The organism is Sphaerospermopsis aphanizomenoides BCCUSP55 (assembly GCF_001586785.1).
Lineage (GTDB): Bacteria > Cyanobacteriota > Cyanobacteriia > Cyanobacteriales > Nostocaceae > Sphaerospermopsis_A > Sphaerospermopsis_A aphanizomenoides_A.
In genome coordinates this window covers 1-57,671 of record NZ_LUFH02000002.1, presented here as the reverse complement: position 1 = coordinate 57,671, position 57,671 = coordinate 1, and the positions used below count along the sequence as shown (strand labels likewise).

Here is a 57,671-nt window from a genome sequence, read left to right as displayed (position 1 = left end):
TGGGGTCAATTATGTTCATCTTTATGTTGAAGATGTAGAAGGAGATTGGTTAGAAACCTGGGGAAATGATGAAATATTAGGTGATTCTCTATTAGATACTATTAAAGAATTTTTGGTGAGTAATGATGATGTTGCTGTCAAGATTAGACAGAATATCAGAGACCAGCCACTATTTGATTTAGCAATCAGTTTGGAAGAATGTTTGAGGATTTCTAGAGAAGGTGAAAAAACATTTGCTGTGAGAGATATTTTAGCTCGTTATCTTCATGTTGGTGAAATAGATTTATTTGATTTAGCCAGTAGTTTGCGAGACAAGTTGTTGTAATATAACCGCAGCATTTAGAAGTCAGAGGTAACATGATCCCCCCTGAAAAAGGGAAAAACAACTGCATTTTTAGCCACCCTTTTCCAGAGGGTTTGGGGGGATTGCCTACGGCACGCTACGCGAACAAAACCGTAACCGAAATGTATTGCTGTGCTGCTAATATTTCTAGGGCTAACAATTAACGCACCCTACAAATATCAAAAGTCTCTAAGGAACAAGTACACCTCTTAGTTCTTGCACGTGAGATTTATAAACATACCAGGTTTGATTATTATCAATGGTATCTTCACAGGGAAGTGGTTTTTCAAATGTCACTTCCCAATAATCACTCAACTTTTCAGTATTACCTTTAGGACGTGCAGGTGCATTTTGAATTACTCTCCTAATAGAAGAAACAAAAAATTTCTCACCTGATTTAGCTGGACATTTTTCATCACTAGCGATATCTTTTGATTGCTTGTACCAGCTTTCTCGTGACTTAAAAGTAGTTCCAGAAGTAGCTTTAACCCTTAAAATGCGAAATGTAGGAGTTGTTTGAGAAAACACAGTATCGGCATTCAGCACACCAATTCCACACACCACAGCTAGAGACAATAGTAATTTCTGACTACCTAATCTAATCTTACCCATTCTCATTTTCATGTTGTTTAGCGACTATATCATGTCCGTCTAAATATTTATCATATCTGTTTGGGCAGAGAAAGGGGAATAGTAACAAGTTTATTACCAGTAATCAGTAGGTTGGGTTGAGGAACGAAACCCAACATTTACAAGAGTTTGTTGGGTTTCACTTTGTTCAACCCAACCTACAAAAATCCTTAACCGAACAGTATTGGAATAGTAACAAGTTTATTACCAGTAATCAGCCGAGGTCGATATTCTCACAAATAGAGACGCTGCCAACAACGTCTCTAACAACTGTAGGATACTCCCTATATTTAATTGTTTTTTTCTACTTACTCGCTTGTTCTGTCAGCTTGGTTAGCACCTCATTAGAACGTTCCACAAAAGATTTCATTCCTTCAGCATCAAAGCCTTTTTGCGACATCAGTGCTAAATCATAAACGTGCTGACAAATCATTTTTGTTAACTGCGCGGTGGGTGATTCTCCATCACCTTGAATAATACTACCTTGATTGATAGTTAAAAGGTTTTGAATCAAAGGATGGGCAGTATTGACTAACAAAATATGTTCTTCAGGAAAATCAGCATTTTGCTGTTGCATCATGGCGTTCATTTCCCGCAGACGACGGAGAATTTCTGGTAACAATACCATTGCTGGTGGTGTTCCTTGGGGATCGTCTGATTTTAAGGCTTCGGTGCGAATATTAACTTTGGGTTTGTTGAGTGATTGTTCAAATAATTCTTTGATAATTTCACTCTTGGTTTTATTAGTGGTGGGGTCAACAATTTCCCCTGATTTATCATCTAACAATGTGTTATCAAGGTCAGAGTCTACCCGTGTAAATTTGACATCCTGATATTCTCTTTCCAGGAAGTTAATAAAGTGGGTATCAATGAAAGAGTCCATAAATAGGACTTCTAAACCTTGACTTTGGTGCAGTGCAATATATGTGGCTTGAGTCGCTTCGTCTGTGCTGTAAAATACTTTATTTTCGTGGCGTTCTTTGTTGCGTTCTAGATATTCTTTGATGGTGGTATAAGGTAAACTGCTGCTGTTTGCTGAAGTCACATCTTGCCAAACATCACCTTCTGAAGATTGGACTTCAACTGCGGGTGTTTCTGCGGGTTTTTCGTTTAATTTAGCGGTAGTACGGAAGATGAGGATATCTTCGACTTGTTTTTTAAATTTATCGTCGTTGAGAACACCAAATTTAACGAAAGTGCCTAAATCTTTCCAAGCACTAATGTATTGTTCGCGGTCATCGCGGTATAATTCTTTAAGTCTATCGCCGACTTTTTTGGCGATGTAATCTCCTATTTTTTTAACGGTGCGATCGCCTTGTAAAGCACTGCGGGAAACGTTCAAAGGAATATCTGTACTGTCAATTACACCCCGCATCGGCGTTAAAAATTGAGGGATAATTTCATCACAGTTATCACTCACAAACACCTGATTGCAGAATAACTTAATTTGTCCTTTAGTTACATCTACATCAGGACGCATTTTCGGGAAATACAAAATCCCATTAATAATAAAGGGATAATCTGTATTGAGATGCACCCATAACAAAGGTTCTTCTTGGAAAGGATAGAGATAGCGGTAAAATTCTAAATAATCTTCTTTAGTTAAATTGTGAGAAGATTCTCTCCAAGCAGCTTTTTGTTGATTCAATACTTCCCCATCTAATTTGATGGGAACTGGCATAAAATCACAGTAGGTTTTAACTAAATTCTTAATTCTCGCAGCTTCTAAATATTCTTCCTCATCGGGCATTAAAGTGAGGATAATAGTAGTACCGCGAGTAGTGCGGGAAGATTCATCTAAGGTAAACTCTGGTGAACCATCACAACTCCAGTGAACCGCTTGAGAACCTTCTTTGTAGGAAAGGGTATCAATTTCTACTTTTTTCGCCACCATGAAGGAGGAGTAGAAACCTAAACCAAAATGGCCAATAATTGGTTGGTCTGCTTTTCCTTCATATTTGTGAATAAATTCTTCCGCACTAGAGAAAGCGACTTGGTTAATGTATTTCTTGACTTCCTCTGCGGTCATACCGATACCATTATCGGAGATGGAGAGAGTTTTGTTATCTTTATCAATGGCAATTGTAATTTCGGGTTCCCCTATGTCTCCATTATACTCACCAGCACGAGAGACCATTTTCAGCTTTTGGATCGCGTCCACAGCATTGGATACCAGTTCCCGCAAGAAAATTTGATGATCTGAATAAAGAGATTTCTTGATAATTGGGAAAATATTCTCAGTATGTATACTGATAGTGCCTTGTTCTAGCATAGTTATCTGTCTGTTTTACTGGCAGAGATCATTCTGAGGATCAATTTTCGGCTATGTATGTCTTTTTTGAGGTAAGGAATACCTCTAAATTATGATTCGGATTACACTACCATGTTAGGGGTAAGGGGACTGGGTAGAAAAATTAAGTAAATTGTGGTGCCGGCATCTTGCCCGCTAGAATTATACCAACCAAATACACAACAGCTTAGTTGATGATTTCCAGGAATGATGACGATAATGGGTATATTCAACTATCTTGAGGAATAGTTCAATGGAACCCATAACTTTAGCTACTGCTATTGCTACCATATTTCTCACTGGAATGTTACAAAAACAGGGTGAAAATTTTAGTGATGTTTTAATGCAAAAGGTTGGAAACGCAATTGCTGTAATTCGCAAACATTCCCCAGACACAGCAGCAGCTTTAGCAGCAGGTAATCCAGAAGTATTATCTCTCAAGCCAGAAGTTTTACAACAAATTCCTGATGATCCGATTTTTGCAGAATTGGTTGCTACTGCTGATGTAGAAAAAAATGCCACATTTAAGGAAAAGTATCAAGCAGTCAAAGCTGGTGGCACAATTAACATTATCGGTAAACAGCTTAACCTTTCCCAAGCTGGTTCAGGCAATACTCAAACTAACAACATCACAATGTAAGGAACAGTAGGGGTTTAGCAATGCTAAATCCTCATTCTCACACTAATTGTTTTTAATTTTATAATCAAATTGAGCAATTCAGTTCAGGAGGTTTGAGTTATGGAAGAATTACTAGAACTTCAACAATTACTAATAAATGGCAATATTCCTGGTGCATTGCTGCTAGTTGAAGAAATGACGGAAATGAGTAAAGATGATAAGCTGAATAAAATTTTTAGTTTTGGTAAAATTATTCTTCTGCATCTAATTAAACAAGCAGCGGAAAAACGTACCACTAGATCATGGAATTTGTCTATTGCTAATGCAGTCAAAGAAATTCAACGCACAAACAAGCGTCGTAAATCAGGAGGAATGTACTTTACTAGTGAAGAATTGCGAGAAACTTTAGAAGATGCTTATGAATTGTCATTGAATGGTGCAGCAAAAGAAGCATTTGAAGGTAAATATGAAACTGAAGAATTAGCAGTAATGGTAGATAAGGAAATGATATTAAAACAAGCTATTGATTTAATTTTAGAAAATGCCAATTAAATAAAATAGCAAGTAAGGGTTTAGCATTGCTAAACTCTTTTATTTATCAAGTATGTGAATACTTTTTAAGTGTAATTATCCTATGAACTTTAACAACATTGATAAACAAATAAATATCACACAAGACGGAAAAGATAATCAGATAAATATTACCATTCCTTCCCAACCACAACAACTAGAAACAAACCCATTCACACCACCCCAACCCCGTGAAGGTAGACTGTTTGGACGGAAAGAGGAATTAAAAGAACTCCATCAATTATTGCAAAGTGGTAAAAACGTTTGCATTGTTTCCGGTATGGGTGGAGTTGGCAAAACTAGATTAGTGCAAGAATATGCAAATCTCACCGAATGCACATCATTTTTTACTGGTGGAGTCTATTATATTGATGCTAGAGATAGGCAAAATATAGCTGCGGAAATAGTCGCATTGACAGAGTGGAGATTTAAAAGCGAATTACCAAAAAATTTAACACCTCAACAAATGGTAACGGCTTGTTGGCAAGCATGGAAATATCAAACAGAAAAGGTATTATTGATTCTTGATGATGTTTCTAATTTAGCGGAGAACATCAAACCCTATTTACCACCAAAAGATTTAGTTTCCATGCGGTTGTTGATGACTTCGCGGGAAACACCGGATAAACGCATTGCGGAAAAATTAGAATTACAAGTATTATCAGAAGATGCAGCAGTAGATTTATTAGCATCAATTATTGGACAAGAACGAATAGATGCAGAACTAGAACAAGCTAAACTACTTTGTTATGAGTTAGGATATTTGCCTTTAGCTTTAGAATTGGTGGCATATTATTTAGATGATGAAGACTATCAAGAACTAACGCTAGAAAAAATGCGTGGTAAGTTGCAAGAAAAAATCAAACATCCTTCATTGTCACCAGAAGAAGTACCGGGAGGAATGCAAGCACAAAGAGGACTGCAAGCTGCATTTGATTTAAGTTGGGATGAATTAAAACCAGAAGCTAAACATCTTGCTTGTGTATTAGCAGCATTCGCACCTTCTCCTATTTATTGGCGTTTTGTTACAGAAATTTATCAACGTCTGCAAGGTGAGTCATTTAGTGAGGATAATTTAAAAGACCGTTGGTTAAAATCTCTCCGCAAGCTGCATCTAGTGATAACTGTTGAAGAAAATATTTATAACTTACATTTACTTATTCACGATTATTTTAATGAACATCTTAAACAGCATTTTGACTATAGCCAAATTAAACAAGCATTTTGTGAGGTTTTGACTAATGTTGCTAGTAATATTGATCAATCAACCAATCTGGAAACATTCAATTTAATTGAACCACATCTCAAAAAGATGATTACTTTGTGTGCAAGTAATGAAGATACTAAATTTGCTCGCAGTTTAAATGGTTTAGCATTACTTTACTATTCACAAGGACGATATAATGATGCTGAACCTCTTTTTTTACAATCTTTAAATATCAAAAAATACCAATTAGGTAATTATCATCCTAATGTTGCTGCTAGTTTAAATAATTTGGCAGTATTATATAGAAATCAAGGACGATTCAATGATGCTGAACCTCTTTTTTTACAATCTTTAGATATCTACAAATCTCAATTAGGTAATGATCATCCTGATCTTGCTACTAGTCTTAATAATTTGGCATTATTGTATAGAAATCAAGGAAGATTCAATGATGCTGAACCTCTTTTTTTACAATCTTTAGATATCTATAAATCTCGATTAGGTAATGATCATCTTGATGTTGCTACCAGTTTTACTAAATTAGAATTGTTGTATCAATTGCAAGGAAAATATAATAATGCTAAATCTCTTTTTTTACAATCTTTAGATATTAGAAAACGCCAATTAGGTAATGATCATCCTGATGTTGCACAAAGTCTCAATAATTTAGCAGGATTGTATCAATTGCAAGGAAAGTACAATGATGCTGAACTTCTTTTTTTGCAATCTTTAGATATCATCAAAAACCAATTGGGTAATGATCATCCTAAAGTTGCTACTAGTCTAAATAATTTGGCATTATTGTATAGAAATCAAGGAAGATATAATGATGCTGAACTTCTTTTTTTACAATCTTTAGATATCAGAAAAAGCCAATTAGGTAATGATAATACTGATGTTGCTGCTAGTTTAAATAATTTGGCATTATTTTATATATCACAAGGTAAATATTTGAAAGCTGAAGATTTAGCCAACCAAGCTTTAGTAATATATCAAAACAGATTAGGTAATGAATATCCTCATACGCAAAATGCAGCAGCTACAGTAAAGTTACTATATATAATGCAACTTCTGCATTGTAATCAAGAAAAATTATTTACCATTCTTAAAGCACTTGCACGACAAGCAAACCTTCCTGAACTTAATACACAAGCAATATTAACCTTACTAGAAATGATAGAAAGCAATCCTGAGTTATTGTCATCTATTCGAGAGTCTTTGCAACAGCAAACAGCAGCATCAGATGATGATACGTAATAATAAAATTGTCTGAATCAGGATGTCCAGGATGATAGGATTTACAGGATTATAATTGTCAAAATACTTGATAAATTACTCAAATCCTGAATAATTCATGTTTGAGTCAAATAAATATAGTGCGATTTTGTGATAAATTCTCACAAAACCAATTGTCTGAATCAGGATGTTCAGGATTTAAGGATTTACAGGATTATAAGTGTCAAAATACTTGATAAATTACTCAAGTCCTGAATAATATCATGTTTGAGTAAAATCAATATATTGCGATTTTGTGGGAAGTTCTCACTAAACTAAGTATGTATAATTTCCGGAAAATTCATAATTAACTTACCAAAAACCATTAAGAACAACTACTCAAACTATAAATATAAACCTGCTTAGATAGAAAATGACACAGTGATTCAAGTGAAATCCATAAATCATCCACAATAATCACTCTTGTATCTATCATCCTGTAAATCCTATAATCCTGGATATCCTGATATGGCTTGCGCCACGCTACGCTATCAGACAATTATTCTTGAAGCATCCGACAACAATACATAAAAATACTTCCATCATCCATTCATAACGCATCGCCCAAAAAAACAAATAAACCTCAAAAACCTAACCCCCCTAACCCCCTTCCCTACAAGGGAATGGGGAGTCAAAGCCTCTTTCCTTGTAGGAGAGAGGTTTGGAGAGAGGTTTTTTAGTAAACTTTTTTACTTTACAAACATCCTATGAATTCTTCTTTGCGCCTTTGCGCCTCTGCGTGAGACAAAAACCTACACTTCAGAAGAAGCTTCCAACAACTTCACAGTATTAGCAGTTGCTAAAGTTTTCACAGGTGCTTTCTTACTGAAAGTTAAACCATTTTCACCTTTATCTATAAAAATCGTATCCCCAGAAATAAAGGTATTTTCTAATAACTTAGTCGCAAGGGGGTTTTCAATTTCCCGTTGAATTGACCTTTTTAGCGGACGTGCGCCATAAACTGGGTCATATCCAGCTTCTACCAGGTGGTCACAGGCTGCTTGGGATATCTCAAAGGAGATTTTTTGTTCTTTCAGGAGATTTTCCACCCGTTTTAGTTGAATACGGATAATATGCCGCATTTCTGAACGACTGAGGGTGTGGAAAAGTATTAGGTCATCAACGCGGTTGAGGAATTCGGGGCGGAAGTGCGATCGCAAACCTTCCATAACTCGATTTCGCATCATATCATACTTACTATCATCACCGGATACATCGAGAATATGCTCACTGCCGATGTTGCTAGTCATGACTATGACTGTATTTCGGAAATCTACCACTCTTCCTTGGGAGTCAGTAATTCTGCCATCATCTAATACTTGCAGTAAAATATTAAACACATCTGGATGGGCTTTTTCTACTTCATCCAGCAATACCACAGAGTAGGGATGACGGCGAATAGCTTCGGAAAGTTGACCGCCTTCTTCATAACCGATGTATCCAGGAGGCGCACCTACTAACCGAGAAACAGAGTGTTTCTCCATGTATTCGGACATATCCAAACGCACCAAAGCGTCATCAGAATCAAAGAGAAATTGAGCTAAGGCGCGAGCGAGTTCGGTTTTACCTACGCCTGTCGGTCCCATGAATAAAAATGAACCAATAGGGCGAGATGGGTCTTTCATTCCCGCACGGGCGCGTCGAATAGCGGCTGCAACCGCAGAAACAGCTTCTTCTTGGCCAATTACTCTCTCGTGTAAATGGCTTTCTAATTTCAGTAATTTCTGACGTTCTGATTCCAAAAGTCGGTTAACTGGGATACCAGTCCACTTGGCAACTATTTCCGCAATATCAGCTTCCGTGACTTGTTCCCGTAGCAGGGTAGAACCTTGACTTTGAATTTCTAGGAGTTTGGCTTCTTTAACTTCCCGTTCTCTCTGCACTCCTTCTAATTTGCCATACTTCAATTGAGCAGCTTTGTTTAAATCATAATCTCTTTCAGCTTGCTCAATCTGTACCCGCAAAGCATCTTCTTCTTTCTTTAAAGCACTAATAGCTTCTAATAACTGCTTTTCCCCTTGCCATTGTTCATTAAAAGTTTGCTGTTTAACGGTTAAAGTGGCTATTTCTTGCTCAATTCGGTCTAAACGTTCCTTAGTTTGGGAAATACCGTTTTGTTCTCCTGCTAAGGACAGTTTTTCCATTTCTAGCTGCATCAAGCGTCTATCAATGGTTTCCAATTCCGCAGGTTTGGAGGTAATTTCCATTTTTAACTTCGCTGCGGCTTCGTCTACTAAGTCAATGGCTTTATCAGGTAGAAACCTGTCTGCAATATAACGCGCTGATAAAGTTGCAGCAGCTACTAAAGCAGAATCAGAAATTTTGACATTATGATGCACTTCATAACGCTCTTTCAAACCCCGTAAAATCGAGATTGTGTTTTCTACCGTTGGTTGGTCAACAAATACCTGTTGAAAACGACGTTCTAAAGCCGCGTCTTTTTCTATATATTTGCGGTATTCATCCAAGGTAGTCGCACCAATACACCGCAACTCACCCCGCGCCAGCATGGGTTTAAGCAAATTACCTGCATCCATTGAGCCTTGTTGGTTAGAACCTGCACCAACAACGGTATGCAGTTCATCAATAAATAGAACTACTTGCCCATTAGATTCCGTAACTTCCCGGAGAACATTTTTTAAACGGTCTTCAAATTCACCACGATATTTTGCGCCAGCGATTAAACTACCAATATCTAAAGATATCAATTGACGGTTTTTCAAAGACTCAGGAACGTCACCGTTAACCATTCTTTGGGCTAAGGCTTCGGCGATCGCAGTTTTACCAACGCCAGGTTCACCAATTAAAACTGGGTTATTTTTGCTACGCCTAGATAAAACTTGAATTACCCGCCGAATTTCATCATCTCGGCCTATAACTGGGTCTAATTTTCCGGCTTTTGCCTGTTCTGTTAAATCTCTGCCAAAACGTTCCAAAGCTTGATAGGGAGCTTCTGGGCTTGCTTGTGTAGGTTTTTGAGGAGTACGAACAGTTTTAACAGCAGCTTCTAACTTGGTAACATCTACATTTAAGCCTTTGAATATGCGTCTGCCAATGCGTTCATCCTCAGCAAAAGCTAGGAGTAAATGCCCTTCTGAGATTTCTTCACTTCTCATTCTGGCACGAATTTCTTCGGCGCGATCGAGCATCAAATCTAAATTCCGACCTAAGTATAGCTGATCGCTTCTACCTACTTTTGGCTGACGTTGGGTATAAGCTTCTAATTGCTGTTTTAAGCGATTTACATCAACTTCAGCACGAGACAGAATACCTATGGCTGGGTTAGTAGGTTCTTCTAAAAGAGCAATAATTAAATGTTCAACTTCTAATTGCTGTTGTTGATAAGCACGTACCACGTCCTGAGATTTAGTAACTGCTTCCCAAGCTGTATCAGTAAATTTATTTGGATCTGTAGGCTGCATTTGTAGAATTTTGGATTTTTAGATGTTTAGATTGGTGATTTTCGGTTATAAATTGGGCATTGGGAAAGAATAACACGCATTTCTTCGAGAATTTGGTAGGTTTACAACCACTTCGCAATACCAACCAAAAGCAGATTATATTGGTGGGCATTGCCCACCCTACTCCAAGATAGGACAAATTCAGAATATAATTACTGAATGAGCAATGATGCTGGTAATTTTTTCCATTGTTCTACTTGAGAGTTGCCAACTGAATTAATTCAACTTTATAACCATCTGGATCTTCGACAAAAGCAATTACGGTAGAACCATGTTTCATTGGTCCTGGTTCTCTTACTACTTTACCGCCACGATTTTTAATTTCTGCACAAGTGGCGTAAATATCGTCTACCCCCAGGGCAATATGACCATAGGCATTACCCAAATCATACTTTTCTACGCCCCAGTTATAGGTTAGCTCAATTACGCTATGGTCGGATTCATCTCCATAACCAACAAAAGCAAGAGTGAATTCTCCATTTGGATAATCTTTACGGCGGAGTAATTTCATTCCCAGGACATCGCAGTAAAATTTTAAGGATTCTTCTAGGTTGCCTACCCGCAACATGGTGTGTAGTAATCGCATACTGACCCTTTGTTTAACTCTTATATTTTATATCGCATCAGCAATTTCTACAGCAACTACATCTGAACTCTGCTTCTAATTATTCAATTGTTGGTAATTTTATATTAACTATTCTCAGTAATAGCCTGTGCTAAAATTAATTTTAATTCAGATAGAGGAAATAATTATGCTTTCATCTCCTTTATTCTTGCAAATGCCATCATCAATGACAGATGAACAATTTTTTGAGTTCTGTCAATTAAACCGTGATTTAAGAATTGAGAGAAATAAATACGGAGAAATCTCAATTATGGCTGCAATTGGTTCAGAAACGGGGAATCGGGAATTTAATATTATTGGACAGCTATATGTGTGGACAGATGAAGATGGTACAGGAATTGCATTTTCTTCCAGTACAGGGTTTAAACTTTCCACAGGTGCAGAACGTTCTCCTGATGCTTCCTGGATAAAATTAGAAAGATGGAATACATTAACACCAGAACAACAGAAAAAGTTTGCTCCTATTTGTCCTGATTTTGTCATTGAATTAAGGTCAGCATCTGATAATTTGCAACCTTTAAAAGATAAGATGTTGGAATATATGCAAGAACCAGGAATACAATTAGGTTTATTAATTGATAGAAAAAATCGTCATGTTTATATTTATCGTCCTGGGGAAGTAGAGGAATGTTTGGAAAACCCTGATACTGTGAATTGTGAACCTGTGTTACCGGGGTTTGTTTTGAAGATGGGGAAAATTTGGTAGAGATGATGGTTAGGTCAAATATCCGATAAAGTTAAGATAAACAGCGAGTAGGAAATATGAGTAAAACATCAGTTAAAAATTTATACGAACAAGATTTTTATCTTTGGATTGAGGATACAGTAAATAAATTAAAAGCCAGAGACAATGAGAATTTAGATTGGGATAATTTAATTGAAGAGGTAGAGTCTTTGGGGAAAAGTCAGCGTAAAGCCGTCAGGAGTTTTTTGGTACGTTTATTAGAACATTTGTTAAAGCGGTGTTATGTACCCATGTCAGACTGTTATCGCGGTTGGGAAATTGAAATTAGAAATTTTCGACAACGTTTACAAATTGAGTTAGAAGACTCACCAAGTTTGAAAGGTTTTGTGTTAGAGATTTTTGATAAAAGCTACGAAATGGCTTTGGAAAATGTTAGAGATGGTTATCCTGATGTTTATTTTTCTGATGTTTGTCCATTTCCCAGCGATGTAGATGCTTTGTTGACTAGGAAGTTTTGGGAAGAATAATGATGGGGTAGGGGTAAAGCAAAAGTTCATTGGTGTCAACTGAGGTAACAGATGGCTTATTTGTTAGCTTCCACACCCGCCCAGAAATGAATTTCCGGGCTAATAGCCAAAGTAAACTAAAGTTTACTAAAAAATTTTCGGTACAATCGGTTGTATCAAGCTACTTTCGTGTGATTGATTTGATTACAATAATATAATATAGGTGAAGTATGTCTGTACTCAGAAAAATTCGTATTGGTAAAACTGAAATCATAACGAATCATAAATTCGGTAGAGAGGAAATTACACTTTTTACTCTTTATGGAAGGGAAAAAATAAATGAATTTTTATTAAAAACTAGTAGAAATTTTAGAGATGTATGTTATGTTTCATGGGACAAATATCAAACTGATACCAAGCGATACTATCATTCATCTTTTTTAAAAAAGATGAATCAGGCGAAATCATTTAAAAAGTGTTTACTAGCTTTTTGTTTACAACAAATGCTACAAAAAGAAAATTTTAAAATGCCTTTTGAAGAATTTTATCTACCAATGCTGATAGAAGGACATGACAACTATCAAACTAACAGAGAAACTGGCGATCAAGGATTAGTAGTAGGTATTCTTGTGCATTTAGCTGCTATCTACCCTAAATATAAAGAATGTCTATTCGAGTTAAATCATTCATTAGATATCATAGAAAACATAAATTCTGGTAGGGTTATATATCTAGATGCTAATTTAGCTCTAACATACAATCAAGACATAAAAAATGAAGGTTTAGGTGAACTATTATTCGCAGCTAAAAAGATATCTGAAATCTGGACTTACGATAAAACAGACCTTTTTGTAGCTGTGAGTTCGTTACGTAAAGCTAAGAAAGCATTAGCCGACTACAAAGGTATACCTCGAAAAGGTGAGTTAATGGGAAATGACTCGGAGCGTTTTGCTAAATTTTTAGGTTTAGAAATAAAAGATAATTATGCTTATATGCCTAAATACCAAGATATAAAACAATTTATTGGTAAAGGATTTAAAAAGTGAGTTTACATTTTATTGTGCGCATTTAGTAGGTTGAATTAGGCTCGTAACCCACTATTAATATTGAATTATATCCCCCTCCATCAAATTAACGAAGGGGGATAAAATCTCACAATTAAGCCGTGAAATACTTCGCTACAGAATGATAAGCAATAATCGCCGTCGTAGACTGTTCAGGATATAACTGTTCACTTTCGTCCATATACATCTTCATCCTGTCAGCACCCAACAACTCCAACTGCTTATACTGATCCTGAATATTCGGACAAGCAGGGTAGCCGAAACTATACCGAGAACCTTGATAACGCTGCGCCAAAATATCCCGAATATTATCCGGTTCAGCATCACCAAAACCCAACTCCCGGCGAATTCTGGCGTGAGTCCATTCTGCCAAAGCCTCCGCCACCTGCACCGCCATTCCATGAAAATACAGATAATCTGTGTATTGATTATCAGCAAATAACTTTTGTGCAAACTCCGTAGCCACTTCCCCCACAGTCACCGCTTGCATGGGGAAAACATCAATTATTCCCGAATCTTTGGGTGCAAAGAAATCTGCAATACAATATCTTCTCCCAGAACGCTGACGGGGAAACTCAAAACTGGCAATTTGTTGAGATTGATTTTCCACATCATATATATGTAAAGAATTTCCTTCAGACTGACAAGGAAAATACCCATAAATGACTTGAGGATGCAATAAATTATCCTCAATAATTCGCTGTTTCCAATCTTCTAAAACTGGGTAAACCTTCTCATCTAAAAACGCCTGATATTCCTCCTTAGATTGTTCCTTGGGTTTGCGGAATTGCCATTGTCCAGCCACCAAAGCTTGCAAATCCAAATACCAGAATAACTCTTCCAAAGAAATATCACCAGGTTGTAGAAATTGCGTTCCCCAGAAAGGAGGTTGAGGACGTTCAATATTCACATCTACAGCCTCTGAACGACAGGTATCTATTTCTTTAGGTTCAGCAGGCACTTTTTCAACAGTGTTATCTACTGTTTCTTTATGACCATTGGTTGATTCTTCAGCTTCTCCTAATTCATCCAAAAAACCCTGCAAATCATCCCAATTACCTGCTACTTTGGCTGGTATTAACTTATCCATAAAATGCAAATCAGAGAAAGCATCCTTGCCATAAACAACCTTACCTTTGTAAGTATTTTGGCAATCCTGATTAACAAACTTAGGAGTTAACGCCGCACCACCTAAAATTACAGGGACAGTAATTCCTTTTTCATTGAAAACCTGCAAATTCTCTTTCATGAAAGCGGTGGATTTTACCAACAATCCACTCATAGCAATACAATCAGGTTTATACTGTTCGTAAGCTTGAATGATGTTTTCTACTGATTGCTTAATTCCCAGGTTAATCACCTTATAACCATTATTAGATAAGATGATATCAACCAAGTTCTTACCAATATCATGCACATCACCTTTGACCGTCGCAATGACAAAAATTCCCTTAGCATTATTCCCAGATTCCGATTTTTCCATGAACGGTTCTAAATAAGCAACCGCCGCTTTCATTGTTTCCGCAGATTGCAAAACAAAAGGTAGCTGCATTTGTCCAGAACCGAACAACTCACCAACAACTTTCATTCCATCTAACAGGAAAGTATTGATGATTTCTAATGGTGGATATTGTTCTAAAGCTTTTGTTAATTGCGCTTCTAAACCAATGCGTTCACCGTCAATAATATGCCGTTTCAACCTTTCTTCAATCGGTAAACTTTCATCAACGCCTGTGTGACGTTTGGTTTTGACTCCTGCAAAAATTGTAGTTAATTCTCCCAAGGGATCATAAACGCAGACATCACCATCAAATTTCCGTTCATCGTAAATTAACTGACGACAAACTTCTTGATGTTGAGGTTCAATTTTAGCCAGGGGTAAAATTTTACTGGCGCTAACAATTGCTGCATCCATTCCCGCAGTCATCGCTTCATGCAAAAACATCGAGTTCAGCACCATTCGCGCTGCTGGATTCAAACCAAAGGATATATTAGATACACCCAAAATTACATGACATCCCGGCAATTCTTGACGAATGCGGCGAATTGACTCTATTGTTGCTTTGCCGTTTTCCCGGTCTTCTTCAATTCCTGTAGAAATCGGTAAAGCTAAAGTATCAAAAAATATTTCTGTTGCTGGAATACCATATTCCACCGCTTGACGATAAGCACGTTGGGCAATTTGAAACTTTTTCTCGGCTGTCCGCGCCATGCCATCTTCGTCAATTGTACCAATTACTACACCAGCACCATATTTTTTCGCTAGTTCCAATACCTTTAAAAATCGCGGTTCGCCGTCTTCGTAGTTGGTAGAATTTAGTAAACACTTACCTCCAGCAACTTTTAACCCCGCTTCCATTTTTTCCCATTCGGTGGAATCGAGCATTAAAGGTAAAGTGACATTATTAACAATGCGAGAAACTAACTCGTGCATATCACGCACGCCATCCCGTCCCACATAGTCAACGTTAACATCAAGGATGTGTGCGCCTTCTTTTACCTGACTCCTGGCCATTGACACCAAACCATCCCAGTCTTCTGCATTCAGTAAGTCACGGCATTTTTTAGAACCACTGGCGTTAAGACGTTCACCCACAATCAAGAAAGAGTTATCTTGTTCATAAGGTTGAGTAGTATAAATTGAAGCTGCTGCTGGTTCTAAACTCGGTTTTCTAACTTTCGGTTTTAACTCTCTAGAAATTTCTGCTAATTGTTGAATATGTGCAGGTCTTGTCCCACAGCAACCCCCTATCACTTGGACACCCAAATCTTCAACAAAGTGCATCAACGACATCCGTAGTTCTATAGGCGTAAGTTTGTAATGTGCTTGACCGCCGACGTTTTCTGGTAAACCAGCATTGGGAATACAGGAAACTACGAATGGTGAATGTTCTGATAAATACTTGATGTGTGGTTTCATCAAGTCTGGACCTGTGGCGCAGTTTAAACCAAGAATATCAATGGGATAAGGTTCTAAAATTGTGAGTACCGCTGCAATTTCCGTACCTACCAGCATTGTCCCCATGCTTTCCATTGTCACAGACACCATTAAAGGTAATCTAGCCTCTTTTTTGGCAAAAACTTCCTCAATAGCATTCAAAGCAGCTTTAATTTGTAGGACATCTTGGCAAGTTTCCACAAGAAATAAATCAACACCACCATCAAACAAGGCTTCTGCTTGTTCTGCAAAGGAGGCTTTCATGGTGTCAAAATCAATATGTCCCAAAGTAGGGAGTTTGGTGGTTGGTCCAATAGAACCGGCAACAAACCGGGGTTTTTCGGGAGTGGAAAATTCAGCCGCAACGCTTTTAGCTAGTTCTGCGGCTTTCTTACTGAGATAATAAGCCTGGTCTGCTAAGTCGTATTCTGCTAGAACTATGGACATAGCCCCAAAGGTGTCAGTTTCAATGACATCAGCACCAGCAGCGAGAAAGTCACGGTGAACTTTGGCTACAGCTTCCGGTTTGCTATGAACCAAGTATTCATTACAACCTTCATACTGTGCGCCACCGAAATCTGCGGCCGTCAGGTTCTGGGTTTGTAAGTTAGTTCCCATTGCCCCGTCAAAGACGATAACTGGACGTTCTGGACTATGTAAGCGTTCTAGAAAGGGATGTGTCATATTTTCTGAGAAAAGATTTAGTTAATCTGGTAATAATAGACTTATATTTATTATTTTCCAAAACTTTGATACTTGAGGTAAAATTGACAGAAATAAAATGTTGTAATTTTTGAAAGTGCCTTTCAGCACAGCCTGGTGATGATGCGTTGCATCTGCTGATTTAGTGTTGTATCTCCCACAACCTGAATATTGACAATGTTAAAATAAATCTACAGACAGAGGGAGAGGTAAAAAAAAATTATTTAAGCTAATTTTTAGTATACCAGTATCCTTTTTTTCTGGGACTAAAAGTATTACTATTCATAGCAGCAATTTTATCAGTATTATTAAATATATGAGATTTAGGGACTGGGCAACCAGAGTCATGTTCATTTTTTTCCTGTTTGCGAGTCTGATTTTGGCTGTGTTTATAGGTGGTTCAAGACAGACACAAAGTCATAGCACTGCTTCACATTCAGAAACTACTGTTGGGAGTCAATATCCACAGGCACAATTTCAGTCAATAATAACTCAAGCAGAAAACAAGCAAAATTTACTCAAAGCACCAGTCAATAACCAGAATAAAATTCCGAAAATTCGTACTCAATATACTACTACTGTGGCTTTTTCCCAATATAAACCCAAATTGGCTCAAGCAGAAGTAGATCCTAGCAATTATGGAGAACGATATACCACAGATGTTAATGGTGTTAGAGTCAGTAATCAACCCATGATTGTACTGCATGAAACTACTAATTCTGCTTCTAGTGCTGTTAATTTTTTTCAGACACCACATGATGATGAAGATGTACAAGCTAGTTATCATGCTTTAATTGCACTTGATGGTACAGTGATTTATTTAGTACCACCGGATAAACGGGCTTTTGGTGCTGGTAATTCCGTTTTCAAGGGTGCTAATGGTGTGGAAACTGTACAGACTAATCCTAAGTTACCACCATCTGTAAATAATTTTGCTTATCATGTTTCTTTAGAAACTCCTCCAGATGCTTGGGGAAAAAGTAATATTGAGGAACATAGCGGTTACACTGAGGCCCAATATAATTCTTTAGCTTGGTTAATTGCTCAAAGTCAAGTTCCTGATGACAGAATTACTACCCATCGTGCTGTAGATATTGGTAATGGTAAAGTTGATCCGTTAAGTTTTGATTTTGATAAGTTTTTTAATAAGTTGCATAGTTTTCGGGAGTTGAGAACAGTTAATACTGCGAAAAGGTAAATAAGAATTTATTTAAAGTCTTTTTGTTTTTCTAGTTCTTCAATTAGAAGATGTACTTTTGTTGATGGGTTTGTACACCCATCTTCATTAGGATGATTTTGTTCTAATTTTATAGCGTTATTTATTGCTATTTTTTGGTTAGGTTTAAACTTTTCATATAGCAACTTATCACTTTTATCATAGTTTTTTCCCTGTTGGAGAACACCTGCTTTTCTCATTTCTGCTTCTAGTTTTGGACGTCATTCTTTATAACTGCTAAATGGACTGCTAGTATAGCAATAATGCAGTAAAAACCAAAATTCAAAACAGGGTATTGATGTTATAACGGTCAAATTATATTCTTTGGCTGTGCTGAGAATTAGGCATAGGAAAAGTATTACTGTTTAGCATGGTTTCATCTTCAGCAGCTACCATACTCAATGTTTGCTTTTCTTGGATTGAACGATAATTTTCTGCGCTAAATTCTACAAGCATGACTTTATGATTAATTCGTTATCTGCACTTTACCCATAAATTGTTATAAACAGGATAAATTATACATTTAATTGCGGAATAATGCCTGGTTTATAGTAAATTGTTCAACAATCTACTTTTATTTGTGGGCTTACTCAAGCATACAGAAATAATAAACAAAAATAAACAAATAGCTCTAGCTATTAAACTAGAGCTTTATCAATTTATTGAAATTCCCAAACCTCTACTTACTAAAACTATAAATCTGCTGTGTCTGAAAGCGATCGCTCAAAGATGAAGGTAGTATATCCGCAGTGAATACTTGTCTATCCAGTTGCACTTGCAAATTACTTAAAGGATCACTACCCGAAGAAACGAGAAAATCTAGCTGATGGACATAGGGTAAATTTACCAAATCATCGAGAATTTGACCAATTGCTTGCAGGTAAGGATGACCTTTTTGTTGATACCAATTAGTATCAGCAATATTGGCCTGGTCAAAACCCAAATGAACTGTTAAAGATGGCTGATCAAATAAAGCAGTTCCTAATGGACGTGCTTCTTCCTGTAGCAGTAAATGATTATTTTTTGCTAAAAACCGCAATTTTTCTAAACGCTCATAGCGTTTCGTTACTAATTCCGGTTCATCTTCCCAGTGTAATGCTACTGTCACCAGATAAGTTTGTAACAACATATGTCCCAACTTCTTGGCTTTTGTAGCTAGGTAATAAGAGTTGTAATCATTGGCTTCAATCAACAACGGCACACGATCTACAACTTCCAAACCATAACCTTTAACACCAGCAATTTTACGAGGATTGTTAGTGATTAAACGGATTTTTTTGACACCTAAATCCATGAGAATTTGCGCCCCCATCCCATAGTCGCGCAAATCAGCAGGAAAGCCCAAACGTTCATTTGCTTCCACTGTGTCCAGTCCCATATCTTGCAACGAGTAGGCTTTTAGCTTGTTAATCAAACCTATGCCTCGTCCTTCTTGACGCAGGTAAACAACGACACCTTGACCAGCATTTTCAATCATTTTCAATGCAGCATTTAACTGCATTCGACAGTCACAACGCAAAGAACCTAAAGCATCACCCGTCAAACATTCCGAGTGCATCCGCACCATTACAGGTTCATCTTGAAAATTGGCTGGGTCGCCCTTGACAATGGCTACATGATCAGTATTATCTAAGGTGTGGCGATAGCCATAAATATCAAATTGACCAAATTGACTGGGTAGCTTGGTGACAATTTCTCGATACACCAAGCGATCATTTTGCAGACGATAGCTGATCAAATCCGCAATGCTAATAATTTTTAGTTTATGGACTTTGGCATATTCGACTAGTTGCTGTAATCTTGCCATGGAACCATCAGGATTTTGAATTTCACAAATTACCCCAGCGGGGTATAATCCTGCTAATCTGGCTAAATCTACCGCCGCTTCTGTATGGCCTGCCCGCTTCAATACACCCCCAGCTTTAGCCCGAATTGGGAAAATATGCCCAGGACGGCGTAAATCTTCAGGTTTTGTGGCCGGGTTGAGAGTTACCTGAATCGTGCGGGCGCGGTCTTCAGCAGAGATACCTGTACTCACTCCTAAATGAGGTCCAGCGTCAATGCTGACAGTAAAAGCGGTTTGGTTAGTATCTGTAATGTTACTCACCATTAATGGTAAGTCTAGTTCATCTAGGCGATCGCCTGTCATGGCTAGACAAATCAGCCCTCTGGCTTCTACCGCCATGAAATTGATCATGTCAGGAGTAGCAAATTGGGCAGCACAAATTAAATCACCTTCATTTTCTCGATTTTCGTCATCTACTACCACGATGACACGACCAGCTTTAAGGTCGGCTAAAGCGGCATCAATAGAATCAAATTCAAAGGTTTGGCTATTATTAGGCTGTGACACAGAAAATTTCCAGCTACCAACGTAAATTTTTTTAACAATTTCTTATTTTAAATTGTAGCCTGTTTATCTGAACTAGATATTATGCAAGATACAGTAGTGGTTAGCAGTCAGCTTTTTTAAACACTTGTCTAACCAAGATTCCACCATTGAAGATTGTTCTAATTACCCTGATAAAATTAACCGCAGATAAATACCGATAAATACTGACAAACCTTTGAAGTTGAGAATTTTCTGTCACATAAAAAACATAATCTTTACTGGGACTAGTTTTCTACACACTATAAGTGTGATTTTTAGGTAAAGATATTTCCCAAATATAAATTGATATGTACGCTAAAAGGGGATCTTTGCTATACAATGCAGCGAAAGTTCAATAATAATAAGTTGTCACCAATTAAGTAATAGCTTGATTGTTGATAGCTAAGAACGAATTAACAAAAGCGGATAAGGATTTCAGATCATGGGTAATTTAAGGCGCGTACCAGTTGGAATTGTTGGCGCGTCAGGTTATGGCGGAGTGCAACTAGTTCGACTCCTGATGGATCATCCAGAAGTTGAACTGGTTTATCTAGGTGGTGAAAGTAGCGCCGGCAAGTCTTTTGCGGATCTTTACCCCCATCTGGGTAATATAGTTAACTTAAAAATTGAAGAGGTAGATCCAGAAATCATTGCTAGTCGATGTGAAGTAGTTTTTCTTTCTCTTCCCAATGGTTTAGCCTGTGACATTGCGCCTAATCTGATTGAAAAAGGCTGCAAGGTACTGGATTTAAGTGCTGACTATCGTTTCAGCGACTTAACAACTTATACTACTTGGTACGGAACACAAAGAAGCGATCGCAGCATTGCAGAAACAGCAGTTTATGGCTTACCAGAACTGTACCGCGATCGCATTGCCGAATCTCAACTGATCGGCTGTCCTGGTTGCTATCCTACAGCCAGCCTACTTGCACTTTCACCACTCCTCAAACAAGGCTTAATTGTGCCAGAGACAGCAATAATTGACGCTAAATCTGGGACATCTGGCGGTGGTAGACAAGGGAAAATTAACCTCTTATTAGCTGAAGCAGACAATTCTCTAGCCGCTTATAACGTCGCCCGTCACCGCCACACTCCAGAAATTGAGCAAATTTGCAGTGAATTAGCAGGACACGAAGTGACAGTGCAGTTTACACCCCATCTCATCCCAATGGTGCGGGGAATATTAGCCACCGTATACGCCACACTGCGAGATCCCGGTTTAGTCCGCGATGACTTAATCACAATTTACACAGCATTTTACCGTAATTCACCTTGGGTAAAAATCTGTAATAGCGGCACTTATCCCCAAACAAAATGGGCGTGCGGCAGTAATACTTGCTACATCGGCTTAGAAGTTGACCCCCGTACAGGCCGCGTCATCGTCATGTCAGCCATTGATAACTTGATTAAAGGTCAAGCTGGTCAAGCAATTCAATGTCTGAACATCATGATGGGTTGGGATGAAACCTTGGGGTTGCCCAAAGTTGGGTTTTATCCATAAGAAGGGAACAGGGAACAGGGAACAGGGAACAGAAGGCAAAAGGCAAAAGGCAAGAGGCAAAAGTTAATATTCTCCCCCTGCTTCCCCTGCTTCCCATGCCTCCCCTGCTTTCTTCACTGTCACCTGTCACCTGTCACCTACTTTGGTCCTAACCCAACAGTACCAGCATAGATGGCGCGATCGCCTAATTCATCTTCAATTCTGAGTAAGCGATTGTATTTAGCAACCCGTTCACTACGACACAGAGAACCGGTTTTAATTTGACCTGCGCGAGTTGCGACAGCTAAATCAGCAATTGTTGTATCTTCGGTTTCACCGGAACGATGGCTAATAACTGAACGGAAACCGTTGCGAGTAGCTAAGTCAATGGTTTCCAAAGTTTCAGTTAGTGAACCAATTTGATTTAACTTAATCAAAATGGAATTACCGGCTTTTTGTTCGATCCCTTTTTGTAAGCGGGTGGCGTTAGTTACAAACAAATCATCACCCACTAATTGTACTTTTGAGCCGATTTTCTGAGTTAATAATTGCCAGTTTTGCCAATCTTCCTCATGCAAACCATCTTCAATAGATACAATCGGATATTGATCCACCAACTGCGCTAAATAATCAATAAACTCAACTGGGCTATGGGGTTTACCATCATAGACATATTGCCCATTTTTGTAAAATTCACTGGCTGCTACATCCAAAGCCAAAGCCACCTGTTCACCGGGCTTATAACCAGCTTGTTTAATTGCCGCTACCAGCAATTCTAAAGCCACTTGGTTAGATTCTAGGTTAGGTGCAAAACCACCTTCATCACCCACACCAGTCAGCAAACCTTTATCATCCAAAACCTTGCTGAGAGTTGCAAACACTTCTGCACCCCAGCGCAAAGCTTCCTTGAAGGAAGGCGCACCGATGGGGACAATCATAAACTCTTGGAAATCAACATTATTAGCTGCGTGCGCCCCACCGTTGATCACGTTCATTAAGGGTACAGGTAGGAGGTTTGCTAAAGGTCCACCCAAATAGCGATAAAGGGGAATATCCAAAGCTGCTGCACCTGCTTTAGCCGCTGCTAGGGAAATGCCTAAAATTGCATTCGCACCTAAATTAGCTTTGTTAGGTGAACCATCTGTAGCAATCATAGTCCGGTCTAACAATTCTTGGTTGAGGACATCCAACCCTAATAATTTCGGTGCTAGTACCTGATTGGCATTTTTTACCGCTGTGAGGACTCCTTTACCACCATAACGGCTTTTATCTCCATCCCGCAGTTCATGTGCCTCAAATGTGCCAGTAGAAGCGCCACTGGGAACTTGTGCCAGTCCGACTGCACCACCAGCTAGATGTACTTCTGCTTCTAGGGTGGGTCTTCCCCGTGAGTCGAGAATTTCGCGGGCTACAATAGCTTCAATTGCGGTGTCTAGATATTTCGTCATTCCTGCTTTCTCCTGATGTCTCTGTCGTGTTTGAGGGTCAAGACTTTACAGTTTATTCCTAAACCAACCGTTAGTTTATGCGTTTCTGGAGGAAAATCGGCTGAGATTAAAGAAGATTTCCAGTAGTCAGAGGTGGTAATGTTCCCTGAGTATGGAATAAAACACGGAATTTGTCAGAATCAGGATATCCAGGATTAAAGGATTAACAGGATTATTTATTGATATTTTGTACCAAGAACATGAAAAGCGATCGCTCTTTTGTTGTGAAGGTGGCTAGAGGCTAGAGTGCGACGGTTTCGATTTTTCAATTGACTAAATAGGTCTATTTTCTCGACCATGATATATACGTAAAATAATTACATCATCCTCAAGAATAACGTAGTGAATTATAAAGCCATACTTACCAAAAGAAACTACAAGTTTTCGTAATCCTGCTATTTCATCTACAATCGCACCACGACGCGGATTTTGTTGTAGGCTTTCACCTGAAGAAACAATTGCTTGTACGGCGCGGACTGCTGTATCAGCATTACTAAATGCTATAAAATCGTAATGACGATTTAAGTCATTAATAGCAGTTTCCGTCCAAACTATCTCTGACATTAGTTTTATTGTTGAATTATTAAATTATTTGCCCATTTCTGGACTTGTTCATGTTTGACTCCTGAACCTGTACTTAGGTAAGTTTCTAAAGCAAATTTGCTTTGTTCAATCATGTCTTGTTCACTAAGAGGCTGAAAATGTAATTCTGTATCTATCTGACCATACTCAAGTGATTCTGTTAATGAAATTTGTTCTTCTTTAGCTAATTCTGTAGCTAAAAATTGAATGGCTTTGATTTTTTCTTGATGAGATAATTTTTGCAGTGAGGGTAAAATTTCTGTTAATGTCATAGAAATCAGGGGTAAAGCTATTTATATTATACTGTTATCGCCTTCTATTTTCCATAGATACGGAAAAGCGTTAGCGTTAGCTTACCGGAGGTATCGCACTGATGAAGTCGTGGCTAGAGGTGGAAGGGCGATCGCTAAATATTATGAATGAGAACAGCGATCGCTCTTCAATACTGTTCGGTTAAGAGTTTTTGTAGGTTGGGTTTAAAGAAAGCGCAACTCAACAAAAGTCCGTAAATGTTGGGTTTTCTCACGTCAACCCAACCTACCTGATTTAATGTTTTGAGCTTAACCGACAAGTATTGGATCGCTCTTGTGAAGTCAACGTGGCTAGAGAAGAGAGTGCGATCGCTAAATACCATGAAAGAGAAAAGCGATCGCTCTTGTGAAGTCAATGTGGCTAGAGGTGGAAGGGCTATCGCTATAGGTCAGTATTTAATTTTTAGCTAACTACACTGAAGAGAAAATGCAGGGTATTTAGCTATGAAAAGAACAGGCTTTAGACTGAATTAGGCTCTTGGGACAATAATGAACTTACTGGGATTGTTAGCTGCAATAGTGCGAGTGCTATACCTTTGAGGGCTACCCCAGTTAGACTCTGAAATAGTGATTGTGCCATCTGTATTTATCCTCTCCACTACAGCTACATGACCCACACTACCAGCGCCGTTTACACCTGCTTCCCACAAAGCAATTGAACCTACTTGTGGAGTTGTAGAAATGGAGGCTCCATTACCTGCCGTATTATCCCAAGTACCTGCATTTCCCAGCATTGTGTTTAGAGTAGATTGTTGATACCCTAACTGAAGCATACGACCATAGGCATACCAAGTACAGTTGCCATCATGGTATTGCCCGTTTACGGTGTATGAATTAACAAATGGATTTTGAGGAGACGTATACCATGACAAACTTTGCCAATTATTGACAAAATATTCATAACTCATAATCTCATTTTGGGAAGATGTAACGGATGTTGCAGAAACGGTTAGATTATAGTTAGTCTCGGCACTGCCATAAGGAAAAACCCGCACATAGTAATTACCTGCACTTAACTGAGTGCTAATTGACTCAGAACTACTACCATCAGCAGCAGAACTGGTAATCAGACCACCGGAACTATTGAGTAACTGCACATCCGCATCGGCACTTAAACCTGTTAAATTCAGACTGAAGTTACTTTGACTTCCTACATAGAAGCGATAGTAGTCGTTGGTATCTGCTGTACCTACCCAGTCACTAAAACTACGACGACTATTTAATGTCCCAATATCACGTGCTGTACTGGTACTATTTCCTGCATAATCAATAGGTGCAACAGCAGTAGCATTTAGGGAGAGATTATAGTTAGTGTTGGCACTGCCATAGGGATAGACCCGCACATAGTAAGTCCCAGTGTTTAACTGAGTGGTAATAGACTCAGAAGTAGTGCCACCAGCACCAGAACTGGTAATCAGACCACCGGAACTATTGAGTAACTGCACATCCGCATCGGCACTTAAACCTGTTAAATTCAGACTGATGGCAAAGGATACAGAAAATATTACCGCTGTTGAAAGTGAAATTGAAACCTGGCTAAAACAATATTTTCAAGAAGAACCAGGAAGAGACTTTAAAACTACCCTAACCAGGCTAAAACAACAATTGCAAAATCGCAGAGTTGGCACATTAATTGATAACTTAGAACCTGCACTAGATAAACAAGGTAGATTACTTGAAAAACATAGTCTTTATGTGGAACTCTTACGAGTTTTAGCTAATGAAAATGTACAGTCTCTCACCCTCATTACCAGTAGAGAAAGGTTATGCGATGAGCGTGTGAATGGTATTTATCATTATCCTTTAGCTGTGTTAACTGTAGAAGCATGGAAAGAATTTTTTAGAACTCGCAAAATTAAGATTGATACCCCATCTCTGGAAGCAATGCACCAAATTTATGGTGGTAATGCTAAAGCAATGGATATCCTGTTTGGGGTGATGAGAGAAGATTATGATGGAGATATGTCCGCTTATTGGCTAGAAAATTCTACTTGCGTAGAAACGGAATTAAAGAATTTAGTTGAAAGTCAGTTTAACCGTTTACAAACTTTAGATAAGGAAGCATATAAACTACTTTGTCGTTTGGGGTGTTTTCGTTATCAGGATGTATCCAGAGTTTCTATTGATGCGCTTTTAGCTTTACTTTGGGATGTTCCTGAAGAGAAGCAAAGAGATGTAATTAAAGATTTGCGAAATCTGCGTTTAGTGGAGTTTGAAAAGGGTGAATATTGGTTGCATCCAGTGATTAGGAAACAGGGTATAGAAAGGTTAAAAGCAAGTGGAGGATGGGAAGAGGTAAATCGTAAAGCGGCTGAGTTTTGGACTGAGCGTGTTAAGACTATTACAAATGTGGATGAGGCTTACAGAGCTTTTGAAGCGTATCATCATTATCTGAATATTGAAGATTATGATAGAGCGGGTGATGTTATTGCGAAAGAAAGAAATAATGGAATAGAAAAGAATGCTCCTCTTGGAGTTAATTTTTATAACTTCGGTTTATTAGAAAAAATAAAAATATCAATATCTATTATCATAAACAAAATTCAAGTAAGTTATACTCTTGCTCGTCTTTACAATATATTTGGTGATTTATATTGGATGTCAGGAGAATTATATAATGCAATTGAAACTCATGAAAAATGTAGAGAAATAGTAGAAAAAATACAACAGAGTAATCACAATTATCAAATTAATTACATTCATAAAATTAATTACTTTAATGTTGTTTCTTTATTTAATATTGGTCTTTGTTATATAGATTTGTGTGATTTTGAAAAAGCAATAGAATATTTTAAAAATACGATTTCTCTTTGCAAAGAATTAAAATATAGGGAACGTCTTGTAGAAAACTCTATTTTTATTTTAGCTTTTTTGAATTCTCAAATGTCTTTTTACGAAGAAGCATTAAAGTATTTTAATCAATGTAACTTTGAGTTCATTTTATATGAAGAATCACTATGGGGTAAAGGCTACTCATATATTTTTTATGCTCTTACTTGTAAAAATATCGAGAAAACCAATGATTGTTTTGAAAGCTATCAACAAGCGATTAACTTTGCAGAAGAAGTTAATTATCCTCAAGTCAAAGGAAAAGCATTAACTGGTTTAGCAGAACTATACCGAATACAGAATGATTTTGAAAAAGCACTTTCTCATCATTCAGAATCTATTGAACTATTAGATAAAATCGGTGCTAAATGTGATTTAGCAGAAGCATACTACCAACTAGGATTAACATATCAAAAAATGGGTGAAACTGAAAACAGCAACACCAATTTTAACAAAGCTATCCAACTGTATCAAGAAATGGAAGCGCCCAAGCAAGTTGAGAAAGTGGAAACAGCGAAAAGCCAAAATTAAGCTACAGAAAAATCCGTAAACTGTTATTCGTCCGTGTTATTAATCACCTTTTCCATCTACTCCAGCTTGCATGGCTGTTAAGTAAGCATCCAACTCCTGAGTATTGGCAAACACTTCAGCCACAGGCACAGCTTTCACAATATCAAATACTTTCTTCACTTGCGGGGTAGGATGGGTAAAGTATACCTTGCCTTTTCTTGATGTCATGGTTTTTCGCGCCTTGGCAAATACTCTCAGTCCAGCACTGGAAATAAAACTCAAGTTCTGAAGATTTAAAATCAAAGTTTGGGTGTCCGGTGTCAAGCTACTGTTAATAGATTGATCCAAATCATTTGCTGTTAAAGTATCCAACCGACCATCCAAGGCTATACACAAGGTACAGGAGTTAGTATTTTCTACGTGGATTTGTAATGCCATAGATTTTATTTTGTGATTAAGTATTTACTGGTAGTTTATCGGAAATTTAGTGATTTAAGCGGCTTGAGCGATCGCTTGCCGGACTGTTAAAACATTTTTACCATTCAGATAAGCATAGTCTACTTGCTGTGCTAATTGTTGCACCAAGAAAAAACCAAATCCTCCTTGCGATCGCTCCTCATCATCCATACTTGTATCTGCTGGCATAATTTCAGTCAAGGGATTAAAAGGCTTACCACTATCTTTAAAGGTCATTTTTAACTGCTGTTCATTCATCTCAATCCGTAAATCTATGCAAGCATCACTGTTATTTTCATAACCATATTCAATAATGTTGACCAAAACCTCTTCCACAATTAACTGGGCATCTTCAATCACTTCCACAGTCAGTTCAGCGGCCTGCAAAATCTCACCTAACTTTTGTTTTACTGCCTCTAACTCGGTTAACTCGCTATTGATGGTCAGATTCCATTCCATAACATTTGCTACTTGAGAAAAAGGACCAGACGGTAAATACTGCACAGCTAACAATGTCATATCATCTGATTGCGGTGCATCCCCTACAAACTGCTGGCAAAAATGTACAATTGTCCGCACTGCCCTGGCTGGGTTGCTTGGTGGATAGGAGGTCATCATTTCAATTAACCGTGTTTCAGAGAATATCTCACCCTGGGAGTTCATTGCTTCTGTAATACCATCAGTATAAAGCAGGATTAAATCATTAGCTGTAAGTATACATTCACTTTGCTCAAATACGGAATCTTCATATAGTCCTAGGGGTGGGCCAGTTTCCAATTCTAGATATTGAACTTGTCGATTGTGCATGAGTAAAGGGGCATCATGGCCACCACTGGCGTAAGTAAATTTGCCACTGTTTAAATCAATCACACCACAAAACACCGTCACAAATAAACATTCTTCATTGTCCGCACATAACTCTTGATTAACGGTATACAGAATTTCCCTGGGAGTATACACAGGTTTGGTAAGAGTGCGAATTAAGGTGACAGTGCGTGCCATCAGCAGTGCGGCAGGAAATCCTTTATCAGCCACATCGCCAATAATTACACACAGGCGATCGCTTCCCAAGAGAAAAAAGTCATACAGATCACCACCCACAATCCGGGCTGGTTTCAGCAGGGCAGATATCTGATATGGTGAATTGCAACTACTATCTACAGTAGTTTTAGGAACCATTGTGCGCTGAATTTGGGCAGCAATGGAAAGTTCGCTTTCTAATTTTTGTTTAGCCGCAGTTGTCTCTTGCAGGTTTTGGATATAAAGTTGCAAACAGTCCCGCATTCGCCGAAAAGATTGGGTTAACCGCCCCACTTCGTCATCGGAAGTAACTTCAGGTAGAATGGTATCTAAGTTGCCCTGCGCCATTTCTTGTGTGCTGGTGTTGAGTTGACGCAGAGGGCGGATTGTCAGTTGACAAATGAAGGCAATCACTAAACACATCAACACCATATCCTTAGACATGGAGACAATTACCAACCACAGATATTGTTGTTGTAACTGTTCTGATTTGGCAGCAGGAAATGTGATGCCAACTATCCAATCTGTAGAGGTGACAGTTTTCGTCATCAACAGTCCTTGGAAATTTTTTCTGTTGTTAATCAACTCCCGACTTTTTTGGTTGTTATTTAAGATATTATTTTGCTGAGATAACCATGAGGCAACTAATTGCGGATTTGTGGGTTTAACAATCCATTGTTTATTTGATGGTGAAAATATAAAGGAATTGCCCAATTCGATGCCACGCAATTCATTTGAATAAGATAATTTTTCTGTAATAGTCGCAGCTACCCAGTCCAAATTTACCTCAATTGCTAACCAACTCATAGTTGCTGAATTACTATCAGCCAATAGAGGCACACAATAAGTAATAACTGAGGAATTATTGAAAGAGTATGGTTCTGTCCAAAATGGTGAATTAGCAGGTTTATTACTATTAATTTGGCAACGATTCAACCAATTTTTTGTGTCTGCCTGATTAAGATTTGTATATTTTTTTTGTCTGTTATAGTACCACCCAGGAGCAGAAATATTTTTGGGATTAATAAGTGCAATTGCCTGGAGTTGAGGTTGTTGATCAAGTAGATTTTTTAGCGGTGGTACGAGGTCATTTTGATTAACAGAATTGGAATTAGTTGCTAATTTTTCTACAGAGTGAATTGACAGTAGAATACTTCGCTCGATGGCTTGAAGTTTTCCTTCTATCTCATTGGCTACAGTGTCAATCCGAGACTGAGATAAATCTATTAACCAAGTACCTACTGTTTTGTACATCAATTGGCGTGCTTGCCAATAGGAAACCCCATAAATGGCGATCGCTGCGGCCACACAACTAAATATCAACCGCTGGGTAATACTTTTAAATCGGAATAGAGATAGATTTTTCATCACTTACAAAAGCTTTCAGTGGTCAGCAGCCAGTAGTCAGCAATAAAACCTGGATGATATTTATTGACAAAATCTAAAAAATCTGTTAATAATTGATATTTGTGGAAACTTTACCCTTTAATATAATCTCTTGGCTAACGTCATTGTCATAGGCGCTCAATGGGGCGATGAAGGAAAAGGTAAAATAACTGACTTACTCAGCCGCTCCGCAGATGTGGTGGTACGTTACCAGGGGGGAGTCAATGCTGGACATACAATAGTAGTCCAAGGTCAGACATTTAAACTGCACTTAATTCCCTCTGGTATATTGTATCCAGATACCGAGTGTATTATCGGCTGTGGGACAGTCATAGATCCACAGGTATTGATAAAAGAACTCGAACAACTTGAACAACTGAATATTTCTACAGCAAATCTGCTGATATCTCAGACTGCTCATGTTACTATGCCTTATCATCGTCTAATTGACAAGGCATCAGAAGAAAGGCGGGGTAATCATAAAATCGGTACAACTGGTAGAGGTATCGGTCCTACCTACGCTGACAAATCAGAACGAACAGGCATCAGAATGCTAGATCTGATGGATTCTGAGGGTTTACGTGAGCAGTTGGAATGGACGATAAATTATAAAAACACCATTTTAGAAAAGCTGTATAATCTGCCGCCCCTTGATCCTCAAGAAGTAATTGCCGAGTATTTAGGTTATGCAGAAAGGTTGCGTCCTTTTGTAGTAGACACATCATTAAAAATATATGATGCGGTGCAGAAACGACGTAACATTTTGTTTGAAGGCGCACAGGGAACTCTACTAGACTTAGATCATGGGACATATCCCTATGTCACCTCGTCTAATCCCGTAGCTGGGGGCGCTTGCGTAGGCACTGGTCTAGGACCAACAATGATAGACAGGGTAATTGGTGTATCCAAAGCATACACCACCAGAGTTGGAGAAGGCCCATTCCCCACAGAATTACATGGCGAAGTAGGAGAAATTTTGGGCGATCGCGGTGCGGAATTTGGGACAACTACAGGCAGAAAGCGCCGTTGTGGTTGGTTCGATGCCGTAATTGGGCGTTATGCAGTCCGCATTAACGGGATGGACTGTATGGCACTGACCAAACTAGATGTGCTAGACGAGTTGGAAGAAATCAAAGTTTGTGTGGCCTATGAAATTGATGGCCAACGCTGCGAACACTTCCCCACCAGCGCCCGTCAGTTTGCCCGTTGTCGTCCCATCTACAAAACCCTACCAGGATGGCAAGTACCAACAACCGAATGCCGTACCTTGGAAGACTTGCCACAACAAGCACTAGACTATCTAAAATTCTTGGCAGAATTAATGGAAGTCCCGATTGCGATCGTCTCCTTGGGAGCCAGTCGTGATCAAACCATCATTGTTGAAGACCCAATTCATGGGCCAAAACGCGCTCTGTTACAGCCAGACGGTACACCCGTTTCGGTTTAGTCAGGGAAAAGGGTGTAGGGGTGTAAGGGTGTAGGGGTGTAAGGGAAGAATAACCTTTTGCCTTTTGCCTCTTGCCTCTTGCCTTTTGCCTTTTGCCACTGACAACTCACAACTCACAACTAAGACATAAAAACTAATATGGCGATCGCAGTAGAATCTCAACAACGTCCAGAAGGAAGCAAACCCAAAGCTTTACGTCGTGCTGGTTTAATCCCCGCTAATTTGTACGGTCACAAAGGTACAGAATCAATTTCTCTGGTAGTTGATGCCAAAGTGGTTGAACGTCTGCTCAAACAAGCAGCACCCAACAAAACCGAAATTGAACTCAATATTCCTGACCTTGAGTGGACAGGTAAAACTGTACTCCGCGAAGTTCAAATTCATCCAGCAAAAGGAACACCTTATCATCTCAGTTTCTTTGCTACTAAAGACTAAAATCTGAAACTAGTTCTTTTTTGGAACTGAAAATTTGTCATAATTGCTGATTAAACCAGGGTTAATCCCTGGTTTTTTGTTAAGCTATCAGGAGGCAGAAGGCAGGAGTGAGGAGGAAAAAGCTATAAGAATAACAAGCTGATATTTATTCTCTACACCCCACACCCTTCCATCACGTAAATCCTATGACAGAAGCAAATCTTCCAGCTTTAATTCAGCAAATGTTACAACCTGGATTCTATCCCCATCCAGTTACAGAACCAATTGAATTAATTCAAACTCATGTTTCTTATGTCTTGCTAACTGGAGATTATGCTTATAAGCTGAAAAAACCTGTAGATTTTGGCTTTTTAGACTATTCCACTTTAGAAAAACGCCAGCATTTTTGTCAGCAAGAATTACGCTTGAATCAACGGGGAGCAGGTGAATTATATTTGGAAGTTTTACCTGTATTTTTAGATGGAGAACAATATCATCTAGGAGGTACAGAAGAGGCTGTTGAATATGCGCTCAAAATGCGTCAATTTCCCCAAGATGCCCTCTTTAGTGAACTTTTTGCTCAAAATAAGTTAAACGAGACGCACTTGGCAGAATTGGGTAAAGTCGTAGCTCAATACCATGCTCAAACAAAGACAAATGATTATATTCGTAGTTTTGGTGAAGTGTCACAAGTGCGGTTAGCTATTGATGAAAATTATGAACAAACCTTTAAGTATATAGGTGGTCCGCAGACACAAGAAAGATTTGAGCAAACAAAAGCATATACAGATAACTTTTTTGACCAATGCCCAGAATTGTTTGTTAGTAGAATTGCTAAAAACTGCATTCGTGAATGTCATGGAGATTTACATTTAAGAAATATTGCTACATGGCACGACAAAATTTTGTTGTTTGACTGCATCGAGTTCAATGAGCCATTTCGGTTTGTTGATGTTATGTATGATGTGGCATTTACAGTGATGGATATAGAAGCAAAAGGGCGACAAGATTTAGGAAATGCCTTTTTAAATGCCTATGCAGAACAAACGGGAGATTGGGAAGGTTTACAGGTTTTACCTTTGTATTTAAGTCGTCAAGCCTATGTTCGCGCTAAGGTGACTTCGTTTTTATTGGATGATCCAAATATACCTGCAACGGTGAAGGAAGAAGCAGGAAAAACGGCATCTGCATATTATCAACAAGCCTGGGATTATACTCAACCTAAGCAGGGGCAATTGATTTTAATGTCTGGTCTGTCTGGTGCTGGTAAAAGTACAACAGCTAAATATTTAGCGCGGAAATTAAATGCAGTTCATCTCCGTTCTGATGCAGTTAGAAAACATTTGGCGGGTATTCCTCTTATGGAACGAGGAAGTGATGAAATATATACACCGGAGATGACACAGAAGACTTATGACAGGTTGTTGTCATTGGGAATTTCACTGGCTCATCAAGGTTGGTGTGTGATTTTAGATGCTAAATATGACCGTCAACATTTGCGACAGGAGGCGATATCTCAAGCACAAAAACATCAATTACCTTTACAGATGATCCACTGCACTGCACCAATAGAAGTGTTGCAAGAGCGCCTTGTTAACCGTACTGGTGATATTGCTGATGCTACTGTGGATTTATTAGCATCTCAAATTAAACAATTTGAAGCTTTTACAGAACAGGAACAACCTTATCTTAAAATATTGGATACAACTCAACCTCTAGATGCACAATTATAGTAGGTGACAGGTGACAGTGAAGAAAGCAGGGGAGGCATGGGAAGCAGGGGAAGCAGGGGGAGAATATTAACTTTTGCCTCTTGTCTCTTGCCTTCTGTTCCCTGTTCCCTGTTCCCTGTTCCCTGTTCCCTATTTTTAAAATTTTGAATTCCTAAAATTATGGCATCCAACAAAAATATCCTCAGTGAAATATTAGGTTCTTCACCAAACTTTTTTTCTCAATTGGTATTTGGTTTTCTGTTAGCCATTATTGCTAGTTTTGCAGGAGCTTCATTAATACTGAGTTTGTTTTTTGGTATTATGGGAGGCGTTGCTTTAGGTTGGTTTACAACAGTCAATGAACAGAATCCCCAAATACCAGATGTAGCTTCTAATGATGGCATTGATGCCGCACTGAAATATTGGTTAGTTTTTATGTTTGGTTTTGTGTTTCTGGGTTATCCAGCACCACTAAGTATTTTATTTGGGGGAATAGCTGCTGTAGGTGGAGGTTGGATTATTGCTTGGTGGAGAAGTAAGGAAGCAACTAAAACTCAACTACCAGATGACTTGGTGGAAGAAGATATTGAATTTCCCAATGAAAGAAAGGTTGCACGCAATAAAAGAATATCTAGCCCTCGTTACCGTCGTCCTAGTGGCAGTTTCAATTTTCGATTTTGGCAAAGAGGTGACAAGTGACAGGTGACAGAACAAGCAGGGGGATCAGGGGAGAAAATCAATAATTACGAATTACGAATTACGTTCGCGCAGCAGCGTGCCGGAGGCATTATTACGAATTACGAATTACGAATTATGTTCCTATATCTTTCTAAATTATTACCTCTGTTTTTTTATCCTTTGGGTTTAGCTAGTGTGGGTTTAATTGTGGCTTTGGTGACTTTATGGAAACGTCCCAAGATTGCTGCGATTTGTATTTCTCTGTCTTTAGTTCTATTATTGGTTTGCAGTAACGCCTGGGTGGCTAAAAGTTTGGTGCGATCGCTAGAATGGCAAAATATCCCCTCGGCTGAAATACCCCAAGTTGAGGCTATTGTGGTATTGGGTGGTGCGACAAAATCAGGTGTGTGGCCTCGTCCGACTGTAGATTTGAGTGAATCTGGCGATCGCGTTATTTATGCCGCTCAACTCTATCGCCAAAAAAAAGCGCCTATAATTGTTTTGAGTGGTGGACGCATTGATTGGCGTGGTAGTGGTTCTCCTGAAGCTGCTGATATGGCTAATATTTTGATATCCCTTGGAATTCCTGCTGAGGCTATTATTCAAGAACCAGATTCTTTAAATACCTATCAAAATGCTGTTAATGTCAAAAAAATTCTCACAAATCGGGGAATTAAAAAGGTACTGTTGGTGACATCAGCTATGCACACACCGCGATCGCTCAAAATATTTCAGCGTCAAGGTATGGATGTAATTCCTGCACCCACTGACTTTCTCGTTAGCAAAGGGGAACTGGAAGAACTCACCAGCACTCCCAAAGGCGCTATCCTGAATTTATTACCAGATGCCAATAATTTGCACCAATTCACCAACGCTTTAAAAGAATATATTGGCAGTTTTATTTATAGCTTACGGGGTTGGCTTTGAAAATTAAAAATTAAAAATTAAAAATTAAAAAACTTCTGAATTTTCAAAAATGGACAATTACTAATTATCAATTGTCAATTATCAATTATCAATTACCAATTATCAATTACCAATGAAAGAACTACCCTATATCGTCCCTTCCTCTCAACCAGAAACTCAAGAAATCTTTGCTGTTCACCAAACAACTGTAGAATTTTACCACGAAGTTGAGACCCGTTCCGAATTTAAACGCTATTGTGAATGGTATTACAAAACCGCAGACCAAAACCGGAGAGAGTTAGAAAAAATGCGCGGCGAAATAAATATTATGGGGTGGTTTCTTCGCCGCTAAGGACTTTTAAATTAATTGGGATAGATGTAGTTCAAAAGTTGACAATTGACAATAGAAAGTTACCTCGTCTTGGCAGTGAGATGTTTGAGACATAGGAAATTTTTTCTTTTTTTCTCCTGGAAAGGAGAGGTTTAAAACCGTTCGGCTGACGCTCACGGCGGAAGCCTTGAATGAAACAGTTGTCAATTGTCAATTGTCAATTGTCAATTGATAACTTCTAATTCACCCTCGCGTAAATGAGCTTTAAATTTTTTACTAAACTGAACTAATATCGGTAAGTTAGCACTTACAGGTCTGCCTTGCCATTGGGTGGCAATAGCAGTAATTTCGCCTTCTGTGCCTTTGAGGTCAAAAGCCTGACCGCGATGTTCAGGATGATGATAAACTACTACCGATTCTTTAACACGGACGCGATCGCCAACTTTCATAGCATTACTTACACTTAACTTTTGCTGTTCCAAAACCATCTTTACAGCTATCCGTCACTGAAATTGCTTTAATGAACTGTTACTCAAGATAGACTATTGCTGCTACCAAGAGTTAGATGGTCATCTTCAGCACCAAGCGGACTTTATTACTGATTTTTCACTTTTGGCTGATTTTACCATATCTCGCGGTTGGCGAAATATTTGTAAGATTGAGGAACAGAATACGAGAATCTAATGGTTTAAACAGGAAATTGGGTATGGGGCAGGGTGTAGGGTGTAGGGTGTAGGGTGTGGAGGAAGAAGAGGAAGAAGAGGCAGGGGAAGCAGGGGAAGCAGGGGAGGCAAATTCTTACTCAGCACTCAGCACTCAGCACTCAGCACTCGTTACTCAGAAATCGGTACTCGGTACTTATTTCGGGCAGAATTTCTCTAATTGCGGGGGAAGTTGGCGACAAACTTTCCCAAATGACTCAGGCTGAAGTTGCCACCAAGCAAATAAACCTAAACCTGTACCCCCCACCAGCAATACCAAAAATCCTCCTAGCATCACTACTAAGCGGCCTCGACTTCTTTCTTTGGTTGGGGGAAGGGCTGGTTTTTCTGCCAGATCCAAATTCAATAAAGCTTGGGAACTGTCAGTCAATGTTTCTGTCGTTGATACTTCTAATTCTGAAGTTTCTGTCTGTGGTGCTGTTATTGCTAGTTCCTCTTCCGTAGATTCAACTACTATTGATGCGGGTGGAACAGGAACTAAATGGGCTTGGGAGATTCGGCACAGGGTGAGAACAACAGATATGTTATCTTGACCGTTTTTTGCATTTGCCAGTTTTACCCAGTTATGAGCAGCATCCTCTAAATTTAGTTTACCTGTTAACACTGGTACAGCAAAATCTTGCCAAGATTGTTCTACCCAGTGATGATCACTTAAACCATCGGAACAGAGTAATAAAATGCCGTCTTCTTCCAAAATTAAGCGTTTAATGGCAAAGTTGAGAAATTCCGCTTCTTTTGTGCCTAGTGCTTGTGTCAGGGCGTTGGCATTGCTTGTTTGTATAGCTTGACGATACAAACTTTGACCTAAGCAAACTGTCCGCGTGGCCATATCATCATCTATGGTTAATAACTGGCAATAATTGGTAGTTATCCAGTAAGCACGACTATCACCAACATTGGCTAAATACAGTTCATGGGTATTTTCTGACTCCCAGCCGGAGTTAGTCATGATTCGCTGGGGTAATTGTATGGCCATGACTAAAGTTGTTGCCATTCGTTCTCTACCTTGGCGGTTTTGTTCGTCGTTGCGCGACCAAATCATATTATTGACTACCCGCAAGCTGGCTGCTAATTGTTGCTGTAACAAGCTGGGGGAGAAAATTTCTGTTTGTTCTGCCAAATTTTGTAACAAGGCACGAGTTTGTAATTTCAGAGATTGCACTGCTAATTGACTGGCTACTTCTCCGCCTTCGTGACCACCAATGCCATCGCAAACTATTGATAGATGTGGGTTTAAATTGTTGTCTACTAAAACAGTAGAATTACTGGGGTGACAGGCATCCTCATTGTGCTTCATCACCGCACCTTTATCTGTGACTCCTGCCACTGTCAGCATTAAGGGCAACTCTGCTGCTGCTGCTAGTAATAATTGATTGAGTTCATGGGTAATTGTCTCTAAATCTACTGTACCCCGGCACATCTGATGAATGATGCTACCTACTCCTTGGGCTATTTCTGCTTTTGCGACTAGTACCCACGACTGCCAAGAATGACCTAAATCCTGTAAAGTAAGAGTTTCTGGTGTTTGGTGCAGTTCTAGTAGCTTTACACACCAACCCTGGACACGCAAGTTATTTGGTGATAGCAGACTTGCGGCTACTCCCAATTCTGATAAAGGTGTCCACAGTTGGAGAATTTGCCATAGCCAGTAGGCTTGTCTAACTGCTTTTGCTTCTTCCCAAACTTCGGTAATGATGGGGTAGAGATTTCCTGTGCTATCTATGGGTGCATTTTCTAGCAGCAGAATATCATCTACCTCTTCTGGTGAGGAACTTGTAAAGCCGTAGGGTTGGGGGATGTGTAATTGTTCAGGATATAATTTTAGGTAAGGAATAACTGTTGGTGGCAATTCTGACGGGAATTCTGGTGTTAGTCCTGGTTGGGTATCTAGCCAAATTTGCTCAGTTATTACCTCATATCTGTCCGCAACTTTTGTACCTGGTGTAATTTCTGCTGCCATTGAACCAGTCGCCCAAAGATAGCGGTAAACTAGGGGTGTTTGACAACTTTTACATAAGCGATCGCCTATATTATTAATGGGTTGATTACAATCAGGATTTGAGCAATTCATGATTGGCTGAGTAGAAATCATCATAAATGTAAAAATTAATAAAAAATAGCTTTCCTTAAATAGTGATTGTCTAGATGTAGTTAATCACAAATTGACACTCTCCAGGCTAAAGCCACGGAGATTCTACATTCTACGTCAGAATTTGCTCTACCAGGTTTTCACCAACTATAGTAATAAGTAGTCGTGCAAAATAAATTTTATAGTTAGGAGAGGGAACAGGTAAGGAATACAAACATTTTTGTTTTCACTCTATATGTTAAATTAATTTTGCTTGGGTACTTAGCTGTAAAAGGTGACAGATGACAGGGGAGAAATTTCTTCTCTTGCCTCTTGCCTCTTGCCTCTTGCCTCTTCCCTATTCCCTATTCCCTATTCCCTTCTTCCTGACATTGACTACACAAGCCGAAAAATTCTAGGGTGTGGTAAAAAACTTTAAAATTATGGCTGGATTGTAACTCGGTTTCCAGTTCATGGACAGGACATTGATGAATGGGGATGGAAAGACCACACTGTAAGCAAGTAAGATGATGTTTATCCTGCTGCGTTAAACTGTAGAGGGCTTCACCGTTAGCCAAAGTCCGTACTTGTACTTTCCCTTCCAGTTTCAGGGCTTCTAGTGAACGGTAAACAGTTGCTAAACCCATGCTTTGACTACGATTACGTAGTTCTATGTACAGATCCTGTGCGGAAATGCCTTGTTTAAGGTTTTTTAGAAGGTTCAATATCCGGTCTTGACTGCGTGTGCGTATAGCTCTCATACCGATTTAGAATTTTAGGTGTAGAATTTTAGACTGAGAAATTGAGAGTGAGGATTTGTGATCTGTTCACTGATAAATTAACTCTAACTAGTTTGTGATCTTATTTTCACTCAGTTGCAGCATAAAAGTTATAGGATAGCGATCGCAGCATTCAGCAAAAGCCTAATGCAAAGGAAGTATCTAGCTAAAATTTTCGTTACCCTTCGTCCTTCAGTTTTAGACCCTGCTGGTGTGGCTGTACAATCTAGCCTCAAGCAAATGGGACACGATAACGTGGAACAGGTGCGTATCGGTAAGTACATAGAACTAACTCTCATCTCACCTGATGAGACGAAAGCACGTCAAGACCTCAACCAAATGTGTGACCAAATGTTAGCAAATCCAGTGATAGAAAATTATCGCTTTGATTTGATTGAAGTGGAATCACAAACTGGTGTTTTTTAGGTAATGGGGACTGGGTGTGGGGTGTAGGGTGTAGGGTGTAGGGTGTAGGGTGTGGGGTGTAGGGTGTGGGGTGTGGGGTGTAGAGTTTCTTCTTTTTACTGTCACCTGTCACCTGTCACCTGTCACCTGTCACCTGTCACCTGTCACCTGTCACCTGTCACCTGTCACCTATTCCCTATTCCCTATTCCCTATTCCCTATTCCCTATTCCCTTATTTATGAAATTCGGTGTTTTAGTTTTTCCAGGGTCTAACTGTGACCGTGATGTTGCGTATGTTACTAGAGATTTGCTAGGACAACCAACGCGCATGGTTTGGCATCAAGAGACTGATATTAGTGATATAGATGTAATTATTGTCCCTGGTGGCTTTAGTTACGGTGATTATTTGCGTTGTGGGGCGATCGCACGCTTTTCTCCTGTGATGCAACAGGTGATTGAACACTCACAAAAAGGTAAGTTTGTCATCGGTATTTGCAATGGTTTCCAGGTATTAACTGAAGCGGGTTTATTACCTGGGGCTTTGGCTAGAAATGAAAATTTGCACTTTATTTGCGATCGCTCTCCGTTGAAAGTTGAGCGTAATAATTTACCTTGGACTCATGGTTATGCAGAAGGTGAAATTATCACTTTACCCATTGCTCACGGAGAAGGGCGATTTTACGCTGATGAAAAGACTTTAGCAGAAATTGAAGATAACGGACAAGTTCTGTTTCGTTATCACGGGGAAAATCCCAATGGTTCATTAAACAACATTGCTGGGATTTGTAATCGAGAAGGTAATGTTTTGGGAATGATGCCACATCCTGAAAGAGCAGCAGATCAAGCGTTAGGTAATAGCGATGGTTTGCGCTTGTTTGCGGGTTTGTTGGGGAAGGTAGCAGCTTTGGTTTAATAGATACCCGGCTTCATCGCGGAGTCGGGTATTTTCAAGCTTATTGTGTCTTGACTTGTCAAATTGCAAAGGTTTATTATTTAACAATTGTAATTTTCAAGACAACAAGGAAGGGTGTAAATGAACAAAATAGCAATAAATCCAGACTTAGCCAATGTGGATTATACTGATTTATTAACGAAAATTTTATTAGTATTACCAAATCAGCAAATATTTAAAATTTCCGATGATAAAAAACGGTTACGAATCAATATTGATCAGATAGCTACTGAAATAGCTAATTTGCAGGTAGAAAATCCCTTGGGAGCATCTGCAAACAGCGTCCGTTCTGCTACCGTAAATATTAGTCCAGGTTCTGAAGCAAAGTTTCGGACTCAAATTCATGCAATTAAAGATTGTGTTGAGAAAATATTAGAATCATCATTAGGAAATAGGGAATCAATAGAGGAATTTATTAGTAAATTAATTACAGATTTACAGACATTTAAAGGGACAACAGCTAAATTAGACTTTACCTATACTTTTCCTGGTTATGACAATTTGCAAAAACAACGGTTAACCTTTAATAAAAAGAATCCTGAAAACAGAGAATTACTAAAAGTTCATAAGCTAACTATTTCTGTCCAGAAAACCAGTGATTTTGATACAGAATTGCGAAAGGGTTTAGAAAATTATAGTCGGATTAAATTTGCGGGTGCAAATGCTGAAGAAAAACAAGACTTAGAATACATTCTTGAAGATTTAGAAAAAGATAAAAATTCTGATCTTTTTCGTTTGCGAGATGTTGTCAATAAAGAAACATTAGGAAAACTCAAAAAACAAGCACAAATAAATTATTTAGAGTTTCTGCTAGAAAATATTAACACCAAAACTAGCAATCTAAATGCCGCAGGTGCTATTTATTTAGAAGATTTGATTAGAAGACTCAGACTTATAGAAGAATATATCAACGATAGCAACAAAGCTGATGGTGATTACCTCGTCACTTATGCAGGTGCTGAAGTTAATTACAAAGATGCTTTTTCTCGTGGTGAAGCATTTGATAAGCTGCCAATTATTCCCATAGTAGAAGGTTTTTTGGGAGAAACAAAAGATGAAAATGGGGGAGAAATTCAATTTGTATTTGGACTAAAATTAAAGTTTGATGGTAAAGTTCATACTGACGGTGGTAAAAGCGTTTTTGATTATCGTCTTAATATCCTTAACCCAGATAGTCAAGAACATAAAGATGCACTTGCAGATCCTTTACAACGAGAATCATTTGCAAAAAATGTCTTAAGAATAGCGTTTTTGTACTACTTTTTATTTGCATCTCTCCAAGATCCAAAAAAAGACGACTATAATCTCAATGATGAATTAAAATATGATCCTATCGCAGGATTTGAACAAGGAATAATTTCAATTCTTAAAGGTTCTGACGATATAGCAAAACAAGACTTATTACGGAAAATTTTTGAAGATTTTACTGAATTTAATGTTCATTTTAAAATCAATCGTCTCAAGGGTGTGCTGCAAAATATCCTCAAGCGCAAAACTTCTTTTCCCACAAGAGATTATCCTGTACATATTTCTGTAAAAAACGGCATTCTTGAAGAAGATACCCAGAATATTTTCAATAACAATACATTTTTTAAACCTGTTCTGAGAAAAAATCCCAAAGAAGTTCTAAAATACATATCTTTAGGAAAACCAAATACAGAAACAAATTCTCTTTGTACCCTACCAGCTAAAGTTACTATCAACGACATTCACTTTTTTGCTACAGATGATCAAGAAACCTTTAGCATGGAATATGATTTAAATGGTATTCGTGCATTACCAGTAATTTTTGCACCTTTAAATGATCCAAGATGTTTAAAGATTTACAGTCAACATTTCAAAAATAGTCAACTTTTATTATTTCCCTATCGTTTAGAAGATAAAAAATTAGAACCTCATCAAGCTTTCGTTTATAAATTTACTTACGGTTTGCTTGCTTATATCTGTCTTAAAATTTTATTAGACAAGCAGAAAAGATTATTTATTCCTATTCTCAGATTACATCTACATGGTAAAGATGATGATGCACCGATAGAAAAATTTATAGTTTCTTTATCTGCTGTTTTATCTCATTTATTTAACGAAACACATCGTGCTAATGAACAAGGAATTGATATCCGAGATTTGGGATTTAAAATTCCTAATACCATGAGTTCTTTGTACTCTGTTTTACCCAAAAAATTTAGTTTCCATAGTTCCTCAAAATTTCCCCAATTAGACAAATTAGCCATTATTATTGTCTCCAGTCGTGAAAGTGATCGAGGGTGGAGTGGTTCTGCAAAAATATCCAACTTAATGGGAGAAATTATAGGTGTACAAAGGAAAGATAGTGCTGTTAGATTTCAGTTAATTACAACTTTTTCTGACAACTGTAACAACCAAGAAATGTTTACAAATCCCAGTGTGATTATCGATAAAGTTACTCAGCTTTATCGGATGGGATATAAGCACATTGTCTATATTGCTAAAGCACCTTATACCAGTACATTACATCTAACACAGACAGAAGATGATGATGGTCTTTTCTTTATGTCCAGAGATGTAATTAGAGGTTTAAAATCTGAATATCATGATATTAAAATCTATCCCATGTTTTTTGATAAATACTATGCGGTTAAACTAGAAAATATCGCAGCAAGTTCTTTGTATATTCAGGATACAACAGAACTGACTAATTTACTCGAAGATCCTAGCAAAAAATCTGTTGTATTTTTCAATTTATTTAATGGAATAACAGTAGGTAAAAAGGAAGAAAGATATTATAGAGGTGTGATTTCTTATGCGACACTGTTAAATATTTATCAAGGAATACTTGACGATGAAGATATCCACAAAGGACTTATTTTTGATGGTTTATTAAAAGATGATATCTTGCAATATTTGACTTTATTTCACTTCTCGCGCTACCAAAAAGCTGACAAACAAATTCACATTAAACTAGATCCTTACGAAAATTTGATCGGAGATAAATCCGTTGGTAAGCTTTCTTTGTTTAATCATTTTAAAGGAAAAGGTGAATTTAACTCTTTAGCATTTTTAACTCTTGTGAGAACAATTTTAAACGCAAAGTAAAGCAAAGATTAACACAAAAATTATCTGGAGATTAACATGAAATCTAAAATAGCTGAAGATTTGGGACGTTTGTTTGAAGTAGGTTTTAATGTTGGGGTTCTTGCTTATATTGAAGAAAAGAAAATTAAGCATAAATTTGGTAACTTATATCGTCAAGAATTACAGCAGCTAAAGTTACAGAAAATCCAACAGCGATTTGTTGATAAAGTTATCAGCACTGTAGAAAGAGAAATGGCTAAAAAATGGAGTATATTTTTTATTCAAAAGGGTTTTTTAAGTGGTTTTAATTTCTTTCGAGAATACATCAAATCCACAGGTTGGGATAAACCACATAAGTTACCAAATGTGGAAATATTATATTATCAATGTCGGTTTAATGGTGATAACAGTATTGGTACTTATGACACCAAGGATGATTTTCACTGGTTTGGTGAAGTATTAACTCAATTTGATAACTTAGATAACATCTCTCAATATATTACAGCTTATAAGAAAAAAGGTGAATTTCTGAATGCAGATACTTTAATTTTATTACGTAATCGTAGAGAATATCGAGTTATTTGTGTTGATTTATCTGTGTTTTCTATTATTACTAATGAAGATATTGAAGATATTGATTATATAGCAATTATCCGACGTTTTTTAATGAGTGATATTAGCTATTTACGTTTTAAAAGTGTCTTTTCTATTCTTCGTATTGTTACTGAGTCTTTTGGTTTAGAATTCTCGGAAGGGTTAAAGACATACTTTACTGCTTTTAAATACAGAGATAAAGAAAGTACCAAATCAATTCAAGCTGCTTGTTATCTCCATAGCTTCTATGAATTTCTGCAAAAAACTACTATTCTCCCAGATAAAGCAAATGTAGTTTTCAATTCTATAGGATATAGTGATCGCGGCATTAGCACAATATCCATTCAACAAGAAAATGTAGATATCTTAAAAACCTGTTATCAGATTTACAAACATGATTCTAGTCCTCAAGAAATTCCCCAAGCACGCAAACAAGTTTTAAATAAAATTAAAAACAGTGCTTACAAGAGTTTTGAACGCGGTAAAGAGTTTGTTGATTCTCTTTTAGAAATTCCTGCTGACAAGATTAATATTTTACCTCGTCACACAGAGAAAATTAGTGGATTTATGAACTCTGTCGGAGAAGTTCCTTCAGAATTGATGAATGAGTTAGGGTTAACTGGAACTATAACATTAAGAGATGCTCATGCTGAATTAATTAAAAAAGCTCTAGTTTCTCAATCTACTTATATATTTTTAACTGGAAATCCGGGAATTGGTAAAACCACCGCAATTGTTGATTTCTTGAAAACACATATAGATGAAGGTTTTCTTTTCTTTTATGTCAGTCCTCGCAAACAAGTTAATCTAGATATCATCGAAAAATTTAAAGATAAAAATACTGGAAAATTATCTGATGACAAATTATTAGCTATAAATACAAACAGTAACCTACTTACAGATAACCCTGGACGTTACACTGTTCAATACACATCTAACCAGCGTCAGGGTAAATTTACGAAAAAGTCTGTTCACTTTCTCGATAGTAGGGATATTGAACAACAAAAAGCCAGACGTGCGGACAGACTCCAGCGAACGAAGGAAGATGTAATTCAAGATGTTGGACAAAAAAAGCAGGGTGTTCTCAATAGCATTTGCGAAGCTATTTCCACAATTGTGGAACAAAAAATATCAAATAATATTATCGCAACCGCTTCTATTCAATCCTTGAAAATAACTGATGCGGGTAACACCTTAAAGCATTTTGATCAGTTATTTAACAATGCTTACAATACCACAGATGGTATAGTTTTACATCAACAAATGCAAGAAATATCTGGGAGAATTAAGGATCTATTCATCATGATTGATGAAATTACAGGTGATGATGGAGGTGTAGAGTTTTTAAATGGAATCCATCAAATAATAGAAAAGTATCAATTAATGGATTCTCAACATGGTTTTAATACTAAAGTAATTGTCGCTGATGCTTCAATTGTTGATAAAAATGTGATTATTCAACACCTATCTGATACTTCTCCAGAACCAGATAAAATATATTTTCGTCGTGCTGTAGATACTGCTCAACCTCTTTCTGTTCAACCATTGACATTTAAAGGTTTAGAATCAACTGTTATTAATACTAACTCTTACCCAGCAAGTAGTTTATCTATAAGTTATCAAGCATTGGTTGAATCTTCTAAATTTAGCGAAAAATCCGGATTAAAGCAACAATATAATTTAGAATCTGGATTACAAAATGAAATTTTAATGGATATTGAATCTCTTCTTCAACGATCAGATGTGGAACAGGTAATTGTTTATATTCAAAACAAGCGTAAATTAGCAGAACTGATGGATAAAATTAAGCGACACAGGGGAACATTTGAAAAATGTATAGATTATTTAGAAATACACGCAAATATTTCTGAGAATGAAAAGAAAGAAATTAAAAAATTTCAGGAAAATGTCAAAGTCATTTTTATGACTGCTTCCGGTAGTCGGGGTTTATCTTTTCCTAAAGCTAAACATATTCTAGTAGAAATTCCCAAATTTGAAATCGAAAAAAACCTGATGGAAATAATTCAGGTTATTTATAGAGGTCGAGGAAATGAGAATATAGATAATCAGGATAAAGAACTAATTTTTTACTTAGCAGAACGAGCAGTTTATTATCAAGATGACGCAGAAATATCTTTACAAGAAAGTGCGCTAAGTCTGTTAAATATTTTATTGATTTTAAAAGCTGCTATCATGACCAGAATTTTTGGTTATGGTCGCATAGGTCGAGATAATTTTATTCTGATTCCTATCGGTGGAAAATCTGTTTTTGCTGCTGGAGAAACATTTTCTGCTCAAATGGTCAACCTTATCCGTCAATTAAAAACAGAATATCAACGCACTAAAAGCGATGTATTGCTGAAACAAGTTTATACAAACTTAGAAAACCTGCTAGGACGAGCAGATTTTGTAATTCAAAATGCAACTGAGTCTAATTATTTAGCATTACAAAAGTCTTTCAACAGTAAGTTTTCAGAAATTGCTCATACTCTCGATAAGTTACTAGATTTTGGTAAACTTGAATCTGGTTATATGAGTGGAGCTTTACTGGTAGTTCCTATTGCTAATAAGTTAGAAGAAACTTATCAAATGCGACTAGCTGATATAACAACCTACGCTAATGAAGAACTGTGGAAAAATATGCAGGAAATTACCCGTCGCAAATCTTCTTATCCAGAAAATTTACGATCTGCTATTAAAGATGTTATAGAATTGGTGAAAAAGTTAAGCGATGGGGTAGAAAAAACACAAAGACTTGAACAGAGTAGTCAACACACAGATCAATATTATGCTTTACCATTATTTGCGTTTATTAGTGGTGCAGTGATGAAAGAATATTTTGAAACTAAACCAGAAGAACCGGAAGATCAACGTTTTAAAGATATTTTATCTATATATATTCGTTCATTATATCCTGTTGGTAACGTTTTACCCATAGGTCATAATTATCAAGAATTCCCATTTGTGGTATTTAGAAGTTATAGCTTAGAAGAAATTAGAAACAAAATATTTACAGAAAAATATCTGTTAAATTCTAATGAGTTGAATGTTTTAAATTTGATTCTTTCTTGTTAAACCTAATGTTAATTTTTTCGCATTTATAAGAGCAAAACCCATTTCCACCGACCTAAAAACCTGTTATACTTATTTTGATGAGGAAGAACTATCTTCTGTGCATAAGCAAAATAAAAACTTTTTAAGCGTAACTATCATCCAGAAATAGTAGTAGGTTGAGTTGAAACAAGAAAAACCAACAATACAATTATTCAAACCCCCTGTCGGATAAAACAGTCTGACAAAGAACTCAGTCATATTTGCTGACGATAAATCTTAACAACCTAAATCATTTCTTCTTTGTCATCAACTTATTAGATTTTAATGGTAAAAACAACAAAGACAAGTAGTCATTTCGTTTGACCAATTCCCAAATCAACAAAGGAATCGTAGAACCAATAATAAAAGCACAAAATTTAGTGAAATAGTTGGACTCATAGTATGTTGTCAAAAAATTATATGCTGTGCTTTGGAAAATATAATGGAAGATTAAAATAAATAAACTACCAGTACCAATAAATGCAAATATCTCTCCTATGACCTTATATCTAGATATCCAACTGGAAATACACAAAACCATATATATTCCAGAAATTGCCTCTAACGTTGATATTATTAAGTGATCGTATCTTCTCAAGTTTAAATCAATCGTATATTGAAAATAATAATGACAAAAACCAAATAATAATAAACTAAATATCAAATATTTGTATTTAACTTTAAAATCAAAAATCTTTTGCTTTAACAAAAATCCTAGTAAAAAGAAAAAACCACTAATAAATACAATATCAATGCTCAAGGGAAGACCTGGTAGTAAAAAATTCTGACTAAATAAATCAAATGTAACTCCACCAAAACGAATAGGGATTTGCCAAAAAACACGACGAATTAAAAAACCTATTAATAGTAATAACAACAGCAGCAAAACTTGGAAAATTCTTTTGATAGAACTTAGTTTTGTTACCCTGACAAACAACCAAGAAAACACCCAAACAGCCCAAAGATGAGTAAGAAACCACAAAGGTCCCCATACAAGAGGAATGGTAAAACTGGTACTATAAATGATTCCAGCTAAATAATTAATAATTGAATTATTCGGAAACATAGGATACACAATTATCAACGTTGTCAAATATGGCTTGATAATTGAGTCAAATTTACTCCACATTAATTCTTTTAATTTGCCATCAGCATTGAAAAACAAGCCCGATAAAAATAGAAATAATGGGAGATGAAAAGAAAATATGATGTAGAATAACTTACCTTTTATATTGTTATGACCAAATACAACCAACAATATGCCTATACCTTTTGCTATATCTATATGCTGTAGTCTGGTATTCATAATTGTTTTGATTGTCCTGAAAATTAGATTTTACTACTTGTGTAGTAAAAAATACCCTAATTCTTCCAGAAGTCAGATTATAAGAAAATTATAGGGGCAGCTTTCACAACCACCCCTAAAACCCCTCTTATGTAAGATTTAGCAGCGCCCTTGACGAGCCTTATAATTACTCAGATATATTAACGAATTCAGAACTAGCTAAAGTTGGTGCAGTAAAGATTTGTGAGTACAAGTTAGCTGGTTGTTGACGAGCTACAACTGGTAACACTTGACGAGCATGAGCAGCAACTTCCACAGTCTTCACATCATAGGTTTGTGTAGCTAATTTAGGATAGAAACCAATCCCAATGATAGGTAGCAACAAACAAGCAGTGATGAACAATTCACGAGGTCTAACATCAGCGACTACAGCATCTAAATGCAACTCTTCACTTTGCTGGCCGTAGAACACTTGACGCAACATAGAGAGTAAATAGATAGGTGTGAGAATTACACCAACTGCTGATAAGAAGATAACTACAACTTTGAAACTAGAACTATAAACATCGCTGGTGCCAATACCCAGGAACACCATCAACTCACCAACGAAACCACTCATACCGGGTAAAGCTAGAGAAGCCATTGCACCAGCAGTAAACAGAGCGAAGGTTCTGGGCATTACCTTAGCAATACCACCCATTTGATTCATCATCAAGGTGTGAGTACGTTCGTAAGTTACACCAGAGAGGAAGAACAAACTAGCAGCAATTAAACCGTGGGAAACCATCTGTAACACAGCACCGCTGATCCCAATTTCTGTGTAAGATGCAATCCCGATTAATACAAACCCCATGTGAGCAATTGAAGAATAAGCTAAACGGCGTTTGAGGTTGGTTTGAGCAAAAGCGCAACAAGCACCGTAAACAATATTAACTACACCTAAAATTGCTAAGACTGGAGCAAAAACAACGTGGGCATCGCTTAACATTTCCATGTTGAAGCGAATCAGGGCATAACCACCCATCTTTAACAACACACCCGCTAATACCATTGAACCAGGAGCAGATGCTTCACCGTGGGCATCAGGCAACCAGGTATGGAAGGGGAAAATTGGTAGTTTTACACCGTAAGCAATTAAGAAACCTGCATATAGAGCCAATTCTAAGACTTTGGGATATTCTTTCAATCCCAATTCTGTCATGTTGAAGGTGAAGTTATCACCATAGAAAGCCATTGTTAAACCAGCTACCAGAATAAATATAGATGCAGCGGCTGTGTAGATAATAAATTTGGTAGCTGCGTAGCGGCGGTTTTTTCCTCCCCAAATGGAAATCAATAAATAAACAGGTACTAACTCGATTTCCCACATTAAGAAGAACAATAACAAGTCTTGGGCGAGGAATACGCCTAATTGGGCGCTGTACATCACCAGCATCAACCCATAAAATAAACGCGGCTTGTTAGTTACTTTCCAAGCCGCGAATACTGCAAGTGTGTTGATTAAACCTGTTAACAGGATGAGGGGCATTGACAAACCATCAACCCCGACTGCCCAGTTCAAGCCAATTTGGGGAACCCAAGCATAGCTCTCTGTCAGTTGCAAGGCTGAACTTTGGAAGTCGTAACCTTGCCAAAAGGCACAAATCATTAATGCAAAGTCCGCAAAGGCTACTCCTAAACCATACCAGCGAACTGTTTTACCGTCTTTATCAGGAATAAAGGGAATAGCTAGGGTTGCCACCAAGGGCAAGAAAATTATGGCTGATAGCCAAGGAATCTGTATCGGATTCATCACTGTTGACAATCAATTTTTGATTTTTCTTTTAATTAGATTATATTAAGGAATCGTTACTTTTGTAAACAATTTCCTTTACATATTTTCAAATCAGACAATTTTTAGTAATAAATACTTACTAACATCGTCTCGTAGCCATTCTAAGAGTAAAATTTTGTAACGTCAACAAAAAAGCGGCTGAATTTGCCGCCAATTTAAGTTATAATTTTTGTTTAAAATTTTGATGTTGATTTAATAAAGCAGCTAACCGGTGCAGAGAAAAATATTTACCTCCTGCCTCCTGCCTCCTGCCTCCCGCCTCCCGACTCCTGCCTACTGCCTTCTGCCTCCTGCCTCCTGCCTTCTGCCTCCTGATAATACCTAAACAATACGGTTGACAATCGTCCACACTTCCCCATCAGAACGTACATGGGGAACAGAGATGGTTTTAAATCCGGTAATAAAGGGTTTATAGTAAACCTGCCAATACATGGGGCTAAGTTCATCAGCGCAGGCTTTGAGCAGTTTAATTTCCTCGGCAAGTTCTTGTGCCAGTTCATTCACACGCTGGGCATGAATTTGGGCTACTTTTTTCGCTGCTTCCAATTCCTGTTGTTGTTGAGAAAGACGTTGAGAAAAAGTTAGTGAACTATTTAACTGCGCTTGTTTTTGTTGTTTTTGTTGTTCTAGAAAAGCGATCGCACTATCTATACCTTGAATTTCTGCCGCAATTTCCGGGTTTTCCCTAGCTTGACGACGATAAGCTTCTACTATTGCTAAATTTGAAGTATTATTTCCAGATTCTACATGATTATTACTGAGTTTAGCGCGTTCTGCCTGTAATGATTGAATCTGTGAATTGAGTTCTTTAATCTCTATCTGAATTTTATCCATATATATAATGATTAAGGATAGGTGAACAAGCCATTATTGCTTTTGGGCGATAGCATATAAAACATTGACTTTGAGTGCATGAACTTCATTAGCTTGAAGGAAACGCACATTTGCTTGTCGGACACGCTCCCTTACCACCGGATCAAGCTGATCAATTGTACCTCTTAGTCCACCACCTAAAACCATTGTCCACCAATCTTCAGGGCTAGTCAGTTCATGAATACCTGCTTCTGCAAACACCTCTACCTGTGTTGCACCACCAGCTTCTAGTAATGCTTGGAGGGAAGCAGGATCACTGATCCGATCCCAAGGTGTAAATTTTTTAACTAAATCTGGACGTTCAGCCTCCACTGCATTCCAAAATATTTGATTAGCAGGTTCAAAGACATCTTTTCCCCAGGAAGTAATAGCTAGTTTACCACCGGGACGAACCATGCGCCAAAGTTCCCGAATCGCTGCAACCATATCAGGAACAAAGAAAATTCCGAACACACAAACAATAGCGTCAAAACTCTCATTTGGTAAACCGAGATTTTGAAAATCTCCATATTGAAACTCGATATTTTCCAGACATTGCTGTTTTGACTTATTCCGTCCCAGTTGTAGAAGAGATTCAGCAATATCTATTCCTAGTACCTTTCCTGTCGAACCTACAGATAATGCGGCGGGAATTGCAGAAGCACCAGTTCCACAACAAACATCTAAAACGCGATCGCCATTACGAAGAGCAAGTCTATCAATTGTTCGTTGTCCAAAGCGATTCCAAAATGATAATGCTGGAGCATCAAAGTTATCAGATGCAGAATTAAAAATTGCCTCTGTTCTGACGAGCATATCTTCTTTATTGGTCATTGATAGTAAATGCTCCTTTTCTTTAATAGTCAGGTATTACATTAGAGAAAGAATACTAGGCGAACGCCCTAAAATGTCGGCTAAAAATATACTAAAATGTAGAGGCTTTTTTGATGTACAAAACCCAACTAAAGTTTTATGGTAAGGCAAGCAGTGATAAATACTTATCTTGGTAAAATAAGGCGATAGCGTCAAAATTTCGACGCAGCAAATTTTCAACTTGTGAAGTCGAACAGTTACCAAGCCGAATCCAAATAACCTTCGGTGGATTCCCAAATACTAAACTGAGGTCGTGCATATCCGCGTCTTTTGAGACAATCATCAAATCATTAGACTTTGCATAATCCCAAACTATTGGATCGATAGTTGATTTCATCTCAACATCTCGAACGTGGAGGGAATTTGGAAAAAGGTCAGTCAAACGGAGTGGCAACTTGGGAGAGAGATTTTCGTCAAAAAGTAATTTCATGCGGATATTGGCACAGTCATAAACCGACGCTCGCGGTCAGCCGCATAAGCGATACAGGCTTTAAAATCTTCCCGCTTCAGATCGGGAAAGTCTTCAAGTATTTCTGCTTCTGTCATATCCGAAGCTAGGTACTCAAGCACTTCATAAACCGTTATCCGCAAACCGCGCACACAAGGCTTACCACCGCGTTTATTTGGTTCAATCGTGATGTAATCTCGGTAGTTCATAATTAGTCGGAGAAAATTAAATTTCTTTTGTCAACCCAACCGACAAGAGCGGCGAACACACTACGGTTATGCGGTAACTTAATTATACATAAATAATTGTACCCCATCTGCGATACAATTACAAGTTAGCTATTTGACTATCTGGAAGAATAGAGTGGAGTAATTATTGGTGATGACAGAATTCTCTTTAGAAAGTTTTTCGGAAAGAATACATTACGGCAAAACAAAGGATTATTTTCAAGAGGTTCTCTCTTCATACCACAATGGTAATTATCGTTCTGCGGTAGTGATGCTTTGGTCTGTTGCTGTTTGTGACATAGTTTATAAACTTCAAAATCTTGTTGATTTATACCAAGATCCAGTTGCAAAATCAATTCTTGATGAGCTTACGGCATTGCAAACAAATGATCCTAAATCAGCTTCTTGGGAACTTAAACTAATTGAAGATACTCATAACAAAACACAACTGCTAGATGGTTCAGAATATGAAAATTTACGATATCTTCAAAAGCAACGCCATTTGTCTGCTCACCCTACATTAAATGCAGACAGAGAATTGCATAGTCCAAATAAGGAAACTGTGAGATCGCTAATCAGAAATACTCTGGAGGGTTTACTCATAAAGCCTCCTTTCTACACACAAAAAATAATTGATGAATTTTTGGTTGATATCGCTGAATCAGCAGAAATACTTAATAACCTAGAAAAAGTCCAAAAATATGTCAATAGCCGATACTTAAATAGACTGAAACCTGAAGTTCAACTCTCGATTTATAGAACTTTGTGGAAATTCGTATTTAAACTTGATAACGATAAATGTAGAAAAAATAGATACATCAATCACAGAACACTTCAGGTAATTGGAAATCAAAACTCTGTAAGAATTTTAGAAAAAATATCAGGAGAGAAAGACTACTATAGTAATGTTTCATCAGATCCAAGAATCTTAAATTACTTAGTTTTGTATCTAGCAAAGAATCACAAAATTTATGATCTTCTTAATGAGGATGCTAAAATTAAAATACAGCATCATGTTGAAAATACTAATATAGGTAGAATTTGTGGATGGCTTCTCAAGGATAGTTTAGAGCAGTATTATCAAGATATCTTATCCTTGGTAGAGAGTAACACTTATGAGTTTGAGGATTTATCGTTAAAGTTCTTATTTGAGATATCTGATACAGAAGAATGGCAACACTTGTTTTGTCGCATAGTATCTAGCTACTACTGTTCAAGCAGGAGTTACGATCAAGCAGATTCTCGATTTCAGCAAGCTGTATCTCCTTATCTTGAATTATTTGATAAAGAAGAACTCATATTTCTAGTCAATAAAATAGAATTAAATAGACAGGTATATGGGCGTGGATTAGCAAGTGAAGAACACAAAGAAATCAAGGAGAAGATTTTTCAATTGTATGGAGAGGAATTTGATTTTACTCCCTACCCACATTTTAAAAGTAACGTAACGTGAGTTCGACGAAATTTATATAACCCATCTCCAAACCTCTCCCCTGAAAGGAGAGAGGCTTAAAAACATGATTTCATACTTGTAATAAAGGGTTAAAATGCCCCTTTCCGCGTCGGAGAGGGGTTGGGGAGAGGTTTATCGAATTCACGTTAACGTAATGAAAAATGAAGATTAAGTTAGCGAACTCATCAACTGCATAAAAGCCGAGAGCGATCGCTTCTCTCCTTCCTAGCTAGTTTCTTTATACAATTATGCAAAGCTAGATTTTGTTAATTACCCATTACAAAATAGTTGCCCCTTGAACATCAATGGGAAGCAATCGCACTACAGATTTGATTCCCATCTGCTTCCAAGCATCTGCTATCGCTGTTATTACGGCTTGTCTATGTAATTCATCTGTCAAAGCTAATAAAGTCGGTCCTGCGCCACTAATTACCATGCCATAAGCACCAGCCGCCATAGCCGCAGCATTTACTTCATCGTAACCAGGAATTAAGGCTTGACGATAGGGCTGATGTAACCTATCTTCTAAAGCTGCCCTTAACCATTCTTCCCGATTAGTTGCCAAACCCCGCAACAATAAACCAAAATGGGCAGTATTGAAAATTGCATCTGCTCGACTTACTTCTGTGGGTAAAACTCGACGCGCTTCTGAAGTTGACAACTCAAAATCAGGAATTGCTAGCACTGGAAGTATATGCCGATGCCAGGTAATCTCACAAATTTCCCAACCTCTGCTGCTAGTAGCCGCCAGACGGCATCCTCCTAATAAAGCTGGAACAACATTATCAGGATGTCCTTCCATTGCGATCGCTAACTCCATCACCTGCAAATCAGACAAAGGCGAACCCGCCAACTCATTAGCTGCAACCAACCCACCCACAATAGCCGTCGCCGAACTCCCCAAACCCCGCGCCAGTGGTACACCCAACTTAATCTCTATTTTCACAGCTGGCGGTGTCTGCTGAATATATTCATATAACTTTACAAAAGCCTGATATAACAGATTACTTTCATCCTTTTGTACCTTTTCAGCTTCTGTCCCAGAGACTTGAATAATTAACCCATCGTTATGACGAGTAAACTGAAATTGGTTGTAGAGCCTTAAAGCTGCACCAATGCAGTCAAAACCAGGGCCTAAATTCGCAGTAGTGGCGGGAACTTTAACAGTAACAGTAGAAATTACAGGCATTTTGACAATTAAAAATTAAAAATTAAAAATTAAAAATGGATTGCTTTAATAGCATCTCATGTAACTCGGTCATTTTTTCATTTCCCAAAATTTTTGCTACCCAGACCCCCGACTTATTCAATAAGTTGGGGATTTATAGCAGGAGGCAGGAGGCAGGAGTCAGGAGTAAAACCCTGTTGTAGTGGTAGTTTCATTATCAATTGATGTCCTCACCACCCTGTCCACGGCTATATCTGATAGTAATTTTAAACCTCTGACAGCTTCACATTGATGGGAGATAGCTGGGCTATTGGTTTAACCCACAAGTTGCCTAAAAGTATCCTCAGCATCATCTCTGGATGCATTAGACTCTGAGGGTTAGCCATTAAATTCACGACTTTGATAAAAGCCATTACGACCTTTGGATCATGCTCTGCTGCAACGTATAACTTGCTGATATACCAGTTGAGAAAACGCAGCATCAGACTACGTTTACCCTGAACTTCAGGTATTCTTAAATCACCACCAACCGCCAAATTCCAAGGAACATATAATAATTTACTGATTGCCGCAAAGAAACGCTGGGATAGATTTTTGGGTTTTGTGGCTAGACATTTTCCCAGTGCTACTGCTTCTAAAGCTGCAACCGTCATTCCTTGACCGTAAACAGGATTAAAACTACAAATGGCATCACCAAATACTAAGTAACCTTCAGGAAACCGCTTGAGTTTTTCATAGTAGCGACGTTGGCTGGAGGGGAATTTGTAGGGTATAAATTCTGATAAAGGTTCGGCTTGCTGGAGGAAATCATAGATATCTGGAACAGGTATAGATTTAGCAAATTCTAGGTATCCTTGTTCTTCAGTGGGTGCATGATCACCCAAGTAACCGCTGATACTCACAATCCAGCGATCGCCCTCCTGTGCGGAAATGACTCCATTGCGCCAATTAGGAAGAGACGCTCCCACGACCACAAAGTTATCACCTTGCAACTCTCCAGCTTGGCGACGATAAACACGAGTAGTATAACTTATGTCAATCTTGACTTTTTCTTCTAGAGGTTGTTCATAACCCAAAGATTCTAACCAACTCGAACTTTTAGAATTTCTACCACTGGCATCAACCACCAAATCTGCATTTAAGACTAGTTCTGAATTGTCCTCACCTAAATTTATATAGCGGACTCCAGTCACACAACTATTATCTGTATTGGTCACTAACCCCAAAACTTGACATTGCTGAATAGCTTGGACATTAGGTAAAGACAACAAACGTTGACGTACTTGAGCTTCTAGCAAAGGACGGCCAACCAGCAATCCTCTCAAACCATTATCATATCTACAAAAATATTTACCATCCGCAACCCAGCGGGAATTTTGGGATATTTCCGCAGAAATGCAGCCTTGGTCTATTAACTCTTGGGTGATTCCTGGGAAAAAATCTTCTATGATTTCCTTACCCTTAGCTAAGAGTGCGTGAGGATGACGATCTTGAGGAACTCCTTTGCGGCTATGGCCATGAGCAGGGAAAATATCACGTTCAAGAATAGTTACTTGTGTATAATATTCCGCTAATGCTCTGGCAGCCAGTAAGCCGCTCATGCTTGCACCGATAACAATTGCGTTTTGACCAGCCATTTTCATAAAAACTTCCGTCAAAAAATCAAGTTGGCAAAAATTCTTTGTATTGTCTGAATTGGCGATAATTGTAGATAAACAACACCCACCATCAATTTACAATGATAGCGGGAAAGAAGAGAGGGAGCAGGGGCAAGAGGCAGTAGTAAGTTTTTTTTCCCCACACCCCACACCCCACA

Annotated in this window: 46 protein-coding genes and 1 pseudogene (1 of these 47 running past the window's edge); 22 read left to right on the top strand and 25 right to left on the bottom strand. The window is 37.9% G+C overall.

What is annotated here, in order from left to right; all coding sequences use genetic code 11:
• A protein-coding gene (locus tag A0J48_RS00825) for a hypothetical protein (protein WP_200319407.1) crosses the window boundary here: on the top strand, positions 1-325 show its 3' portion. Its footprint begins 98 nt before the window's first position; only the last 325 of its 423 coding nucleotides appear in the window; its start codon lies off the left edge, out of view; its stop codon occupies positions 323-325.
• 207 nt (positions 326-532) lie between these two features.
• Here A0J48_RS00825 and A0J48_RS00820 read toward each other — a convergent pair whose 3' ends face one another.
• Entirely contained in the window at positions 533-955 is a 423-nt protein-coding gene (locus A0J48_RS00820) for a hypothetical protein (RefSeq protein ID WP_234300641.1), read from the bottom strand.
• 322 nt (positions 956-1,277) lie between these two features.
• Positions 1,278-3,245 carry a molecular chaperone HtpG gene (gene htpG / locus A0J48_RS00815; RefSeq protein WP_200319405.1) on the bottom strand — a complete coding sequence of 656 codons (1,968 nt, stop codon included), beginning with the start codon at positions 3,243-3,245 and terminating at the stop codon, positions 1,278-1,280.
• Positions 3,246-3,516: 271 nt separating this feature from the next.
• Between htpG and A0J48_RS00810 the strand changes: the two genes are divergently transcribed.
• The 3 genes from A0J48_RS00810 to A0J48_RS00800 all read left to right on the top strand — a co-directional run bounded on the left by A0J48_RS00810 (position 3,517) and on the right by A0J48_RS00800 (position 6,916).
• Positions 3,517-3,903 carry a hypothetical protein gene (locus A0J48_RS00810; RefSeq protein ID WP_200319404.1) on the top strand — a complete coding sequence of 129 codons (387 nt, stop codon included), beginning with the start codon at positions 3,517-3,519 and terminating at the stop codon, positions 3,901-3,903.
• A gap of 99 nt (positions 3,904-4,002) precedes the next feature.
• A complete protein-coding gene (locus A0J48_RS00805) occupies positions 4,003-4,434 on the top strand; it encodes a DUF29 family protein (protein WP_200319403.1) in 432 nt (143 codons plus the stop codon).
• Between the two features lie 82 nt (positions 4,435-4,516).
• Positions 4,517-6,916: a tetratricopeptide repeat protein gene (locus A0J48_RS00800; protein WP_200319401.1), complete on the top strand. Its 2,400-nt coding sequence runs from the start codon at positions 4,517-4,519 to the stop codon at positions 6,914-6,916.
• A 770-nt stretch (positions 6,917-7,686) separates the two neighbouring features.
• On the opposite strand, the gene clpB is transcribed toward A0J48_RS00800, so the two are convergent.
• Together clpB and gloA are read right to left on the bottom strand one after the other, a co-directional pair.
• Positions 7,687-10,356 (bottom strand): ATP-dependent chaperone ClpB, encoded by a 2,670-nt coding sequence (clpB, locus tag A0J48_RS00795; RefSeq protein WP_200319399.1) that lies wholly within the window; start codon positions 10,354-10,356, stop codon positions 7,687-7,689.
• A 232-nt stretch (positions 10,357-10,588) separates the two neighbouring features.
• Positions 10,589-10,981, bottom strand: a complete 393-nt coding sequence (gene gloA / locus A0J48_RS00790) for a lactoylglutathione lyase (protein WP_200319397.1) — start codon at positions 10,979-10,981, stop codon at positions 10,589-10,591.
• A 166-nt stretch (positions 10,982-11,147) separates the two neighbouring features.
• Here gloA and A0J48_RS00785 point away from each other — a divergent pair, with 166 nt between their 5' ends.
• The 3 genes from A0J48_RS00785 to A0J48_RS00775 all read left to right on the top strand — a co-directional run bounded on the left by A0J48_RS00785 (position 11,148) and on the right by A0J48_RS00775 (position 13,257).
• On the top strand, positions 11,148-11,726 hold the full coding sequence (locus tag A0J48_RS00785; RefSeq protein WP_200319395.1) for a Uma2 family endonuclease: 579 nt from the start codon (positions 11,148-11,150) through the stop codon (positions 11,724-11,726).
• A gap of 56 nt (positions 11,727-11,782) precedes the next feature.
• On the top strand, positions 11,783-12,232 hold the full coding sequence (locus A0J48_RS00780; protein ID WP_200319393.1) for a DUF29 domain-containing protein: 450 nt from the start codon (positions 11,783-11,785) through the stop codon (positions 12,230-12,232).
• Between the two features lie 209 nt (positions 12,233-12,441).
• Positions 12,442-13,257 (top strand): hypothetical protein, encoded by an 816-nt coding sequence (locus A0J48_RS00775; protein WP_200319391.1) that lies wholly within the window; start codon positions 12,442-12,444, stop codon positions 13,255-13,257.
• A gap of 112 nt (positions 13,258-13,369) precedes the next feature.
• Here A0J48_RS00775 and metH read toward each other — a convergent pair whose 3' ends face one another.
• The gene (gene metH / locus A0J48_RS00770; protein WP_200319389.1) at positions 13,370-16,897 is read right to left on the bottom strand and encodes a methionine synthase; all 3,528 of its coding nucleotides are present in this window, start codon (positions 16,895-16,897) and stop codon (positions 13,370-13,372) included.
• Positions 16,898-17,231: 334 nt separating this feature from the next.
• Between metH and A0J48_RS00765 the strand changes: the two genes are divergently transcribed.
• A complete protein-coding gene (locus tag A0J48_RS00765; RefSeq protein WP_200319388.1) occupies positions 17,232-18,113 on the top strand; it encodes a peptidoglycan recognition protein family protein in 882 nt (293 codons plus the stop codon).
• A gap of 8 nt (positions 18,114-18,121) precedes the next feature.
• On the opposite strand, the pseudogene A0J48_RS27550 reads toward A0J48_RS00765, so the two are convergent.
• From A0J48_RS27550 to ribBA, 3 genes and pseudogenes are all read right to left on the bottom strand, one after another.
• Positions 18,122-18,445, bottom strand: a pseudogene (locus A0J48_RS27550) (RloB family protein).
• Position 18,446: 1 nt separating this feature from the next.
• On the bottom strand, positions 18,447-18,587 hold the full coding sequence (locus A0J48_RS00755) for a hypothetical protein (RefSeq protein WP_200319494.1): 141 nt from the start codon (positions 18,585-18,587) through the stop codon (positions 18,447-18,449).
• Positions 18,588-18,810: 223 nt separating this feature from the next.
• Complete coding sequence (gene ribBA / locus A0J48_RS00750) at positions 18,811-20,484, bottom strand: bifunctional 3,4-dihydroxy-2-butanone-4-phosphate synthase/GTP cyclohydrolase II (RefSeq protein ID WP_200319386.1); 1,674 nt, start codon at positions 20,482-20,484, stop codon at positions 18,811-18,813.
• A gap of 460 nt (positions 20,485-20,944) precedes the next feature.
• Between ribBA and argC the strand changes: the two genes are divergently transcribed.
• A complete protein-coding gene (gene argC / locus A0J48_RS00745; protein WP_200319384.1) occupies positions 20,945-22,003 on the top strand; it encodes an N-acetyl-gamma-glutamyl-phosphate reductase in 1,059 nt (352 codons plus the stop codon).
• A 137-nt stretch (positions 22,004-22,140) separates the two neighbouring features.
• On the opposite strand, the gene eno is transcribed toward argC, so the two are convergent.
• The 3 genes from eno to A0J48_RS00730 all read right to left on the bottom strand — a co-directional run bounded on the left by eno (position 22,141) and on the right by A0J48_RS00730 (position 24,323).
• Positions 22,141-23,430 (bottom strand): phosphopyruvate hydratase, encoded by a 1,290-nt coding sequence (eno, locus tag A0J48_RS00740; protein WP_200319382.1) that lies wholly within the window; start codon positions 23,428-23,430, stop codon positions 22,141-22,143.
• 312 nt (positions 23,431-23,742) lie between these two features.
• Positions 23,743-24,033 (bottom strand): type II toxin-antitoxin system RelE/ParE family toxin, encoded by a 291-nt coding sequence (locus A0J48_RS00735; protein WP_200319380.1) that lies wholly within the window; start codon positions 24,031-24,033, stop codon positions 23,743-23,745.
• Between the two features lie 5 nt (positions 24,034-24,038).
• Complete coding sequence (locus tag A0J48_RS00730) at positions 24,039-24,323, bottom strand: hypothetical protein (protein ID WP_200319378.1); 285 nt, start codon at positions 24,321-24,323, stop codon at positions 24,039-24,041.
• A 282-nt stretch (positions 24,324-24,605) separates the two neighbouring features.
• Here A0J48_RS00730 and A0J48_RS00725 point away from each other — a divergent pair, with 282 nt between their 5' ends.
• Positions 24,606-24,773: a hypothetical protein gene (locus A0J48_RS00725; RefSeq protein ID WP_200319376.1), complete on the top strand. Its 168-nt coding sequence runs from the start codon at positions 24,606-24,608 to the stop codon at positions 24,771-24,773.
• 59 nt (positions 24,774-24,832) lie between these two features.
• Here the strand turns inward: A0J48_RS00725 and A0J48_RS00720 are convergent, their stop codons facing one another.
• Positions 24,833-25,807: a CHAP domain-containing protein gene (locus A0J48_RS00720; protein WP_200319374.1), complete on the bottom strand. Its 975-nt coding sequence runs from the start codon at positions 25,805-25,807 to the stop codon at positions 24,833-24,835.
• Positions 25,808-25,844: 37 nt separating this feature from the next.
• Between A0J48_RS00720 and A0J48_RS00715 the strand changes: the two genes are divergently transcribed.
• Entirely contained in the window at positions 25,845-27,722 is a 1,878-nt protein-coding gene (locus A0J48_RS00715) for a tetratricopeptide repeat protein (RefSeq protein ID WP_200319372.1), read from the top strand.
• Positions 27,723-27,761: 39 nt separating this feature from the next.
• Here the strand turns inward: A0J48_RS00715 and A0J48_RS00710 are convergent, their stop codons facing one another.
• Both A0J48_RS00710 and A0J48_RS00705 read right to left on the bottom strand, forming a co-directional pair.
• Entirely contained in the window at positions 27,762-28,139 is a 378-nt protein-coding gene (locus tag A0J48_RS00710; RefSeq protein ID WP_200319370.1) for an STAS domain-containing protein, read from the bottom strand.
• Between the two features lie 54 nt (positions 28,140-28,193).
• On the bottom strand, positions 28,194-30,545 hold the full coding sequence (locus tag A0J48_RS00705; RefSeq protein ID WP_200319368.1) for a SpoIIE family protein phosphatase: 2,352 nt from the start codon (positions 30,543-30,545) through the stop codon (positions 28,194-28,196).
• A gap of 130 nt (positions 30,546-30,675) precedes the next feature.
• Between A0J48_RS00705 and A0J48_RS00700 the strand changes: the two genes are divergently transcribed.
• From A0J48_RS00700 to A0J48_RS00675, 6 genes are all read left to right on the top strand, one after another.
• Positions 30,676-32,010, top strand: coding sequence for an adenylosuccinate synthase (locus tag A0J48_RS00700; protein ID WP_200319366.1), 1,335 nt, complete (start codon positions 30,676-30,678; stop codon positions 32,008-32,010).
• 138 nt (positions 32,011-32,148) lie between these two features.
• Positions 32,149-32,445 (top strand): 50S ribosomal protein L25, encoded by a 297-nt coding sequence (gene rplY, locus A0J48_RS00695; protein WP_200319364.1) that lies wholly within the window; start codon positions 32,149-32,151, stop codon positions 32,443-32,445.
• 185 nt (positions 32,446-32,630) lie between these two features.
• Entirely contained in the window at positions 32,631-34,157 is a 1,527-nt protein-coding gene (locus A0J48_RS00690; protein WP_200319362.1) for a bifunctional aminoglycoside phosphotransferase/ATP-binding protein, read from the top strand.
• A gap of 159 nt (positions 34,158-34,316) precedes the next feature.
• Positions 34,317-34,835 carry a hypothetical protein gene (locus tag A0J48_RS00685; protein WP_200319360.1) on the top strand — a complete coding sequence of 173 codons (519 nt, stop codon included), beginning with the start codon at positions 34,317-34,319 and terminating at the stop codon, positions 34,833-34,835.
• A 114-nt stretch (positions 34,836-34,949) separates the two neighbouring features.
• The gene (locus A0J48_RS00680; protein ID WP_200319487.1) at positions 34,950-35,741 is read left to right on the top strand and encodes a YdcF family protein; all 792 of its coding nucleotides are present in this window, start codon (positions 34,950-34,952) and stop codon (positions 35,739-35,741) included.
• 112 nt (positions 35,742-35,853) lie between these two features.
• The gene (locus A0J48_RS00675; protein WP_200319358.1) at positions 35,854-36,072 is read left to right on the top strand and encodes a hypothetical protein; all 219 of its coding nucleotides are present in this window, start codon (positions 35,854-35,856) and stop codon (positions 36,070-36,072) included.
• Positions 36,073-36,275: 203 nt separating this feature from the next.
• Here the strand turns inward: A0J48_RS00675 and A0J48_RS00670 are convergent, their stop codons facing one another.
• The 3 genes from A0J48_RS00670 to A0J48_RS00660 form a co-directional block, all read right to left on the bottom strand.
• Complete coding sequence (locus tag A0J48_RS00670) at positions 36,276-36,539, bottom strand: ferredoxin-thioredoxin reductase variable chain (RefSeq protein WP_411841114.1); 264 nt, start codon at positions 36,537-36,539, stop codon at positions 36,276-36,278.
• A 370-nt stretch (positions 36,540-36,909) separates the two neighbouring features.
• Positions 36,910-38,865, bottom strand: a complete 1,956-nt coding sequence (locus A0J48_RS00665; RefSeq protein ID WP_200319483.1) for a PP2C family protein-serine/threonine phosphatase — start codon at positions 38,863-38,865, stop codon at positions 36,910-36,912.
• A gap of 341 nt (positions 38,866-39,206) precedes the next feature.
• A complete protein-coding gene (locus tag A0J48_RS00660) occupies positions 39,207-39,602 on the bottom strand; it encodes a Fur family transcriptional regulator (protein ID WP_200319357.1) in 396 nt (131 codons plus the stop codon).
• A gap of 165 nt (positions 39,603-39,767) precedes the next feature.
• On the opposite strand from A0J48_RS00660, the gene purS reads away from it, so the two are divergent.
• From purS to A0J48_RS00640, 4 genes are all read left to right on the top strand, one after another.
• A complete protein-coding gene (purS, locus tag A0J48_RS00655; RefSeq protein WP_200319355.1) occupies positions 39,768-40,046 on the top strand; it encodes a phosphoribosylformylglycinamidine synthase subunit PurS in 279 nt (92 codons plus the stop codon).
• 217 nt (positions 40,047-40,263) lie between these two features.
• Positions 40,264-40,938, top strand: a complete 675-nt coding sequence (gene purQ, locus A0J48_RS00650; protein ID WP_200319353.1) for a phosphoribosylformylglycinamidine synthase subunit PurQ — start codon at positions 40,264-40,266, stop codon at positions 40,936-40,938.
• 120 nt (positions 40,939-41,058) lie between these two features.
• Positions 41,059-44,049 (top strand): hypothetical protein, encoded by a 2,991-nt coding sequence (locus A0J48_RS00645; protein WP_200319351.1) that lies wholly within the window; start codon positions 41,059-41,061, stop codon positions 44,047-44,049.
• 36 nt (positions 44,050-44,085) lie between these two features.
• A complete protein-coding gene (locus tag A0J48_RS00640) occupies positions 44,086-47,697 on the top strand; it encodes a helicase-related protein (protein ID WP_200319349.1) in 3,612 nt (1,203 codons plus the stop codon).
• A gap of 268 nt (positions 47,698-47,965) precedes the next feature.
• Here the strand turns inward: A0J48_RS00640 and A0J48_RS00635 are convergent, their stop codons facing one another.
• The 6 genes from A0J48_RS00635 to A0J48_RS00610 all read right to left on the bottom strand — a co-directional run bounded on the left by A0J48_RS00635 (position 47,966) and on the right by A0J48_RS00610 (position 53,216).
• On the bottom strand, positions 47,966-49,021 hold the full coding sequence (locus A0J48_RS00635; RefSeq protein WP_200319347.1) for an acyltransferase family protein: 1,056 nt from the start codon (positions 49,019-49,021) through the stop codon (positions 47,966-47,968).
• Positions 49,022-49,187: 166 nt separating this feature from the next.
• A complete protein-coding gene (locus tag A0J48_RS00630; RefSeq protein ID WP_200319345.1) occupies positions 49,188-50,792 on the bottom strand; it encodes an NAD(P)H-quinone oxidoreductase subunit 4 in 1,605 nt (534 codons plus the stop codon).
• 363 nt (positions 50,793-51,155) lie between these two features.
• Positions 51,156-51,668: a coiled-coil domain-containing protein gene (locus tag A0J48_RS00625; RefSeq protein ID WP_200319343.1), complete on the bottom strand. Its 513-nt coding sequence runs from the start codon at positions 51,666-51,668 to the stop codon at positions 51,156-51,158.
• 33 nt (positions 51,669-51,701) lie between these two features.
• The gene (locus tag A0J48_RS00620; protein ID WP_200319341.1) at positions 51,702-52,520 is read right to left on the bottom strand and encodes a class I SAM-dependent methyltransferase; all 819 of its coding nucleotides are present in this window, start codon (positions 52,518-52,520) and stop codon (positions 51,702-51,704) included.
• A gap of 136 nt (positions 52,521-52,656) precedes the next feature.
• On the bottom strand, positions 52,657-52,989 hold the full coding sequence (locus A0J48_RS00615) for a DUF5615 family PIN-like protein (protein ID WP_200319339.1): 333 nt from the start codon (positions 52,987-52,989) through the stop codon (positions 52,657-52,659).
• Positions 52,986-53,216, bottom strand: a complete 231-nt coding sequence (locus A0J48_RS00610; protein WP_200319337.1) for a DUF433 domain-containing protein — start codon at positions 53,214-53,216, stop codon at positions 52,986-52,988. Before A0J48_RS00610 ends, A0J48_RS00615 begins: the two co-directional genes overlap by 4 nt.
• A 172-nt stretch (positions 53,217-53,388) precedes the next feature.
• Between A0J48_RS00610 and A0J48_RS00605 the strand changes: the two genes are divergently transcribed.
• Positions 53,389-54,687, top strand: coding sequence for a hypothetical protein (locus A0J48_RS00605; protein WP_200319335.1), 1,299 nt, complete (start codon positions 53,389-53,391; stop codon positions 54,685-54,687).
• Between the two features lie 277 nt (positions 54,688-54,964).
• Here A0J48_RS00605 and thrB read toward each other — a convergent pair whose 3' ends face one another.
• Positions 54,965-55,876, bottom strand: a complete 912-nt coding sequence (gene thrB / locus A0J48_RS00600) for a homoserine kinase (protein WP_200319333.1) — start codon at positions 55,874-55,876, stop codon at positions 54,965-54,967.
• Positions 55,877-56,121: 245 nt separating this feature from the next.
• A complete protein-coding gene (locus tag A0J48_RS00595) occupies positions 56,122-57,492 on the bottom strand; it encodes an FAD-dependent oxidoreductase (RefSeq protein WP_200319331.1) in 1,371 nt (456 codons plus the stop codon).
• Between the last annotated feature and the right edge of the window lie 179 nt (positions 57,493-57,671).

Excerpts from the sequence above, each read along its gene's own strand:
- A0J48_RS00640 (WP_200319349.1), top strand. The coding sequence starts at position 44,086 with ATGAAATCTAAAATAGCTGAAGATTTGGGACGTTTGTTTGAAGTAGGT.
- A0J48_RS00715 (WP_200319372.1), top strand. The coding sequence starts at position 25,845 with ATGGCAAAGGATACAGAAAATATTACCGCTGTTGAAAGTGAAATTGAA.
- A0J48_RS00765 (WP_200319388.1), top strand. The coding sequence starts at position 17,232 with ATGAGATTTAGGGACTGGGCAACCAGAGTCATGTTCATTTTTTTCCTG.
- A0J48_RS00620 (WP_200319341.1), bottom strand. The coding sequence starts at position 52,520 with ATGACCAATAAAGAAGATATGCTCGTCAGAACAGAGGCAATTTTTAAT.
- A0J48_RS00610 (WP_200319337.1), bottom strand. The coding sequence starts at position 53,216 with ATGAACTACCGAGATTACATCACGATTGAACCAAATAAACGCGGTGGT.
- A0J48_RS00645 (WP_200319351.1), top strand. The coding sequence starts at position 41,059 with ATGAACAAAATAGCAATAAATCCAGACTTAGCCAATGTGGATTATACT.
- A0J48_RS00630 (WP_200319345.1), bottom strand. The coding sequence starts at position 50,792 with ATGAATCCGATACAGATTCCTTGGCTATCAGCCATAATTTTCTTGCCC.
- A0J48_RS00735 (WP_200319380.1), bottom strand. The coding sequence starts at position 24,033 with ATGTCAGAGATAGTTTGGACGGAAACTGCTATTAATGACTTAAATCGT.
- A0J48_RS00665 (WP_200319483.1), bottom strand. The coding sequence starts at position 38,865 with ATGATTTCTACTCAGCCAATCATGAATTGCTCAAATCCTGATTGTAAT.
- A0J48_RS00675 (WP_200319358.1), top strand. The coding sequence starts at position 35,854 with ATGAAAGAACTACCCTATATCGTCCCTTCCTCTCAACCAGAAACTCAA.
- htpG (WP_200319405.1), bottom strand. The coding sequence starts at position 3,245 with ATGCTAGAACAAGGCACTATCAGTATACATACTGAGAATATTTTCCCA.
- A0J48_RS00775 (WP_200319391.1), top strand. The coding sequence starts at position 12,442 with ATGTCTGTACTCAGAAAAATTCGTATTGGTAAAACTGAAATCATAACG.
- metH (WP_200319389.1), bottom strand. The coding sequence starts at position 16,897 with ATGACACATCCCTTTCTAGAACGCTTACATAGTCCAGAACGTCCAGTT.
- A0J48_RS00615 (WP_200319339.1), bottom strand. The coding sequence starts at position 52,989 with ATGAAATTACTTTTTGACGAAAATCTCTCTCCCAAGTTGCCACTCCGT.
- eno (WP_200319382.1), bottom strand. The coding sequence starts at position 23,430 with ATGACGAAATATCTAGACACCGCAATTGAAGCTATTGTAGCCCGCGAA.
- A0J48_RS00660 (WP_200319357.1), bottom strand. The coding sequence starts at position 39,602 with ATGAGAGCTATACGCACACGCAGTCAAGACCGGATATTGAACCTTCTA.
- argC (WP_200319384.1), top strand. The coding sequence starts at position 20,945 with ATGGGTAATTTAAGGCGCGTACCAGTTGGAATTGTTGGCGCGTCAGGT.
- clpB (WP_200319399.1), bottom strand. The coding sequence starts at position 10,356 with ATGCAGCCTACAGATCCAAATAAATTTACTGATACAGCTTGGGAAGCA.
- A0J48_RS00690 (WP_200319362.1), top strand. The coding sequence starts at position 32,631 with ATGACAGAAGCAAATCTTCCAGCTTTAATTCAGCAAATGTTACAACCT.
- A0J48_RS00635 (WP_200319347.1), bottom strand. The coding sequence starts at position 49,021 with ATGAATACCAGACTACAGCATATAGATATAGCAAAAGGTATAGGCATA.
- A0J48_RS00605 (WP_200319335.1), top strand. The coding sequence starts at position 53,389 with ATGACAGAATTCTCTTTAGAAAGTTTTTCGGAAAGAATACATTACGGC.
- A0J48_RS00685 (WP_200319360.1), top strand. The coding sequence starts at position 34,317 with ATGGCATCCAACAAAAATATCCTCAGTGAAATATTAGGTTCTTCACCA.
- A0J48_RS00625 (WP_200319343.1), bottom strand. The coding sequence starts at position 51,668 with ATGGATAAAATTCAGATAGAGATTAAAGAACTCAATTCACAGATTCAA.
- purQ (WP_200319353.1), top strand. The coding sequence starts at position 40,264 with ATGAAATTCGGTGTTTTAGTTTTTCCAGGGTCTAACTGTGACCGTGAT.
- A0J48_RS00710 (WP_200319370.1), bottom strand. The coding sequence starts at position 28,139 with ATGGCATTACAAATCCACGTAGAAAATACTAACTCCTGTACCTTGTGT.
- A0J48_RS00705 (WP_200319368.1), bottom strand. The coding sequence starts at position 30,545 with ATGAAAAATCTATCTCTATTCCGATTTAAAAGTATTACCCAGCGGTTG.
- A0J48_RS00670 (WP_411841114.1), bottom strand. The coding sequence starts at position 36,539 with ATGGTTTTGGAACAGCAAAAGTTAAGTGTAAGTAATGCTATGAAAGTT.
- A0J48_RS00730 (WP_200319378.1), bottom strand. The coding sequence starts at position 24,323 with ATGACATTAACAGAAATTTTACCCTCACTGCAAAAATTATCTCATCAA.
- rplY (WP_200319364.1), top strand. The coding sequence starts at position 32,149 with ATGGCGATCGCAGTAGAATCTCAACAACGTCCAGAAGGAAGCAAACCC.
- A0J48_RS00595 (WP_200319331.1), bottom strand. The coding sequence starts at position 57,492 with ATGGCTGGTCAAAACGCAATTGTTATCGGTGCAAGCATGAGCGGCTTA.
- A0J48_RS00780 (WP_200319393.1), top strand. The coding sequence starts at position 11,783 with ATGAGTAAAACATCAGTTAAAAATTTATACGAACAAGATTTTTATCTT.
- A0J48_RS00680 (WP_200319487.1), top strand. The coding sequence starts at position 34,950 with ATGTTCCTATATCTTTCTAAATTATTACCTCTGTTTTTTTATCCTTTG.
- A0J48_RS00800 (WP_200319401.1), top strand. The coding sequence starts at position 4,517 with ATGAACTTTAACAACATTGATAAACAAATAAATATCACACAAGACGGA.
- A0J48_RS00805 (WP_200319403.1), top strand. The coding sequence starts at position 4,003 with ATGGAAGAATTACTAGAACTTCAACAATTACTAATAAATGGCAATATT.
- thrB (WP_200319333.1), bottom strand. The coding sequence starts at position 55,876 with ATGCCTGTAATTTCTACTGTTACTGTTAAAGTTCCCGCCACTACTGCG.
- A0J48_RS00810 (WP_200319404.1), top strand. The coding sequence starts at position 3,517 with ATGGAACCCATAACTTTAGCTACTGCTATTGCTACCATATTTCTCACT.
- A0J48_RS00820 (WP_234300641.1), bottom strand. The coding sequence starts at position 955 with ATGGGTAAGATTAGATTAGGTAGTCAGAAATTACTATTGTCTCTAGCT.
- A0J48_RS00755 (WP_200319494.1), bottom strand. The coding sequence starts at position 18,587 with ATGCTTGTAGAATTTAGCGCAGAAAATTATCGTTCAATCCAAGAAAAG.
- purS (WP_200319355.1), top strand. The coding sequence starts at position 39,768 with ATGCAAAGGAAGTATCTAGCTAAAATTTTCGTTACCCTTCGTCCTTCA.
- A0J48_RS00785 (WP_200319395.1), top strand. The coding sequence starts at position 11,148 with ATGCTTTCATCTCCTTTATTCTTGCAAATGCCATCATCAATGACAGAT.
- gloA (WP_200319397.1), bottom strand. The coding sequence starts at position 10,981 with ATGCGATTACTACACACCATGTTGCGGGTAGGCAACCTAGAAGAATCC.